At 61.2% G+C, this 50,566-nt stretch carries 32 protein-coding genes (1 of these 32 cut by a window edge); 13 read left to right on the top strand and 19 right to left on the bottom strand.

The window, feature by feature from the left end; all coding sequences use genetic code 11:
- The 3 genes from HNQ65_RS18735 to HNQ65_RS18725 all read left to right on the top strand — a co-directional run.
- Positions 1 to 2,241: serine/threonine-protein kinase (locus HNQ65_RS18735; RefSeq protein ID WP_184341788.1), on the top strand; the 2,241-nt coding region annotated here is incomplete at its 5' end.
- A 161-nt stretch (positions 2,242 to 2,402) separates the two neighbouring features.
- A complete protein-coding gene (locus tag HNQ65_RS18730; RefSeq protein ID WP_184341786.1) occupies positions 2,403 to 6,767 on the top strand; it encodes an autotransporter outer membrane beta-barrel domain-containing protein in 4,365 nt (1,454 codons plus the stop codon).
- Between the two features lie 407 nt (positions 6,768 to 7,174).
- On the top strand, positions 7,175 to 13,378 hold the full coding sequence (locus HNQ65_RS18725; RefSeq protein ID WP_184341784.1) for an autotransporter-associated beta strand repeat-containing protein: 6,204 nt from the start codon (positions 7,175 to 7,177) through the stop codon (positions 13,376 to 13,378).
- 136 nt (positions 13,379 to 13,514) lie between these two features.
- On the opposite strand, the gene HNQ65_RS18720 is transcribed toward HNQ65_RS18725, so the two are convergent.
- The 14 genes from HNQ65_RS18720 to rph all read right to left on the bottom strand — a co-directional run bounded on the left by HNQ65_RS18720 (position 13,515) and on the right by rph (position 33,759).
- Positions 13,515 to 16,751 (bottom strand): TlpA family protein disulfide reductase, encoded by a 3,237-nt coding sequence (locus HNQ65_RS18720; protein WP_184341782.1) that lies wholly within the window; start codon positions 16,749 to 16,751, stop codon positions 13,515 to 13,517.
- Positions 16,741 to 17,823: a prenyltransferase/squalene oxidase repeat-containing protein gene (locus HNQ65_RS18715; protein WP_221306216.1), complete on the bottom strand. Its 1,083-nt coding sequence runs from the start codon at positions 17,821 to 17,823 to the stop codon at positions 16,741 to 16,743. Before HNQ65_RS18715 ends, HNQ65_RS18720 begins: the two co-directional genes overlap by 11 nt.
- Positions 17,816 to 20,152: a hypothetical protein gene (locus tag HNQ65_RS18710; protein ID WP_221306215.1), complete on the bottom strand. Its 2,337-nt coding sequence runs from the start codon at positions 20,150 to 20,152 to the stop codon at positions 17,816 to 17,818. The genes HNQ65_RS18715 and HNQ65_RS18710 overlap by 8 nt, the downstream gene beginning before the upstream one ends.
- Positions 20,153 to 20,169: 17 nt before the next feature.
- Positions 20,170 to 23,511, bottom strand: coding sequence for a hypothetical protein (locus tag HNQ65_RS18705; protein ID WP_184341778.1), 3,342 nt, complete (start codon positions 23,509 to 23,511; stop codon positions 20,170 to 20,172).
- Between the two features lie 70 nt (positions 23,512 to 23,581).
- A complete protein-coding gene (locus tag HNQ65_RS18700; protein WP_184341776.1) occupies positions 23,582 to 24,070 on the bottom strand; it encodes a DUF3368 domain-containing protein in 489 nt (162 codons plus the stop codon).
- Positions 24,067 to 24,309, bottom strand: coding sequence for a UPF0175 family protein (locus tag HNQ65_RS18695; RefSeq protein WP_184341774.1), 243 nt, complete (start codon positions 24,307 to 24,309; stop codon positions 24,067 to 24,069). Before HNQ65_RS18695 ends, HNQ65_RS18700 begins: the two co-directional genes overlap by 4 nt.
- A 53-nt stretch (positions 24,310 to 24,362) precedes the next feature.
- Positions 24,363 to 26,567: a hypothetical protein gene (locus HNQ65_RS18690; protein WP_184341772.1), complete on the bottom strand. Its 2,205-nt coding sequence runs from the start codon at positions 26,565 to 26,567 to the stop codon at positions 24,363 to 24,365.
- 199 nt (positions 26,568 to 26,766) lie between these two features.
- Positions 26,767 to 28,761 (bottom strand): BatA domain-containing protein, encoded by a 1,995-nt coding sequence (locus HNQ65_RS18685; RefSeq protein ID WP_184341770.1) that lies wholly within the window; start codon positions 28,759 to 28,761, stop codon positions 26,767 to 26,769.
- An 8-nt stretch (positions 28,762 to 28,769) separates the two neighbouring features.
- Complete coding sequence (locus HNQ65_RS18680; protein ID WP_184341768.1) at positions 28,770 to 29,342, bottom strand: hypothetical protein; 573 nt, start codon at positions 29,340 to 29,342, stop codon at positions 28,770 to 28,772.
- A 2-nt stretch (positions 29,343 to 29,344) separates the two neighbouring features.
- The gene (locus tag HNQ65_RS18675; RefSeq protein WP_184341766.1) at positions 29,345 to 30,247 is read right to left on the bottom strand and encodes a DUF58 domain-containing protein; all 903 of its coding nucleotides are present in this window, start codon (positions 30,245 to 30,247) and stop codon (positions 29,345 to 29,347) included.
- A gap of 30 nt (positions 30,248 to 30,277) precedes the next feature.
- Positions 30,278 to 30,742, bottom strand: a complete 465-nt coding sequence (locus HNQ65_RS18670; protein ID WP_184341764.1) for a four helix bundle protein — start codon at positions 30,740 to 30,742, stop codon at positions 30,278 to 30,280.
- Positions 30,743 to 30,821: 79 nt separating this feature from the next.
- Positions 30,822 to 31,829, bottom strand: coding sequence for an AAA family ATPase (locus HNQ65_RS18665; RefSeq protein ID WP_184341763.1), 1,008 nt, complete (start codon positions 31,827 to 31,829; stop codon positions 30,822 to 30,824).
- Between the two features lie 105 nt (positions 31,830 to 31,934).
- Positions 31,935 to 32,870 (bottom strand): histone deacetylase family protein, encoded by a 936-nt coding sequence (locus HNQ65_RS18660; RefSeq protein WP_184341762.1) that lies wholly within the window; start codon positions 32,868 to 32,870, stop codon positions 31,935 to 31,937.
- A 103-nt stretch (positions 32,871 to 32,973) separates the two neighbouring features.
- Positions 32,974 to 33,759, bottom strand: coding sequence for a ribonuclease PH (gene rph / locus HNQ65_RS18655; protein WP_184341760.1), 786 nt, complete (start codon positions 33,757 to 33,759; stop codon positions 32,974 to 32,976).
- A 151-nt stretch (positions 33,760 to 33,910) separates the two neighbouring features.
- Between rph and HNQ65_RS18650 the strand changes: the two genes are divergently transcribed.
- Positions 33,911 to 34,591: a hypothetical protein gene (locus HNQ65_RS18650; protein ID WP_184341757.1), complete on the top strand. Its 681-nt coding sequence runs from the start codon at positions 33,911 to 33,913 to the stop codon at positions 34,589 to 34,591.
- Positions 34,592 to 34,599: 8 nt separating this feature from the next.
- Here HNQ65_RS18650 and HNQ65_RS18645 read toward each other — a convergent pair whose 3' ends face one another.
- The 3 genes from HNQ65_RS18645 to HNQ65_RS18635 form a co-directional block, all read right to left on the bottom strand.
- Positions 34,600 to 36,099: a hypothetical protein gene (locus tag HNQ65_RS18645; RefSeq protein WP_184341755.1), complete on the bottom strand. Its 1,500-nt coding sequence runs from the start codon at positions 36,097 to 36,099 to the stop codon at positions 34,600 to 34,602.
- Positions 36,100 to 36,159: 60 nt separating this feature from the next.
- On the bottom strand, positions 36,160 to 37,056 hold the full coding sequence (locus HNQ65_RS18640) for a PspA/IM30 family protein (protein WP_184341753.1): 897 nt from the start codon (positions 37,054 to 37,056) through the stop codon (positions 36,160 to 36,162).
- Positions 37,057 to 37,173: 117 nt separating this feature from the next.
- Positions 37,174 to 37,845 (bottom strand): response regulator transcription factor, encoded by a 672-nt coding sequence (locus tag HNQ65_RS18635; protein ID WP_184341751.1) that lies wholly within the window; start codon positions 37,843 to 37,845, stop codon positions 37,174 to 37,176.
- A gap of 161 nt (positions 37,846 to 38,006) precedes the next feature.
- Between HNQ65_RS18635 and HNQ65_RS18630 the strand changes: the two genes are divergently transcribed.
- Complete coding sequence (locus HNQ65_RS18630) at positions 38,007 to 39,002, top strand: serine hydrolase (RefSeq protein ID WP_184341749.1); 996 nt, start codon at positions 38,007 to 38,009, stop codon at positions 39,000 to 39,002.
- Positions 39,003 to 39,005: 3 nt separating this feature from the next.
- Here the strand turns inward: HNQ65_RS18630 and HNQ65_RS18625 are convergent, their stop codons facing one another.
- Together HNQ65_RS18625 and HNQ65_RS18620 are read right to left on the bottom strand one after the other, a co-directional pair.
- Positions 39,006 to 40,229 carry a hypothetical protein gene (locus HNQ65_RS18625; protein WP_184341747.1) on the bottom strand — a complete coding sequence of 408 codons (1,224 nt, stop codon included), beginning with the start codon at positions 40,227 to 40,229 and terminating at the stop codon, positions 39,006 to 39,008.
- A complete protein-coding gene (locus tag HNQ65_RS18620; RefSeq protein ID WP_184341745.1) occupies positions 40,226 to 41,533 on the bottom strand; it encodes an APC family permease in 1,308 nt (435 codons plus the stop codon). Before HNQ65_RS18620 ends, HNQ65_RS18625 begins: the two co-directional genes overlap by 4 nt.
- 92 nt (positions 41,534 to 41,625) lie before the next feature.
- Between HNQ65_RS18620 and HNQ65_RS18615 the strand changes: the two genes are divergently transcribed.
- The 8 genes from HNQ65_RS18615 to HNQ65_RS18580 all read left to right on the top strand — a co-directional run.
- The gene (locus HNQ65_RS18615) at positions 41,626 to 41,997 is read left to right on the top strand and encodes a hypothetical protein (protein WP_184341743.1); all 372 of its coding nucleotides are present in this window, start codon (positions 41,626 to 41,628) and stop codon (positions 41,995 to 41,997) included.
- A gap of 89 nt (positions 41,998 to 42,086) precedes the next feature.
- Positions 42,087 to 42,440 carry a PqqD family protein gene (locus HNQ65_RS18610; RefSeq protein WP_184341741.1) on the top strand — a complete coding sequence of 118 codons (354 nt, stop codon included), beginning with the start codon at positions 42,087 to 42,089 and terminating at the stop codon, positions 42,438 to 42,440.
- Positions 42,441 to 42,476: 36 nt separating this feature from the next.
- Positions 42,477 to 43,580 carry an ATP-grasp domain-containing protein gene (locus HNQ65_RS18605; RefSeq protein ID WP_184341739.1) on the top strand — a complete coding sequence of 368 codons (1,104 nt, stop codon included), beginning with the start codon at positions 42,477 to 42,479 and terminating at the stop codon, positions 43,578 to 43,580.
- A gap of 29 nt (positions 43,581 to 43,609) precedes the next feature.
- A complete protein-coding gene (locus HNQ65_RS18600; protein WP_184341738.1) occupies positions 43,610 to 45,049 on the top strand; it encodes an alanine racemase in 1,440 nt (479 codons plus the stop codon).
- A 47-nt stretch (positions 45,050 to 45,096) separates the two neighbouring features.
- Complete coding sequence (locus HNQ65_RS18595) at positions 45,097 to 47,364, top strand: urea transporter (protein WP_184341735.1); 2,268 nt, start codon at positions 45,097 to 45,099, stop codon at positions 47,362 to 47,364.
- Positions 47,365 to 47,383: 19 nt separating this feature from the next.
- Positions 47,384 to 48,031 (top strand): tetratricopeptide repeat protein, encoded by a 648-nt coding sequence (locus tag HNQ65_RS18590; protein ID WP_184341733.1) that lies wholly within the window; start codon positions 47,384 to 47,386, stop codon positions 48,029 to 48,031.
- A gap of 24 nt (positions 48,032 to 48,055) precedes the next feature.
- The gene (locus HNQ65_RS18585; RefSeq protein WP_184341731.1) at positions 48,056 to 49,381 is read left to right on the top strand and encodes a phenylacetate--CoA ligase family protein; all 1,326 of its coding nucleotides are present in this window, start codon (positions 48,056 to 48,058) and stop codon (positions 49,379 to 49,381) included.
- Positions 49,378 to 50,566 carry the 5' portion of an urea transporter gene (locus HNQ65_RS18580; RefSeq protein ID WP_184341729.1) on the top strand. Its footprint extends 323 nt past the window's final position, so only the first 1,189 of its 1,512 coding nucleotides appear in the window; it begins with the start codon at positions 49,378 to 49,380; its stop codon lies off the right edge, out of view. Before HNQ65_RS18585 ends, HNQ65_RS18580 begins: the two co-directional genes overlap by 4 nt.

Below are 50,566 nucleotides of genomic sequence, written 5' to 3'. Positions count from 1 at the left end.
GCGGTGGCGCAGCTGGACCACCCTGACATCGTGCCGATCTATGAGAGCGGTGAGGAGGAGGGGATGCCGTATTTTACGATGAGGCTGGCGGAGGGGGGATCATTGGCGGACCGGCTGAAAAGGAGAGGGGTGATGGCAGAGAAGGAAGCGGCGGGGCTGATGGTGAGGATAGCGCGTGCGGTGCAGTATGCGCATGAGCACGGGGTGCTGCACCGTGACCTGAAGCCTGCGAACATTTTGCTGGATGTGGGAGGGAGGCCGATGCTGTCGGACTTTGGGCTGGCGAAGCTTTTGGATGCGGAGTTTCAACTGACGAAGAGCCACGCGTATGTGGGGACGCCGCACTACATGAGCCCGGAGCAGGCGGCGGGGAAGGCGAAGGAGGTGACGACGGCGAGCGATGTGTGGGCGCTGGGGGTGATGCTGTTTCAGATGCTGACGGAGAAGCTGCCGTTTACGGGAGGGAGCGCGGTGGAGGTGATGAGGAGGATCACACAGGAGGAGCCTGAGATCAGCTCGTCGGGGAAGCTGAAAGTGAGGAAGGGCAAGCCTGCGAAGAAAATGCCTGTGCAGGAGGTGTCTGCGGCGTCGCTGAAGCGGGTGCACCCGGATCTGGCGACGTTGATTTTGCGCTGCCTGGAAAAGAGGCCTGGGAGGAGGCTGCCGAGCGCGGGGTTTCTGGCGGATGAGCTGGAGAGGTTTCTCAACGGGGAGCCGATCGAGAGCCGTGCGGTAAGTGCTGGTGAGCGAGTGTGGAAGCTGGCGAAGAGGAACAAGAAGCTGACGCTGGCGGTGGTGTGTGCGGCGTTTTCACTGATCGCTGGGACAGGTGTGTCTATGTACCAGGCGGTGCAGGCGCGTGCGGCGCAACGGGTGGCGGTGAAGGAGAAGCAGGAGGCGCAGAAGGTGGCGGAGATCGTTCTGGCGACTCTACGTGATCTGGATGAGAGGCACACTGGCAGCGACATTGATCCAGAACGGATGAAGCAACAGATGCTGAAGAGGCTGATGGAGTTCCGGGGCGACCCTGTGCGCAAGGCGAACATGCTGGCGGAAACGGCGACCATGTTTGAAAACAAGCAGTGCCTGGAAAACTACAAGATGGCCCTGGCGCTGGTGGAGCCGGTGCTGGATGCCGACGACCCCCAGGTCTGGGACCTGAGATTTTGCGTGGCGGGACAACGAGCGGTGATGGAGAACTCTTCTGACGGATCGATGGAAGAGTTGAAGAAGGTGCTGGACTGGCAGCGCGAGCACCAGGGGCCGAAACACTCGCAGACACTCTTCACGATGCTGACGCTGGGAAAGAACTACAACATCCGTGGTGAGGGAGTGGAGGCGGAGGCGCTGCTGTCCGAGGTGTGCCGCGAAGTGGATGGGAATGACCTTTACAGTCACCGGCACCAGGCGCTGTGCCGGATGGAGCACATGACGGCGGTGTTTAATGCAGGAAGCCAGGAACGTGCGCTGGCACTGGGCCGGGAGTACGGGCGCAAGGCCCTGGCAGAACTGGGGGACGGGCACGTGATGACGGCAAGGAGCCTTGGCCGTCTGGCATCGTGCTACCGGAAAGCGGGCCTGCTGGATGAGGCGGAGGTGGAGGGGCGCAAAGCCCTGGAGATCTACTGGCGATCCGTAGGGCCGGACAATGTGTATGCGAAGGACTGCCTGAGCGAGCTTTCGGGGCTGCTGGGCAGGAAAGGAAAAAAAGCCGAGCGTCTGGCGCTGGTGCGCGAGGCGGTGCAGATCTGCGACATGCGGCTGGGGCCCGGGCACAGCTTCTCATTGTACCGGGTGGAGTGCTGCCTGTATGTGCAGAATGAGATGAAGCTGCATGAGGAGTCTGTCAAAATGGGGGAGGAATGGCTGCAGCGGGTGCGAACAGAGAACGGAGGCCTGCCCGCTGATGCTGACGGGGTGATGCGCGAGCTGGCAAAAGCCTATGCCGCCCGCAATGATCATGTGAACGCGGAGCGCATCCTGCGAGACCTGGTGCAAGTGATGCAGAAACACCAGCCGGAGGACGTGCAGCACTATGCCGACCTCTCCAATCTGGCGGATGAGCTGACAGACCAGAACAAACCTGCCGAGGCCGTGCCGCTGCTGAAGAAAGCCATCCTGGGACTGGAAACGGCCGGCGATGCGAAACCCCAGTTGAGCGGGATAGCCCTGCCCAAGGCGAGAAAGAGGCTTGCCAGGGCGGAAAAGGAGCTGGCGAAGGAAAAATCTGCGGTGAAGTAAAATTTTCTTCACCTGTGAGGTAACACATGGGCCGGGAAGCTGTGGATGCCGGATGCACGACTCCGTGCATACCCATGAAAACACAACATCCCATATACCGAAAAGTATTCCGTAAGGCGCCGCGAGCGGCGCTGGCGGCGATCACATCGCTGTCACTGTTTATGAAACCCGCCTACGCGGTGGACGCCACCTACGGCAACATCATGAATGGTGGAGCAGGTGTAAACTACACCTACGACGGAGGAGGTGCCATCATCAATGGCAACGGCAGCAACGGCTTTTTCCTGCAGTCAGGAAATTTGAACCTGAGCAACGTCACTCTGCAAAACTTCGCCGTCAAAGGCGGTGATGGCAGCGGCGGTGGCGCGGGCATGGGCGGGGCGTTGTTCATTAACTCGGGTACTAATGTCGAGCTTAACAACGTGAACTTCCTCTCCAACAATGCGGCTGGGGGCAACGGGGGGGTGGGAACGACCGGCGGCACGCTGAACAACCTGTTCAGCAACACCACCAAGGCAGCCAACGGCTCGGATGGTCGTGAGTTTCTGGACACCTTCCTTGGCGTCCGCATCTTCATGAATGACGGCAATGGCGGCAACGGCTTCCATGCCTCCAACGGGGCCAACGGCGCTCCCCAAGTCGCTGGCGGCAATGGTGGCAATGGCGGCAATGGCGGTGATGGATGGGATATCGATCCGATCAACACGGCGCTGGCGGCCTTTTACACGGCCAGGGCGGTGATTGAAGCCCTGGGAGCCTCCAACCCTGTCACCGAACCTGCTGGCGCCACGAAATCGGGCGCGGAGGCGGCTTCGAGCAGTGCCCAGGCGGTGACATACGGATTGCAGGCGGCAGCTTACATTGCCATGAATCAGGCTGGCTATGTCGGTTTTGGTGGTGATGGTGGCAATGGTGGTGTCGGTGGCAACGGCGGCGATTTTAATGGAGGTGGCCGGGGCGGTGATGGCGGCAATGGCGGCAATGGAGCCGGTGGTGCTTCAGGAGGCGGCGGCGGTGACGGCGGGCCTGGTGGTATCGGTGGCTTCGGCGCTGGCGGTGGCCGAGGTGGCAATGGTGGGGCCGGCGGCGCTCCGGGCAGCTCCTTTGCCGGTCTTGCTGGTGGTGGCGGCCAGGGCGGAGCTGGTCCTGGCGGTATGGGTGGCTTCGGCGGCGGCATGGGTGCCACCGGCCTCGATAACCTCACTCCCCAGGGCGGTGGAGAGGGAGGCAATGGCTTTGGGGGCGCGATTTTCATTCGCACTGGCGGCTCGCTCACCATCACGGGCAACACTTTGTTTGATGGAAACGGCATCCGCAGTGGCAACGGCCAGCCACGGTCGAGTGGTGCTACCATTGGCCAGAGCGGCATCGGGGGAGGTTCCGACTTGTTCTTGATGAAGGGTGCCACCCTCATTCTCGACGCCGACAAATACAGCACCGGAAACGTGATCACCTTCAACGGCAACCCGTACGGGACCGGCATTTCCGATGACGCCGCGGCTTCCATCATTCCTTCGGGTGGCCCTACGGACACTCCTTCCGGCAGCGGTGCGGACGTAGTCATCCGGAGCGGTCTCGTTCAGTTTGTGGGTGCGAACCTGTATTCCGGCCAGACGAGGATCGAAGGTGGTACACTGCAGGCCAACGATAGCGAAGGCATCTACTGGGACAGCAACATCAACTTTGCCGGCAGCCTGACCTCCAACGCGGTGCTGATGTCCGACGGGACTGTTGCCGACTTCACACGCTACGTCGGCGCACAGAGCAATCGAGTGCAGTGGACGGGCAGCGGCGGTTTTGCTGCTGTTGGTGGAGATCTGACGGTGAACCTCAGCAACAACCAGACCCTGAAGTGGGGAGAGAACGGGTTCGTGTCCAGCGGCAATGCATTGGTGTTTGGCGCCGATCAGGCGACCAACAATGTCATCTTCCAGAACAACATGGATCTCAAAGGCGGCAACGCGACAGTCCTTTCGACGACATCCAGCGCGGCTTCTGGCACGAATGCTGACGGCACTCCAGCCGGATCCACGGTTTATCTGAGCGGCAAGATCTCGGATACAACGGGCGGAGCTTCGTTTAACATCAACGATACCAATCATGATGGCACGGTGGTGCTGCAAGGTGCAAGCACGTACACCGGCATCACGAACATCAACAACGGCAGAGTGGACCTGACGGGCAGCCTGGCGAGCAACACTGTCAATGTGTCCGCGACCTCCACGCTGAACAGCACAAACGGCGGTCTGGCCTCAGTCTCGACAGTGACGAACGCCGGCACGCTGAACCTGGGATCCGTTAACGACACGATCACCACCCTGAACAACAGCGGAAACATCAAAGGCACGGCAACTCTGACGGCAACGACCTACAACCTGAACGACGGCAGCATCCTGGATGCCAAGCTTGGCACCGGCACCATCGTTGTTAACGGCAATGTCACGCTGAACCAGTCTGCTGAAGCGAGCTTGGTCACGGTGAACAGCGGCGGTACTTTGAACCTCGGCGGCGCTGATCTGCTCTCCCACACGGCGTCAGTTAACGTCAACGGTGTTCTTAATCTCAATGGTGGCGGAGCAACCTTCCAGACCCTGTCTGGCTCAGGCACCATCCATACCAATGGCTATGCACTTGTCGTGGCTGATGGCGGCAACTTCACAGGCACCTTGGACGCACCCGGCTCTTCTCTTAGCACAGGTGGTGGTACTGGCGGTGGCGGTGGCGGCGGTGGTTTGACTCTGGGCGGTGGCACCACCACCACGCAGAGCACCAACGTTGACAGCGGTCTCACCATCGGCAGCGGCGCGACGCTCAACAGCGGCACGATCACGATTTCCAACGGCAGCACGCTGGATCTCAGCAGCGGTGGCACGATCACCTTCACGACGCTGACGACTCCTAGCGGCAGTGCTCCTGGCATCATCAACATCGGCAGCCATGATTTCATTGTGCCGGTGGGTTCCACGATTTCTGGTGACATCAAGTTCGTCGGCACTGGCAACGTCATCATCCTGGGCACCATTGCTCCAGGACATTCTCCTGGTGTGATCGATCTGACCCTTGCAGGCCTGAGCCCTTCCCTTGGCGGCGCGTTCAAAGCTGAACTTGCCGGAACCGGTGGTGTGGGCGGCACGGACTTTGACCAGGTGCAGCTGGCCACTGGAGCAACGCTGACGATCAGCAACGCGCTGAATGTGGCTAACTACAGCGGCTTCATGCCGAAGCAGGGCGAGTCCTTCCAGATCATCTCCGGCCCTGCCGGTGCCGTGCCGATCAACCATCTCACGGGAACCTTCTCGACGGTGACCTATGATGCCGACGGCATCGCCGGTCCTGGAGCTCCGGTGGTGAACGCCGCCATGGTGTTTGATGTGAACACCGGCAAGATGACGGCCACCGGCCTGAATGATGCAAACAGCACCATCTCTCAGCTGGGCAACAACTCAAACCAGAGCGCCGCAGCTGCAGCGATCTTCAATGCAGCCTGGGTGGGGCAGAACCAGATCGACTCGTCCACCACGGCGGGCAGACTGGCGCTGCAGATCACGGACGCTGCGGGCAGCGCCTCCGGTGACCTGGCGCGCTACACGCCTGAGTATTATGGCTCCCTCTCTGACTATGCCTTCATGGGCAACCAGGTGCTGGTGCGCAGCGTGCAGGACCGTGTGTCCCCGATGAGCTATGTGCCGAGCCAGCTGGACGAAGACCGCCTGAGCCAGGTGCCTGAGGTGATGTCGTTCTTCACGGGCTACACGTATGCGAACCTGAACACTGCAGATGCAGCCAAGGGAACACGCAATGACTACTATGCAGGAGTGAACCTGCTGGCGTCTGAGGATTATGTGTTTGGCATCGCGGGCAGCGGCAGCTCCGGCAGCATCAAGGCTGCGCTGGGCAGTGCGAAGTCTGATGGCTGGGGATTGATGGCATTTGGCCGCTATGTGGTGGCGAAGAGCTTCACGTTCTTTGGCAGCTTCGGCTTCAACGAGCAGACGATGGACACGACGCGCCAGACGGTGAACGGCACGGTGAAGGGCGGCACGGATGTGTCCAGCTACGTGGGCTTCCTGGGTGTGCAGTACAAGGGCTGGCGAGTGGGTGGTGTGTCGATAGCACCACGTGTGTCGCTGAGCTACTCTCACACGAGCGTGGGCGGCTTCTCGGAAACGGGAGCAGTCGATGCACTGAATGTGAGCGGCTATCACGACAATCGCTTTGTGGCCGAAGCTGGTGCCTCCGCGCTGTGGAGCACGGACATCGGTGGACATGGGCTGAACGTGGAACTGGCTGCCTCGGTGCAGCAGTATCTGGTGAACACGAAGAGCCAGATGGGGCTGAGCGTGGCGACGGTGCCGACGGCGAACTACGGGATGAACTTTGCGAAGGTGGGCAGCACGCAGGCCGTGCTACAGCTGAACGCAGGGTATGACATCACGAAGGTGCTGACGGGCTACCTGGGCTACGAAGGCCACTATGGCAGCCAGACGACGCAGTATGCGAAGGCTGGCATCCGGGCTAATTTCTAAGTGGTTTGAAGAAACTTCAGCATCAGCCTAGGGTGGAAGCTGATCTCCATCCGGCGGGTGCTGAAGAAAGTCTCGAATTGCTTTGATCAACGCAGGCGCGATCTTTTCATGGGGGTCGCGCCTGTTTCTTTGTATTTATTAGAATTTAAGGGGTTGGGGGTAAGCTATTTAGGGCAAGAGCAGCGCCACATGTGGGATGGCGGGCTGAAAATAAGGTGTGTCATAATCAATTCATAATGAATTGATTGATTGAGTTTTGGCTCAAATCCAACCGAGCACGAAGCTATTGCCTTCCCGACTGTTAGGTAAGCTAAGCCTTACGGGATGATGAATTTTACATTTATACGCATCTGTTAGAACAATCATAATGTCAATAATTGACATAGTCACAAGTTCAAACACTGCGCATGAAACGAAAACACTCGCATTATAAAAAAATCCCGCAAGCAGTGCTTGCTGCGGTTTTGTCACTGCACCTAGCGCTACCGCCCAAAACGGTGGCTGATGTCCTTCCAGGGACGATCCTGAACGGCACGAACACCATCACCAGCGCCAATGCGGACAGCAATGGCATCATAGATGGGAACAGCGGGACTGGCTACTTTGTGAGTTCGGGTTCCCTGAACATCAGCAACGTGACGCTGCAGAACTTCTCGACCCGTGGCGGGGACGGCAGCGGGGGTGGGGCTGGGATGGGGGGAGCGCTGTTCATCAACACTGGCGCGACGGTGACACTGAACAATGTGAACTTCCTGTCGAACAACGTGCAGGGGGGGAATGGAGGAGTGGGGCAGTATGGAGGCTCCCTGAACAATCTTTTCAACACCGGCAGTGCAGCGAACTCCGGCAGCAATGGCTACACCCCCCCGTATGACATGCTGGCGGACATCAACGGGGCCAATGGCAGCCGAGGTGGCAACGGAGCGAACAGCACGGTGGGCTATGGTGGAGCAGGTGGAAATGGCAGTGACGGCACGCACGGGGGCAGCAGCAGTCCGCTGCTCCTGGCGGCTGTGGTGGCGGCGACGATCGACCTGACGGCGGGAACCACCCAAACCGCGGCTGATGCAGCGAACCCGCTGACCGCAAATGTGGCGGCAGGTGACGCAGCCGACGTGGCCGTGAAAGTGATCAATCTGGCGTCTGCGATCGCCGCAGTGGTGTCGTTTGATACCGCGCTGGCGACCGGCCAGATCGGGTATGGTGGCACGGCGGGTTCCGGCGGCCAGGGTGGGAGCAGCGGTTTTGGCTTTGGTGGTGCACCCGGCGGCAGTGGTGGCGACGGGGGCTCAGGAGGACAGCCTGGATTTGGCTCCCTGCTGGCGGGGGTGGGTGGTGCGGCCGGTGGTGACGCCGGCTCTGGTGGCTCCGGCGGCATGGGCGGATTTGGAGCCGGTGGTGGTGCAGGTGGAAATGGCGGCACGGGCGGTGCGGGTGCGACTTGGGGACTGCCAGCAGCACTGGTGCCGGTGACGGGTGACCAAGGCTCTGTGAGCACGACACCTGGCTACTATGACCAGGTGCAGCGCTACGCCGGGCAGGATGACCAGGGGAATCCGGTGCAGAACACCAATCCGCTCGGGGCAAACTATAATACGACAGCGTCCTTTTACACTGACCGCATGGTGAACGGAACGTACCACCCGGCAGTGACGACGGTGACGAATCCGACGCCGAGCTTTTCCGGATGGAGCGAGCTTTCCGGCAGCCGCCCGAACGGCCTGGACGGCAGCGGGGGCACCGGGGGAGCCGGAGGCTTTGGCGGTGGTGCCGGAGCCAGCGGCAGCGGGTACAACACTTTGTCTGGCGGCGGCGCAGGCGGCTCAGGTTTTGGTGGAGCGATCTTTGTGCGGAATGGAGCGACGCTGCATATCACAGGCAATGCTTTGTTTGACAACAATGGCGCCCGTGGCGGACAAGGGCAGAACGGAACAGGAAACAATGCGACGGACGGCGCGAGCGGCATCGGCGTGGGCACAGACATCTTTTTGATGAAGGGAGCCACTCTGAGGCTGGACCCGGGTGCAGGGAACAAGATCACCTTCAACGGGAACCCGTACAACACGTCGATCGCGGATGACAGCGCGTCCTCGATCATCCCCTCCGGCGGTACAAGCAGGATTCCCTCGGGGTCTGGTGCGGATGTGTACATCCAGAGCGGGCTGGTGCAGTTCAACGGAGCGAATGTGTACTCCGGGCAGACGATCATCCAGGGTGGCACGCTGCAAGCGACTGACGGCACAGGCATCTACTGGGACAGCAACATCAACATCGCCGGAACGCCGACGTCTGATGCGGTGCTGATGGCGGACGGGACGGAGGGGAGCATCACGCGTTTTGTGGGAACGCAAAGCAACCGGCTGCAGTGGACGGGGAGCGGTGGTTTTGCCGCGGTGAACGGTGACCTGACAGTGAACCTGAGCAACGGCCAGACGATGAAGTGGGCCGCGAACAGCTTTGTGCCGAACAACAACGCGCTGGTGTTTGGGTCTGTTTATGCGACGAACAAGGTGTTGTTTCAAAACAACATCAACCTGAACAATGACAACCGCACGATCCTGGTGATGGCGAATGACGCCACGCTGAGCGGCACGACCGCGAACGTGGACTATGCAGTGCTGGGCGGAGTGATCTCCAGCGGATCTCTGACGCTGGGTGATGCGACGCACAAAGGCACCGTGGTGCTGACGGGCGCGAACGCATACACCGGCACGACAACGGTGAACGGCGGCGGACTGGCGCTGGCTTCCGCGGGCTCTCTGGTGAACACGATGGCGCTGACTCTGGCGAATGGAACGAGCTTTGATATCTCGGGGCTGATCGCCACGGGGCAGACGCTGGCTTCGATCAGCGCAGGGACGAGCACCACGGTGAGCCTGGGTGCGAAGAACCTGACGGTGGGTGACAGCAACAACACGACGGTGGCGGGTGTGATCAGCGATGGCGGCATCTATGGTGGAACCGGCGGCTCTCTGACGAAGCAGGGCGGAGGCACACTGACACTGACAGCGGCGAACACCTACACGGGTGGCACGACGATCAGCAACGGCACTTTGGCGCTGACTGGCAGCGGTGCGCTGGCGGATACGTCTGCGGTGAACCTCACGGGTGCGAGCAGCACGTTTGACATCTCGGGCATCAGCGCGAGCGGCGAGACGGTTGGCTCGATCTCGGGTGTGAGCGGATCCAAGGCTGTGCTGGGCAGCAAGAAGCTGACGGCAGGAGGATCGAGCGACACGACGATGGCGGGCGTGATCAGCGGGAGCGGCGGCTCCTTTACCAAGACTGGCAGCGGCAAGCTGACGCTGACCGCAGCAAACACCTACACAGGTGCGACGACGATCAGCGGAGGCACTCTGGCGCTCTCCGGCAACGGATCGCTGGCAGACAGCAGTGATGTGAGCCTGACCGACAGCAGCAGCGTGCTGGACATTTCCGCGAAGAGCGCGAGCGGCGAGACGGTGGCGGCGCTTTCCAGCGTGGCCGGCTCCGCCGTGGTGCTGGGCGCGAAGAACCTGACTGCAGGCACCAGCACCGATACGACGGTGGCGGGTGTGATCAGCGGAACAGGCGGATCGTTTACCAAAACGGGCAGCGGTACGATGACCTTCACGGCGGCTGACACTTACACTGGAGCGACGACGATCTCCGGCGGCACTTTGGCACTGTCTGGCGATGGCGCACTGTCTGATCTGAGCGCGGTGAACATCACCAGCTCCACGGGTGTGTTTGACATTTCTGGCATCACTGCCGTGGGTGAGACAATCGCGTCTATCGCAGGAGTGGCGGGCAGCCAGGCGTTTCTGGGTGCGAAGAATCTGACGGTGGGCGACAGCACGAACACGCTGATGGCGGGTGTGATCAGCGATGGCGGCATCGCGGGTGGAACGGGCGGCTCTCTGACGAAGCAGGGCAGCGGCAAGCTGACGCTCTCCGGAGCGAACACCTACACAGGTGACACGACGGTGAATGCGGGCACGCTGGAAACCTCCGGCAACGAGCGGATCGACAACCTCTCGGATCTGATCGTGGCCTCTGGCGCGACCTTCCGTCTGGGCGGCAACGAGACGCTGAGCAGCATCTCCGGAGCAGGCAGCATCGACCTGCAGTCCAACACGCTGGCGACGTACTCGAATGTGGACACCGTTTTCTCGGGTGTGATCAGCGGTGCGGATTCCTCGATCTTGAGCAAGACTGGAAGCGGGAAGCTGACGCTGTCTGGCGCAAACACCTACACAGGAACGACGAACTTCAACGGAGGCAACATCGACCTGAGTGGCAGCCTGGAGAGCAAGACGGTGAACGTGGCTGCAGGTGTGATCATGGACAGCAAGGCGGGCGGACTTTCCTCTGCGGCGAACCTGTACAACAACGGCACGATCAACCTTGGCAACACGGATGACACGGTGAACACCTACACGAGTGCGGGAACGATCAACGGCCCGGGCAAGCTGAACGCGCTGACCTACAACCTGAACGACGGCTCGGTGGTGAACACGAGCCTGGGCAGCGGCACGCTGACGACGAACGGCCTGGTGAACCTGAATGCGACAAGTGCCGCAGCGAATGTGGTGATCAACGCGCTGAGCACACTGAACCTGAATGCGCCTGAGCTGATCTTAAACACTGCCACTGTGACGGTGAACGGGATACTGAACCTGAACTACACCAGCGGTGCGGAGACGATCCAGACGCTGCTGGGCTCCGGAACGGTGCGCACAAACGGCAACCAGCTGATCGTGTCCAACGGCGGCAGCTTTACCGGTGTGATTGATGCACCCACCACGAACCTCACCATCGGTGGCGGTGGTGGTGGCGGCGGCTCGCTGACGCTGGGAAGCGGCACGACGACGACGCAGAACACGGAGATCGACAACGGGCTGATCATCGGCAGCGGAGCGACGCTGAACAGCACGACAATCACGATTGCCAACGGCAGCGTGCTGGATCTGAGCGGCGGCGGGACGATCAACTTCACCACACTGACCAGCCTGGACAGGACTGGCGGCGTGATCAACATCGGCAACCATGACTTCATCCTGCCGGCGGGATCGACCATCTCGGGGAACATCACGTTCATCGGCACGGGTAATGTGATTATCCTGGGTACGGTATCTCCTGGTTTCTCGCCGGGGGTGCTGAACATGACCGGCTTTGGCCTCAGCCCGGCGCTGACTGGCACGTATAATGCACAGCTGGCCGGACTCGGCGGCGTGGGCGGCACGGACTTTGACCAGGTGCAGATCGCCGCAGGTGCGACGCTAACCATCGGCGGAACGCTGAATGTGAGCGGCTATAGTGGATTCATCCCGAAACAGGGCGACTCCTTCCAGATCATCTCCGGTCCTGGCGGCGCGGTGCCGATCAATCATCTGACGGGCACTTTCACGACGGTGACGTTTGACCCGACTGGCAGCGGTCCGGTGAATCCGGACTCGGCGGGCTTTGTGTTCGACGTGAACACAGGAGCCATGACTGCGACGGGCCTGAACAGCACGACGAACACGATTGCAGATCTCGGCAGCACGGCGAATCAACGTGCGGCTGCGGCGGCGATCTTCAATGCAGCGTGGGTGGGACAGAACCAGATCGACTCGTCCACCACGGCGGGCAGACTGGCGCTGCAGATCACCGATGCGACGGGTGGCTCCTCCGCCGATCTGGCACGCTACACACCTGAGTACTACGGCTCCCTGGCCGACTATGCTTTCATGGGCAACCAGGTGCTGGTGCGCAGCGTGCAGGACCGTGTGTCTCCGATGAGCTATGTGCCGAGCCAGCTGGACGAAGACCGCCTGAGCCAGGTGCCTGAGGTGCTGTCATTCTTCACAGGCTACACGTATGCGAACCTGAACACTGCTGATGCAGCCAAGGGAACACGCAATGACTACTATGCAGGAGTGAACCTGCTGGCATCGGAGGACTATGTGTTTGGCATCGCTGGCAGCGGCAGCCAGGGCAGCATCAAGGCTGCGCTGGGCAGTGCGAAGTCTGATGGCTGGGGAGTGATGGCGTTTGGCCGCTATGTGGTGGCGAAGAGCTTTACGTTCTTTGGCAGCTTTGGCTTCAACGAGCAGAACATGGACACGACGCGCCAGACGGTGAACGGCACGGTGAAGGGCGGCACGGACGTGACGAGCTACGTGGGCTTCCTGGGTGTGCAGTACAAGGGCTGGCGAGTGGGCGGTGTGTCGATAGCACCGCGTGTGTCGCTGAGCTATTCGCACTCGCATGTGGCAGGCTTTACGGAAAGCGGAGCGATCGACGCACTCAACGTGGGCGGGTACAACAACAACCGGTTCATGGGAGAAGCGGGCGTGTCTGCGCTGTGGAGCACGGACCTCGGCGGTCATGCGCTGAACGTGGAACTGGCGGCCTCGGTGCAGCAGTACTTCATCAACACGAAGAGTCAGATGGGGCTGAGCGTGGCGACGGTGCCATCAGCGAGCTACGGGATGAACTTTGCGAAGACGGGCAGCACGCAGGGCGTGGTGCAGCTGAACGCAGGGTATGACATCACGAAGACGCTGACGGGCTACCTGGGCTACGAAGGCCACTACGGCAGCCAGACGACGCAGTATGCGAAGGCTGGCATCCGGGCGAATTTCTAGCCGTGTGTGCCTCTCCGCCGCTGTGCGAGGATGAGCTTCGGATCATCTGAGCTGCGGCGGAGAGAATGGCAGAACATCAACAAACGACAGGCGCGGCTTATGTTGGAAGCCGCGCCTGTTTCATTTGAAAGAGAAGCTATTTTTTGAGGAGCTTCTTCACGGCTTGGGCGATCTTTTCCGCGCCGTCTGACTCGTAGCCGGTTTTGATGTAGGCGATCCTGCCATCGGGACCGATGACAACGGTGTGGGGGATGCCTTCGACGCCGAAGCTCTGGCCGACGCGCTGGGCGGCATCGAGAGCGACTTCGAACGTCCAGCCGCGAGTTTCGAGAAAGGCTTTCACGGTTTCCTTGTCTTCGGCCTGATTGACGCCGATGAAGCGGACCAGCTTTGAATCGAAGGGGGACATGGAGTCGATCAACTGGGGGAGAGACTTGATGCAGGGGCCGCACCAGGTGGCCCAGAAGTCGAGGACGATGACCTTGCCCTTTTCCTGGGAGAGATCGAAGTCGCCGCCTGAGAGGAGGGGGAGCTTGAAGGGCTTGGCCTCCTGATTGAGCAGCGGGGAGCTCTGGCCGCCAGACTCTGGAAGGACGGGCTCCGGGGCGAATTTGAGCTTCCAGTCGCGGAGGGCGAGCATGGCGGAGCTGTCAGGAGGCGTGGTGCTGCGGATGCCATGAATCTGTGGGAGAGGCACGTGGCACTCTCCGAGAAGGGGGCTGGTGCCGAAGACGGAATCTTCGGCAAAGCGGGTGACTTTGAGGCCGAGGCGGCCGCCATTGTTGAGCAGCAGCCAGTGGGTGATGAGGGGTGGTGATTGCTCCTTATCACGTGCTTCGAAGGCGGCATTGATGTCGTCGAAAGGCTTGACGAGCCAGACAGCGGCTTTGACCCGATCGCGGGGAACCTGGATGTTTTCGAGGCCGGAGCGTACGGCGAAGTGGTCTGCCGTGGCGGCTTCGATCACGCCACGCAGGATGTCGCCATTGGCGGCGAGGAGAGCATGGCGTGGAGGGTCCTCCTTGCGGAAGCGTGGGACGGTGAGCGCGTGCTCTCTGGCGAGAGAGTTGACGACGGGTGCAGCGACACGGCCCGGGGTGATGCGAGCCGTGAAGGAGCTGATGCTGACCTTGCGCTCGCCATTGCCCCAGAGGTTGAAAGGCTCCAGCACGAGGCCGAGGCCAGAGCGCATTTTGGTGGAGAGGGTGATCTTGCGAGCGGAGACGCCATTGAAGAAGACTTCGACGGCGTTTTCCGCAACGGCGATGCGAACCGGCATGGCGGCTTTGGTGCGAATGCGGAACTGGCGATCCATCTGATTGCCGGAGGATTCGAGACCGAAGCAGACCTCGCTGCCCATGTGGGCGAAGAGGAGGTTGGTGCTGGGGGAGGTGGTGCTGAAGCCATCGCAAAACAAACGGAGACGGAGGGCGGAGAAGCTGTTGTTGTGCAGCAAGAAGCTGAGCTCATGCACCTGCATGAAAGAGGGGTGGCCCCATGAGCCGCCGGGTTCGAAATCGATGGCATCCTTGCCTTTGCGTGTGACGGTTTTGGAGTCGCCACGCACCTGCTGCCAGCCCGGGTCTTCGAAGCCTTCGAGCTTCAAGGATTCGCCGCCGAACTGAATGGCCATGAGCCGCTCGGCAGGAAGATGCCTGATGGAGGAAAACTGGGAGTCGAGGTCGATCTGCCTGGAATCGATGGCGCGCAGTTTGCCGGGAAGAACATCTCCGTCCTGAAGATAGAAGAGGGCGTCGGTGGAAGTGACTGCGGGCTCGGCCGGGGCCGCGCGGGTGATTTCGATCTCGCCAGCGGTGACAAGAGGGACGGGCTTGAGGCCACCGACGGGTTTCCAGCGCGGCTGGGCTTCGCCACCTGCATCGAGAGTACCATGAAGGGAATTTTTGCTAATGGTGAGCTTGTCGAGCGAGGCGAGGTCGGTCTTGTCTTCCGCAGGAGATTTGAAGCCGCTGAAGTCGAGATGGTGAAGAGCGGAGATTTTGAAATGCACGGGCTCTTCAGAGAAGGTGGTCTTGAAGGAGGCGACTTCGTTGCGCACGTGGAGCAGGGTGCCATTGATCCATTCGCCATCGGTGAACCACATTTCCGTAAGCGGGGGAGCAGCCTGATGGAAAGGCGAGGACTCTGTGACGAGTTCCAGAGCGAGGACTTTGTCCCAAGGGAGACGGGTTTCTTTGCCGCCCTGGCCGCGAACAGTCACGGAGTCTGAATCTGCGCGAACTGGCGAGGCTTTCAAAATGCGGCCATCTGTGAGCGCGATCTGCGGGCGGGACGTGATGATGTCGGAAGGAAGACTGCCATCCCAGGAGCGAATGCGCAGGTCTTCGAGGGTGAGATCGGGGCCTTTGTTGAGCAGGGTGACACCCGGGGAAGCGGGGGATTCCTCGTCGGCAGCGGGAGTCTCGCGAGGCTGCTGCATGGCCTCGATACGAGCCTGCGCCGCCTCCTTTACGACGCCGAGCAAAGCACCGAAAATGCCGCCGCCTTCTTCGGCTTTCTCCTTCTGAGGCTGCTTTGCCGCCGCTTTCTTTTCAGGCTGCTGCCTGGTCTCGTTCACAGGCGGCTTGCTTGTTTCGAAAATTTTACGACCCTTTGAGTCATAGACTGCGCAGAGGCCGGTGGTGCGGTTCCAGAAGAGAGTCAGTTCCAGGCGGTGGTCATTGTCGCCTAGCGTCTGGAGTTTTTCGAAAATTCGTCCCTGCAGCACCACATCGTCGATCCAAGTCTCCACGACCATGCGCTGAGCGCCGGGGGCACTGAGTTCGATTTTGAATTCCGGACGCACGGAGGAACGCAGGCGGATCTGCATCTCCAACTTCTCCGGGAGCTGGAGAGGGAGGGAGGCGCTGCGATTCCAACCCACCTGCTGAAGGGAAGCACCGGGGACCATGCGCCAGAGCTTCTGGCTGGTGGATGAGTGATTGGGCGAAGGGGGCTCGGTCCATCCGCTGGTACCTGCCAGGGCGGGCAGGGGCGCGTCAGGAACTTTGAGGTGATGGATGCTGACAATGGTATCCCGGAGCACCTGGAAGCTGCCAGCACGTGCGGATTTGATGCGAAGGGTTTTGGCATCAAGGCCGGTGATGGAGCCGTAGAGGCAGCTGCCGTCGGCGAGGTGGATGCTGAAGGGCTCGTCGGTTTTGGAGTCGGTCTTGAAGCGGTTGATGCGTCTGAGGGCGTCGATGCGTACTTCAAAGTCCTCGCTGAACATGGGGGAGCGCCAGGTGACGTGGCCGTCTTCAGCGCCGACAAAATGCCCGCCGAGCCACTCGCCATTCTGCCAATGCAGCTCAGAAGCGCCGAGGGAAAGCGCCGAGAGGATGAGAGCGAGGATGGAGGGCCTAGCGTTCATAGATGGGCAGGAAGCGGAAGTTCAACCCCAGGGCGAGAAGCGACATGCCGGTCTCGTATGGACTGCCGGCAAAGCTGCCATCAGAGCCCTGGGTTTCCCCCAAGGTGCGCGCAGTGGCGGCATTCCATTTCTGCCAGGAGGCGTAGTCTCCCTGAAAGAGCGCCTGGGCCATGTAGTAGCGGAAGTATTCCTTGTAGGTGCCCTCGCTGTGATCAAGGCGCTCGGTGATGTGTTTGAGGGTGGCGGAGAACTCCTCGGAGTCCTTGTGCTTGGAAACGGCGGCGACGAGCGTGGCGATGGCGCTGCGGTTCATGGACTCGCCAAAGCCACCGAAGCCGCCGGTATAGGCGACGCTGCCATCCCTGCCGGTGCAGCGTTTCATGTATTCGAGGGCGGTGTCGATGACTTCATCCGGGACAGCCATGCCCGCATTGCGTGCAGCGAGCAGGCCCATCAGAACCGCGCCGGTGACGGAGGTGTCTGCATCTGTGGAGTTCGGGGTGTAGCGCCAGCCGCCCCAGCGGTTGGCCTTCTGGGCGTTGCTGGCACAGCGGATGGCGAGATCGAGCGCCTGGGCGATGGTGCGCACAGAGCTGCCGCCTTCCCAGAGCAGGGACTCGTCAACCGCGCCATAGGCTTCAGAGAGAGAGAGCATGGCGAAGCCGTGGTGGTACATGCTGTTGGGGAGGTAACCACTGTTTGCATCCTGACTGCGGATGATGGCGCGGAGGCCGCGGCGGATGTTGGGAGCGTAACGGCCGAAATTGGGATCTTCGCCGGAGGCAAGAAAGGCCATGAGGCAGATGCCGTCGATGCCGGCTCCGGTATGGCCGCCCTGCCAGCTGCCGTCCTCGCTCTGCTTTGAGGCGAGCCAGGCGAGGCCACGCTCATAGACGGTCTCCACCTCCTGTGGAATGGCACCACCGAAACGGAGGGCGGGATCCTGAGCAGAAGCAGCCGCAGCGAGAAGAAACATGAACAGCGCCAGAAGGCCCGGGGTGCATGAAAGCAGGGGCTGGAAAACACGGCCCATGCAGGAGTGGTGCGGGATCATGGGGGCTTGTTCAGTCATTGTTGAAGATGATTGCGTCATTGATCACACGCACATTGCCACCCGCCTGACCGCCGCGCTTCATGCGCTGTTCATGATTGCTTTTGATGCCTTCCCAGTACTGGAGGGCGTCGGGGAGATCGCGGTCCTTGCAGAGCTTCCACTGCTCTGGGGTGAGGATGGCCTGAAGCTCCTTTTCGGGGACGCCCGCCACGGGAACCAGGGCATGGTAGTACTGAAGGAACCACTGATTGGTCATGTAACGCTCCATGTCCGGCAGGTATTCAGCGAGCACCTTTTGGACGGCGGTCTGGACCTTGGCGGACTGATCTGCGGTGAGTCTGCGGCGGCGATCAATCTCTGAGGTGCTCATGGCAGCCATGGCCTGAAGGCGATAATTCTGGCGCTCGTCTGCCGACTGCTGGAGTTTTTTGAGCTGAGCTTCGCTGAGAGCCGAGTGCAAAAAAGACTTCCACAGCACAGTGTTCTGGGGACGGGTTTCTGTGCGGCCACCGGAATTGGAGCTCTCCGTGCCTGCGAGGATCTGAAGGATGGTTTTAGGCGTGGCGTTCTGAACGGCCTGCCAGACGTAGCTTTCGGTCGTCTGGCGCCAATACCCGAGGCTGGACTCCACGGCACCCTTGGCCACAGTGGTAAGTTTTGATACAACCGTGTCGGGCAGGGAGAGCAGGCGGGCGGCCTCCTCGACCTGAGGCATCATGACCTCAAGAGTTCTGGTCCTCTCGGCGATAAACATCTTGTAGAGATGGCGGGAGGTGGCCGCCTCCATGTCCTGCACCTCAGCAAAGGAGGCGCTCATGTCTGGCACAGAGCTGCGCGCCGAGTTTCTGCCCTGCTCTGCCATTTCCTTCCAGCGGCCGCGCTGCACCTCATCGAGGATGCTGCGGAGATCTTCGGTGCTGACCTTGGCGGCGGTTTGGAACAACTGGTAGGAATTGTAGTTCCAGTATTGCTGCCTGCGCTGCTCCATGAGCGGCTTCATGCTCTCCATGACGAGAGGTTCGAGCTTGTGGCGCTGCTCCTGAGTGAGCATGAGCGTCTGGTCCATCTCCGTGAGACAAGCGCGGGCGAGGGCCAGAAAAGTGCGATGGTCACGCTGGGTGTTTTCCACCGACATGAGCTTGAATTCGGCATCGGAGAGAAGTTTTTTAAGGCCCTCGGTCCACGTCTTTAGCTTGAGGGCCTGGTTATCGTCATTGATGCCGAAGAAAATTCTCCCCCGGAGGCGCTTGCGATCTTCAGGAGAATAGCTTTTCGCCTGCTGGAGCCAGCCTTTGCGGGCCTGCTGCAGGGACTCCTGCACGGCTTGTTTTGACAACTGCTTGAGAGCAGCCGTCCGCTCTTTGGGCAGATTCAGAGTTTGTACAATCCCATCGATCTCCGATTCCATTTCCATCTGCATGCGCTGCTCCGCCTGCTGCTCGGAAGGCTTGATCATGATGACGTATTCGTTTTCATCCTTGGCGCGCTCCTCCTTGTCGATCTTCTGCCAGGTGGCGACCAAGTCTGCAGGAAGAACGGAGGAGGCTGACTTGATCCATGACTGGTTCCAGGCCTCGGAGGACGGGCGGTCAAAGCTGATGTAGAAGGAACTGCGGTCGAGGATGTAGTCGCGAGCGGCGGGCGTGAGGGTGAGAAGCATGGAGGTGGCCCGCTTTTTCTCGGAGGTGCAGAGCTGGTCGAGCAGGCTTTCAGCGGCCTTGTTTAGAGCAGCGATCTGGGACTCTGAAAGCTCCAGCTTCTTTTGCATGAACTCGATTTTGTTCCTGAGGTTTTCGTTCAGGGGAGCGCGCGCCTCCCGCAGCCAGCTTTCGAGCGGGGCAGAGAGGGCGGTCTCCGCCTGCTGGCGTGCCTTTAAATCGGCCGCATGCCAGACGCCGAAGCGATCGGTGCCAAGCGTGGCCTTCAGAGTGGAGAGCCAGGTGGCGTCCTCTTCCGGAGGAGTCCAGCCTTCGACGGGTTCATTGGGGCCAGCTTTTTCAGGCTGCCACATGCCGATGTGACGGATGGCGGCGGAGTCCGAGGTGCGCGAGAGGTAGGTGCGCATGGCCTCCTGAGCCTTGGGCCGCCACGTCTTGACAGTCTCCTCCACGGCCAGCTTTGCGGCCTGCTCCAATGTGCGAGTTTCCTCGGGCGTGAGCGTGACTGTGGAGCCGATGGTTTTGATGACATCCACCATGTGAGCGGTGAGCTGCTTGTGCTTTTCCGGAAGGCATGACTGGACAAATTCCGAGAGGACTTTTTCAACCGCCTCCGAGAGGGGCTGTTTACGCTCGGCAAGCGGCGATGACGCTGAATGAACCACGGTGGCGGTGGCGAGCACCGCCATGAGAAGGATGGGTCTGATCATCGTGAGCCGCCTCCTTCCTCCAGCTTGTTGAAGTAGGCATCGAGGCCGGTCTTGAACTCCTCGGGTAGCTCGCGGCCTGCCTTGCCCGTGGCCTGGCCGACGGGGCGTGCCTGGAGACTGGCTGCGGCGTCCTGGCCGGAGCCGAGCTCTGCGAGAGCGGCCTCTCCGCTGGCAGCACCGGAGCCGCCACCTCCAGGATTGGAGCCACCGCCGCCGCCACCTTTGCCCTGGCGCTTGGCCTGAAGGAGGAGCTCGATGGCCTCAGTCTCTGCGGCGATGGCGGGTGCGCCTGTGTCCGGCTTGTCGAGGATGGCGGCGGATTCATTCATGACGTGCATGACGGCATCGAGCAGCTTGAGTTCTTTGCCAAATTTTTCATTGCCTTGGGGAAGCTGGAGGATGTCGTCAAAAGCGCCGCGTGTGTTGGCCTGGATGCCGAACTGCTTGGAGGCGAGGTCGGCGGATTTTTTGGTGTGCTCTTCTGTCTTGAGCGCGGGTTTGGCATTTTCCAGCTCGCGGGTTTCATCGCGAAGTTTCATTTCATCGCGGAGGGATTTCATGACCTTGAGCACGATCTCGGGGGGAAGGCTGTCGGCGCTGCAACTGCTGCAGGATTTGCACTCGCTGGCGGCGACCATCTCCTCGGCCCAGCGGTCAAGGGTGTCGGCCCAGAACTCTGCGCCAGACATGCTGCTGCCGCTGAGATTGATGGCGGCCTGATCTCCGAGATAGGCGATCATTTTCACGGCCTGAGTGTCCTTCATCTGGCCGATGATGTTTTTGAACTGCATGTCGGGCTTGCGGGCGAAGTAGGCTTCGAGATCGCTCTGGATGAGGCGCACGGTTTCGCTCTGGGTCTTTTCGTGTTCGGCGATTTGAGCGGCGTCCTTCACCGGCTTACGGTCGAGGCCAAAGGCGGAGAGGGTCTTGGTATTGAGATCCTTGGCCACGACCATCTGCTGGCGGGAGGCGGCCTTGAGGCGCTTGACGAAGGTGCTGGCTTCCAGACTGGCGAGGATGGCGCCGAGCTCATCGGAGACGCGTGCGAATTCGGCGAGGAGAAGTTTCTGCTCCTCAATGGCGTCCTGCATCTTTTTCTGCGCCTGGGATGCAGGTGGCTGCTCCTGTGGTTTGTCCTCCTCCTTGTCGTTCTTCTGTTGTCCCGGAGCGGCCGCCATCTGGGTGGTGGGCAGCTTCATGGTGCTGGGCTTGGGAGGAGAGGGTTTGGCATTGGGGTCCGCAGGCTGGGGCTCGGCCTTGCTCATGGAACCTTCCTTGTCGGAGATGGAGGGCATGTTGTCCTTCTTCTGCTCTTCGTCGGAGGCTTTGCCGCCTTTGGTGGCTGGAGGGAGATCGGGGCCGTTGGCGATCTGCGGAGCGCTGGGTTTGCCCTGGCCGGACTTGCCCTCGCCTTGTTTATCCGACTTGGATAGTGATGAGGATGACTTGGAGGGAGTGGATGCCGTGGACTGGCCGGGCTTGCCGCTCTGGGCATTGGCGCCCTGCTTGAGGAGATCTGCGACACTGGGCATGCGCTTTGCGGCGATGTCCTGCATGGACTTGAGCATGGTGGCCCAGGATTCGAGACGCTTGGCATCGAACTCGTCATTGCGAGTGGCCTGCTCGACGAGGCTGCGACCGCTTTGATTGAGCATGCCAAGACGGGATGCATTAGCGTTTTCGGCGCTGGCCTGCTGGGCGATCTTGCGGCGGTTCTCAGGGCGGTCGAGCTCTGCGGCGCTGAGGGCGCGCAGCTCTTTGTTGGTGGCGTGGAGCTGCTGCTCGCGCTCGTAGCTTTCGCGTGCGGCTTCGAGCCATTTGCCAAACTGCTCGGTGAGCCAGAGGGCGTGGTCGGTTTTGTTGAGCACGTGAAGGAGGAAGGCGCTGGAGTAGGCGCGCTTGCGGCCGGGCAGGTAATCTTCGGCCCAGGCGCGGATCTCGATGGACTGCGGAGCAACGCCATCGCGGCTGGCGCAAAAGGTGGCCTTGGCGGAGAGGGTTTTCTTTTCGGGCTCGCCAGCGGCGGCGATTTTGTCGCCCTTGGTTTTGTCGTCGTTGACGCTGCGCCATTCGAGGCCAGTGCGCTGGATGCCGAAGTCGTCCTGCACATCGAGATCGAAGCCGACGACTTCGGAGTCGAGCACGACCTGCTCCTGGGTCTCACGCCGGGCGGCGAGACGCGGGGCTTCGTCTGCGATGGCGTTGATTTTCAGGACAAGGGGCTCACGGGGTTTGAGGCCATCGCGATCCTGCCACATGACGTGCTTTTCCGTGTCTGCAGTGACGGGGTGAAAGGGCGTGGTGACTTTGGCACCGGAGACTTTTTCGGCTTCGCCATCCACCTGAGCGGACGCGAGGTCGCGAGAGGCGGTGGCTTCGAGTGATGCCTGTGCGCCTTTGAGCACGCTGACGGAGCCGCCGCGTACTTCGACCGTGGGCTCGGTCTTGTACTTCAGGTATTCCGGCAATCGGGTGCGGATGGAGAGGGCGGTGAGTTCAGGGCGGGTGCGAGGCTGGACGCTGACGGTTTTGCGAACGTCTCCGAGAGAGAGGGACAAGGCGGCGTCATCCTTTTGCGGCGGGAAAGCCAGCGGGTAAGTGCTCTGGGCGAGGATGCTGACGATGACGGGCTGTGCACCGATGCGTGCCTGTGCGGCTGCCGGGGACCAGCGTGTGTCTTTGCTGAGATGGACCTTGAGATCAAAGGGCTCTGCATAGGGGACAACGAGCCGGTCTGGCAGCGCGTCGATGCGGGCGAAGGTGTAGCGCTCGACATCGCGCCAGGGGGTGGCCCAGCGAGCGAGGGCATTCCAAGAGGCGTCTGGTACGAAAGCGAGAGCGGCAGCGGCGAGCGCCGCCACGGCTGCTGCGGCCCAACCCCATTGGACGTGCCTGGCGCCGGGCACGGCGTGGGAGAAGTCCTTGTCCTTCACGGCCTCTGCGGCCTGATCCATGGCGGCCTGGACGAGGCGCTCGCTGCGGCCAGCGGTGCCGGCCTCCATGTGGGCGAGCTCGACGATGCCGAGAAGCTGATCGCCCAGGCGGGGAAAGGTACGACGGAGAAGGCGTGCGGCGTCCTCAAGGCGGCGCTGACGCCAGACCCAGCGGTGCCATTTGAGCGGCAGGCCGAGGCCGAGCACGGAGGCACCGGAGATGAGGAGCGTGGCGCGCAGCCAGGCGGGCGTCTCCATGAAGCGATCCAGCACGAAGACGACGATGTAGGAAAACACGATGCCGAAGGCCGCAGCGAGGAGGCCCTCGGTGAGCTTCACGACCCAGACGCGCTTGCGAAAATCCGCGAGCTTGGCTTCGAGGATGGCCGGCAGGGCTGTTTTCATAATGAGCTAATGTTATCCTGATGAAACGTGGCTGACGAGCTTTTGATTGGTGTTTAAAACACTTTGGGCGTCATGTTTCGCCGCACTTTCTTAAGGCTGAATCCACCAGAGCGGGGGACAACCAGAAGCCCGCTTCAACGGCCAGCCTTTGAAGCACAGGCTTGATGGCAGAAATCAGTCCCATTTTGCGAGCTTGCAGCAACACTCCAAGAACTCCAATCGCTGGGACACCGAGGAGTTGAGCGGCACGCCTGCCAGCGGCTTCATCCATCAGCACGGCATCGGCATGCCCGCTAAGCGCGAGTGCCAGAGCAGCTGTTTCGCCAGCATGTAAATTAGGCATGGACGCCAGCTCTGCTGAAACCGGGGCTGCTGGCTGAATGAGAATCCAGTCTGGCATTAGCAGGCCGTGGAAACGCGGCTGATGAAAGCTGAGGCGTTCAAACTCAAGCCGCACTTGATCAGGGACCCATACTTCATGAAACAAGGCAGGAAGCAGATGGGCCTGCTGAACGCAGCAGAGATTGAGAATCACGGAAGTGTCCGCGACAACGATCATGCCGGGAACAGCTTGTCCAGAGCCGCTAGATCATCATCAAGGTCTTCCACCGAGTACTGCCGGGGAATGTTTCTTTCCTGCAGGGCCTGCTGAAAAGTGATCAGGTCCAGACCTGACAAATCTGCTCCAGAGACGGCGCTGACACGGCCCCGGGCATACAGGGCACAAGCCAGCTCCAGCCGAAGATCTTCGGCAGTAAAACGCTGGATGGCGCTGATGTCCGGAAGTTCCAATGTCATGTGCGAAGTCTATTCATCGGCGGGCTGAGTGACAAGCCGGGATTTGGAGGGGATCAGAACGCCCCGGCGGCCTTTCTTCCGACCCAGAAGATGCCGAGGAGGAGGACGATGAGGCCGGCCCAGGCGGGGTGGGACCAGATCTGGAGGCGGCGCTCCTGCTGGGCGGGCTCAGGCATGGCGGAGACGGCTGCGACGATGGCGGAGGGGGAGGAGGCATCGAGAACCTCGCCACGGGTGAAGCGGGCGATCTCGCGCATGACATCGAGCCGCGCGGGCTGGCCGCGTTTTTCACGGCTGGTGCCCTGGATGGAGATCTTGGTTTCTAGAGAGGTGCCTGCCTCGGCACAGCTGAGCTGGACGCGGTGCTCTCCGGGCTCCACAGGGCTGAAGGTGCCGGTGAAGAGACCCCAGGCCTCCGCGCCTGCGGGCATGAGGCGGATGCTGCTGACTTTGCCACTGGGAGCGGCGATCTGGGCGATGACGGCGCCGTCCCGCAGTGGCTCGCCGGTGAGGCTCATGACGTTGGCGTTGAGAGTCAATACATCGCCTGTGCGAGGACGGTCGGGGGAATAGAAGAGGCGCATTTTGTCGCCGCTGCTCATGTTCCGCTGATAGGCCATCCAGCGCACGACCTGGCCCCAGAAGCGGTAGTGGTATTTGTCCTCGACGCCTTTGCGCCAGCGCCAGGCGCCGTCGGTGCCCATGAAGAGGATTTTGCCCGCGCCGTAGGTCTTGGTGACGATGAGTGGGACGCGGCCAAACTGATTGGACTCGGTGCCGTGGGTGGCGAGGATCTCGGTGCCGGCCTTGGCGCGCAGCGCAGGGGCGTACCATTGAAAACCGGGAAGAGTGCTCCAGACGCGGGCGCTGGCTTCATCGCTGTCTTCGAGCTTGGTGAGCAGGCTGTGCGTGCCGGCCTCGGTGAGGGCGAATTTTCCGGGTGCGGAGGAGCCCCAGCCACGTGGCTGGGCGGCATCCCAGATCACAGGGAGGAGATCGGCGAGGGGAGTCTCCTGCAGCGTGGACTGGAAGCCGTGGAAGCCTGGCATGAAGACGAGGCCGCAGGCCTGGTCGCGCACGAGTTTTTGCAGGGCGATGCAGTTTTCGGCTGTGAGCTGGTCTTTGGCGAGGCCGACATCGCCGAGGAAGACGACGTCGTATTTGGTGAGCTCTTCGTTCTTGGGGAAGGTCTTTAAATAGCCACGACCTTCGCCGACTTTGCCGAGTCCGGGATGGAGCAGGAGGCAGCTGACGTCCACGCCGGGATCGCGCTCAAGGGCATTGCGCAAGTAGCGGTACTCCCAGCGGGGGAAGGACTCGATGACGAGGACGTGGAGCTGCTCTTTGCGGATGGAGAGCGGGGCCTCCTGGGAGTTGTTTTCGGGATAGCGCTCTCCGGGCGTCTTGGGGATGGTAAGGGTGAGCTTGACCTCGCCGGGTTTGTCGGGCTTCCAGGCGATGGCGTCCTGAAGGCGGCCCATGGCTGGAAGGGTGACCTCCTTGGTGATTATCTCGCCGCTGGAGGACTGCATTTCGAGGACGACAGATTCATCGCGCGGGAGGGAGCTTTCGATGGTGAAGGGAATGCGCAGGGGCTTGCCCGCGACGGCGAAGGCGGGGACATCGAAGCTGGTGAGCTCGACATCGGGGAGGCGTGTCTCTGCGCCGACGGGCACGGCGAATACGGGGACCTCGCGCATGCGCAGGCGGGTGGTGGCCTGGGAAGGGGCGGCGCCGGTGTTCCAGTCGCCATCGCTGATGAGGACAACGGCTTTGAGATTGGGCTGCTTTTCGAGGACATTGGACAGTGCGGCCTGGATGTCTGTGCCTTCGGTGGGTGGGGTCTGGGAGGATGAGAAGGGCTCGATGACGACATCCATGCGCTGCCGGAGTGGCTCCCAGAGTTTGGTGTCGGTCAGGGGCTTTGCTGCGGCCTCGCGTGCGAGCGGCTCGGCGTTGGGCTTGGATTTTTCGACAATGTCCTTGGTAGTCATGCTGCCGGAGACATCGTGAAGTACTGCAAGGGTGGGGCGTGTCTGGGGCTTGAAGGTCTCCAGCCACTCCGGCTGCATGAGCGTGATGGCGATGGCCACGGCGATGATGAAACGCAGCAGCTCAAGCCAGCCCGTGCTGGCGCGCCAGCCGCTGCGACGCCAGGCCATGAATGCGAGACCCCCGATGGCGACGACAAACGCCACGCCGATGCCGAAGGAGGCAGGCGTGGGAGTGAAGACGAGCTGGGAGGTGGTGGGGGTCATGGAAGCGATGGCGTCGTTATCGTCCTCCTACTCGAACTCGTCCTCGATCGATTAAGTTCACGCAGGTCGGTGGAATGACCGATTTTATCCAAGCCTTCTGCTGGTGGTGATTGGATGTGGTTCGTGAGTCCACGAGCTGTCGAACTCGATGGGATCGAGGACGAGTTCGAGTAGGAGGACGAGGACGAACAACGGGGAGTCATCGGGCAAGAGAAGGTTGTGGGTCGCGCCTGGCTGGCATGCAGAGGAGGGCCTCGATGAGGAGGGAGAGGGCCATGATGAAGAGGAAGGTGCGCCAGATTTCGCTGGCGAGGCTGGATTGGTTTTCGACCTGGTCTTCGATGATGTGGTGGTCGAGGCCGGCGAAGAGTTCAGCGAGGGCGGCGGGGCCGAGGGTTTCGGGGGAGTCTTCGCGGAGGGGGCGGTTGAGGGCGACGAGCTTGTCGGCGTTTTCGAGGATGCCGGCGCGGAGGGGTTGCTCGGTGCTGAGGATGGTGGGGCCGTGTCGCTTCCAGAGGGTGAGGTCGCCAGTGCCGAGGGCGGTGGCACCGGCCTCGCGCTGCTGGGCCTTGCCGAGGCTGCGTGCGCCTTCATTGAGCGCGCGGTGAAGCATGGCAAACATGACGACGCCATCACGGGCGAGGCTGGAGGAGCCGGAGCCGGGGAGGGTGCCGAGGAACCAGGCATTGCCATCGCCTGGTATGTCGGCGCGCATGAGCAGGGGGCGGCTGCCGGTGAGGCGGGCTAGAGGGGTGCCCTCGCCGAGGATGTCGCAGCGGCGGGTGACTTCGAGTTCGCCGACAGGGAGGGCGGTGCCGTTGCGGGTATTGGCCAGGAGGCCGGCGTCATTGCGCCACCATTCGAGGGTGGCGGGTTTGCTGCCGGTGGTCCATGAGCCCCAGTGGAGGCCGCCGAAGGCTTCCGCGCTGGAGGATTCAACCGGGAGGAAGAGGATGCTGCGGCCTGCGGCGAGATGATTCATGAGCTGCCGGGAGATCAGGTTGTCCGTCTTTGGCAGAGGGGCGTGCCAGAGGATGAAAGCGGTGTCATCCCAGGGAATCTCCGCAGCGCGGGAAGGGGGCAGCAGAGTGGAGGTGTATTTGCGGGTGGGATCGGCGGCAGCCTCCAGTGCGGCCTGCAGGGGACGGGCCTCGGCCTCGTCATCGCTGATGATGACGGACTGCATCACGGCGGGTTCGTCGAAGACGAAGTGATAAACGTTGTCTGATGGCGAGGTGTCTGCGGGAAGCTCGACACGGCCGGAGCCGCGTTTGGTGGTTTTGTCGATGGGGATGGCGTGGCCCTGCAGCACGAGCTGGGAGTCCTTCATCTCCATTTTGACCGTGGTGCTGACGTCATTGACCACGAAGCGCAGCGGCAGCTCCAAAGGCTCGTGCGAATTGGAGCTGCGAGTGACGCGGAGATCGAGCAGGAGCTCAGCCTTGTCTGCGGTTTCGTTGCGGACGATGCGCTGCACCGAGATGGAGAGATTTCCTGCAGCAGGCTGTGCGTAGGTGAGCAGGTGGAAGCGCAGGCCCTTCAGAGAGGCGAAGGCGCTGCGGAGTGAGGGCCAGCGGCCGCTGGCGGCATCCCAGTCGCTCTGGCGGAGATCGCTAAGCACCCAGACATCGGTGCGGCCGGTTTGATTGCGGCTGATGTAGTCGAGCGCGCCTTGGAGCAGTGCGGGCACATCGGCGGCGGTGTCGGTGGGGCCGGTGAGCGGGAGATCGATGAGAGATTCGGGCTTGTCGAGGAGCTGAGGCTGGAGGCGGGCGTTTTCGATGAGGACGAGCTTGGAGCGTGTGCCGACGGTGTCGCGCAGGGCCTGGGAGAGCTTGGCGATGCTGGCGGCGCGCTTGCTGGTGCCAGTGGCGAGGTTCTGCTGCTCCATGCTGGCGGAGCGGTCGAGCAGGACGATGACGGTGTCCGGCACACCGCCGGTGAGGCCGAGCAGGCCACCCGCCATGGGCCGGGTGATGACGAAGAGGATGGCCGCCACGGCGAGCACGCGGCAGGTGAGGATGAGGATCTGTCGCAGACGCGAGAGACCTTTGTTCATGCGCTGCGCCATGCGCAGGAACATCATGGCCGCCCACTTCACCTGACGGCGGCGGTACAGGTGGATCAAATGAATGACCACCGGCAGCGCAGCGAGCGGCAGGGCGAAGAGGAGCGCTGGGACGAGGAAGGTCATTTATTGTGTCAACGGAGTGGAAAACGTTGTTGCCCTGATTTGGGCGGGTTGTTGTCCGGATCAGGCCCGCGGACTCCAAGGCCCAATGCTATGGTCAGCCTGCCAATCTCGTTAAAATTCGTGTGCCACCAGATCGCCTTGTTTTCCGGCCAGGATTTTATACCCCAGCAATGAAAACAAATCTCAATGGCACCTACCGGATTGCCTTCGGAGTAGAAGACGACGATGTGATGTGGATCGTAACAAAGCATGCCACCCTGAGGGGCTTCAGTTTCGAAGGCTGCTTTTAGAAGTGCTGTTGATTGATCTGCATCCAAGACAGATTCCTTGCGCTTCAGTTTTTTCAGATCTTCGAGAGCAAGAATGCCGTCTTTAATGAATGAAACATGATCGGGATTCGCGAATTGATAGCCAATAACCTTGTCATACGGCTTGTGCGGCCAGCCGTTGATGCCTGCTGGAGGCGGGACGAATTTTGCTTCATCGCACCACGCAAGACCTGCCCACAAAAAAAGAAGGATTCCAACTTTGAAAGTCGTGACATGAATGGTTGAGACTTTACGAAGAACTGGATTCAGCATGATCACCGTCCCCCTTTCTTCTCAAGCCGAGCCAGGAGGAAGCGGGCGAGCACGTCGTCGTATTTTTCGTGGAGTTTGACGCGGTGGTAGTCCATGCCGGTGGTGCGGACGAGGTCGTCGATTTCGTGCATGTACTGGCGGACGGCTTCGCGGTAGTTGCGGGCGATGAGGCTGGGATCGGCGAGGACGGCTTCGCCGCCTTCGAGGTCGATGAAGCGGGCGGGGCGGTCGAAGTCGAAGTCGAGTTCCTGCTGGTCGAGGAGGTGGAAGACGGCGATGTCGTGCTTGCGGAAGCGGAGGTGCTGGATGGCGGGCTTCAGCTCGGCGGGTGGCACGAAGAGATCGGAGAAGATGATGACGAGGGCGCGCTGGCGGATTTTTTCGGCGGCGTCGTGCAGGGCGGTGAGAAGCGTGGTGTCTCCGACGGGCTGAAGAGAGGCCATCTGATCGAGCACGAGGCCGAGGTGTGAGGCGCCGCGTTTGGCGGGGATTTCGACGGGCTTTTCGGCGAGGCTCCAGAGGCCGACCGCATCGCCCTGCTGTGCGGCGACGTAGCCGAGGGTGCCGGCGAGTTTGCGGGCGTAGTCAAAGCGGGTGGCTCCGGCGGGGCCGTAGTTCATGCTGCCGCTGGTGTCGATGAGGAGACAGAGGCGGAGGTTGGTGTCGGCTTCGAACTCCTTGATGTAAAAGCGGTCGCTGCGGCCCCAGGTACGCCAATCGAGGCGGCGGGTGTCGTCGCCAGGGACATATTTGCGGTATTGGGCGAACTCGAGGGAGGAGCCGCGCACGGGGCTGCGGTGCTTGCCGGAGACGCTGCCGAGCATGGCATGGCGCGCGTTGAGGGGGAGCGCCATGAGGCGGGAGAGGACCGCGGGGTCGAGGAAGGTGCGGGTGTCAGAGGGCATACGTTTCGCAAATGAATCCTCCTCTTCCTCCTACTCTTTCTCTTCCTCTCTGGAGGATCGGGATGCAGATTTAAGACGTGTTCCTGTCATAGGAACACTGCGGCATGATTTGACCGGAACTCCCTCAAAACGAGCGATGAGAGAACTCAAAATCGAAACCACACTTAACAGCATGTCTTTTCCCCTCATAACTCTTTCTTTTTTACATGCTTTTTTTGCAACGATCGCATCCAGACATGCAGCACATTCAGTCGCAGAACCACGTGCATCATCGAAGAACCGCACGCGCTGCTGAGTGGCGCGGCGGCCGTTGCCTTCCGCTGTGTTTAAAAGCGCTGAGAGGCTGGCGCGGTCGAGTTGGTCCAACACTTCAGCAAGCCGCGGAGTTTTGGAGGCTTGAATTTCAGCAAACAAGTCAGTGAGCCAGGCTATGAATTCCAGCTCAAGCTGGTACACCTGGAGCTTTTCGTGATCGAACTGGCGTGCAGCGGGCATGAAGTTGAGAAGGTGGAGATTGAGGGCTGCGTCAGAAAAGGGAGGAGGAGTATGAGTAGGAGGAAGAGGAGGATTGTATTCACCCTGCCTTGGCGAGCTCATTCACCAATCTCTTCGTCACATCGCAGCTGCTGACGCCATCGCTCTCAGCCGTGAACGTGGTCATGACGCGGTGGCGGAGGACGGGTTCGGCGACTTCCATGAGGTCTTCCAAACGGACCATGTAACTGCCGTGGAGTGCGGCGCGGGCTTTGGCGCCGAGGATCAAATACTGCACAGCACGAGGGCCTGCACCCCAGCTGACGAGGGGTTTGAGCCATGAGGGGGCTTCGTGGCTGGCGGGTCTTGTTTTACGGACGAGATCGACGGCGAACTCGTAGAGGTGATCCGGCACAGGAACGCGGCGGACGAGTTCTTGAAAGGCGAGCACCTTGGGGCCATCGAGGATGTGTTCGAGCCTGGGCAAACTGGTACCGGTGGTTGTGCGGGCGATGGCGATCTCTTCTTCGCGGGTGGGATAGTCCACGCCGATCATGAACATGAAGCGGTCGAGCTGGGCTTCGGGGAGAGGGTAGGTGCCCTCCTGCTCGATGGGGTTCTGGGTGGCGAGGACGAAGAAGGGGCTGTCGAGGGTGTAGGTGCGACCGGCGACAGTGACCTTGTGCTCCTGCATGGCCTCAAGCATGGCGGCCTGGGTCTTGGCGGGGGCTCGATTGATTTCGTCTGCGAGGACGATGTTGGCAAAGACGGGGCCTTTGGCGAACTCGAAGGCGCGTTTGCCGCCGGGAAGCTCCTGCAGAATGTCGGTGCCGGTGATGTCCATGGGCATGAGATCCGGCGTGAACTGGATGCGGCTGAAGCTGAGGGACATGGTCTCCGCGAGGCGGGAGATGAGCAGGGTTTTGGCCAGGCCGGGCACGCCCATGAGAAGGGCATGACCGCGTGCGAAAAGGCAGATGGCGAGCTGCTCTACGACCTTCTGTTGACCGACGATGATCTTTTTCAGCTCGTCGCCCAGCTGGACGTAAACCTTGCGAAGCTCATCAATAGCGGCGACGTCGTCCTGCGGAAGCGGGGAATGAGGCATAAGGATTTTTAGGAATGTGTGTACATGCCATCAAAAAAGCGGGTCTATGACAAGGACAGCTTCTGTAAATAAACTGTCAACGCCGCCGAAGCTTGGGTTTGTTTCCTATTCCACCAAAGTCCGTACGTGGTGGGTCACGGCGCTGGCGAGGCCCTGGATGTTGTAGCCGCCTTCGAGGATGGAGATGAGGCGGTGCTGGCAGTGGGTCCTTGCGGAGGCGAGCAGGAGTTTTGTCAATGCAACGAAGTCGTCGTCAGTGAGGCGGAACTGGCCGAGGGGGTCGTCGATGCGGGAGTCGAAGCCGGCGGAGATGAGAATAAGGTCGGGCTTGAAGGAGTCGATGGCGGGCAAGACGCGATCTGTGAAGGCGGCGCCGATGGTGCTTATGCCGGAGCGGGCAGGGAAGGGGAGATTGAGCGTGGTGCCCAGCCCTTTGCCGCTACCGGTTTCATTGGCGTGGCCGGTGAAGGGGTAGAGAGGGCTCTGGTGGGTGCTGCAGAAGAAGACGCTGTCGTCTTCATAGAAGATGTCCTGCGTGCCGTTGCCGTGGTGCACGTCCCAGTCGATGATGGCGACCTTATGCGCGCCGTGCTTCTGCTGGGCGTAGCGTGCGGCGATGGCGATGTTGTTGAAAAGGCAGAAGCCCATGCCCTGGGCGGGGCGTGCGTGATGGCCCGGAGGGCGCACGGCGCAGAAGGCGTTGGCGGCTTTGCCTGAGAAGACTGAGTCGACGGCATTCAGGACGCCGCCGACGGCCTGCAGCGCCACATCGTAGGAGCGTGAGCAGATGGCGGTATCTCCGGTGCTGAGGTCATCGAGGCCGGATTCCACATCCTTCTTTGCCGTGGCGATGTAGCCGCGATCATGGCAGAGGGCGAGCTCGTCGAGCGTGGCAGCACGCGGGGGAATGTGCTGTGCTTTGGCGACAAGGCCTGCGTCGGTGAGCGCCTGCGTGACTGCGACGTGGCGCCGGATGCTTTCAGGGTGACCGGGGCCGGGATCGTGCTGCTGGTAGATGGGATCGAGAAGCAACGCGGTCATGGGGAGTTTGCAGTGTTGACTGTTGTTTACGATTGTTGTCGGTGGTCTGCCAAACCACTGCCAACTACCTTAAACGAAAGCAAAGTGCTGCAAACTTCTGCGATCAGCGTTTGCCGAAGAAGGAGGCGAGGTTTTGGAGGTCCTTGCTCTGGGCGGGCTTCATGGCGCTGGTGATGGCGGCGTCCTGAATGGCGATGAGTTCCTTGATGCCTTTGCGGCCGTATTCGAGCATGGAGTGGAGCTGGGCCTCGGTGAAGGTGGCTTCTTCGCCGCTGCCCTGAATCTCGACGAATTCGCCGTGCTCGGTGAGGACGATGTTGCTATCCACATCGGCGGCGGCGTCTTCGGTGTAGCAGAGATCGAGCAGCGTTTCGCCTTTGACGATGCCGACGCTGACGGCGGCGATCTTCTTTTTGAGAGGCTGCTGGGTGATCTTGCCTTTTTCAAGGAGACGGTTGAAGGCGACAGCCACGGCGATGCAGGCACCGGTGATGGCGGCGGTGCGGGTGCCGCCGTCTGCCTGGAGTACATCGCAGTCCACGCAGAGGGTGCGGGCACCGAGCTTTTCGAGATCGACGACAGCGCGGAGGCTGCGGCCGATGAGGCGCTGGATTTCGGTGCTACGACCATCGGGCCTGCCGCGAGAGCTTTCGCGGTCTTTGCGCTCCAGCGTGGAGTAGGGGAGCATGGAGTACTCGGCGGTGAGCCAGCCGCCTTTGACGTTCTGGACTTTCATCCAGCGGGGCACCTCTTCATTGATGCAGGCGGTGCAGATGACGCGGGTGTTGCCAAAGGCGATGAGGACGGAGCCCGCGGCGTGCGGGGCGACGTCGAGGACGTAGTCGATTTTGCGGAGCTGGTCAGGGGTGCGGCCGTCGGTTCTGGGCATGGGTGTGATTAGCACGAAGCGGGGGTGCGCCAAGGCATTTTATGGGTTCCTGAGCGGCGATTGAACAAAGCTGAAAGCCCCCCGTCAAAAGGATTAAAACCAACTGGCATTCGTTATGCTAAAGGTAGAAGACAGTTCACAACTCATCTCCATGACGCGCTTTCCCCGCCCTGGCTGCTGGTTCCGTTTCACCCCGACGGATTGGAATTTCATTCGAGACACCCTGGCGCTGGATGAGCGCGGACGAGAGGGCTTCAATGCGATGCTGGACGACCCCGACGCGGTGCCGCTAATCCTCGACAATGACAAGCTCTTTGACGCCGCGATCCTCTCCCGCAAAGCGGCGATGCTTTCACCGGAGCTGTTCTTTTTCATCGTGGTGCGACACTCGCTGAAGGAGTTTGGCATCCAGGAGGTGGCGGTGGCGGACTACATGGCGGTGGTATGCGCAGACTTTGGCTGCTCGCCGACGAAGGGACCGAACGACATCAACCACGCGATCGACAGCCTGTACAGCGTGGACTACCTGGAGGCGATCGAGAATGCGAGCCGGCACCACAAGTTCTTCCTGCATGTGCAGTGTGCGAACCAGTTTCTGGTGCTGACGTGCCTGTATCCGGATTTTCTGCACCGGCGTGCAGCACGGCGAGGCGCGCCGGATGTGGACTACTACGAGCAGGTGGTGGTGAGCCACCTGGAGGCTGCTCGCAGGCATGTGCTGGCGGACGAGTTTGCCATGGAGGAGACCTTTGAGAAAGTGGCCGAGTGCTTCCCACCGGCACGCCGGGCGATGAACCACACGGTGCGCGAGTACCTGAGCCTGGGTCAGTAACCGGTTTTTTAAAGCGTGGTCTTGCGCGTGGGGTCCACGCGAGGAGGGTGCGCTGTGTCCGGGCTGGTGAGGAGGATGGCGATGTCCTCGCGGCCTTTCCAGGCATAGCGGCACCATTTCTTGCTCATGCCCTGCATGATGTCTGCGGCAAGCGCGCGCCTGCCAATGGTGACGGCGAGTATGCCGAGGTCGCTGCGGAGCTCGTAGCTGTCCGGCCAACGGGCCACGGCGTCGCGGATGCAGCGCTCGACGGTGTCGAGATTCAGACGTGGCTGGATGGCGGGCAGGTCGCCATCGAAATAGATGCGGCGCAGCATCTGGGCGGCCAGTGCTCCTTTGGATGTGGACTGCAGTTGTTCGATAATCTCGGCACAGACCTGGCGACCAGTCTCGCCGCCATTCACGAAGCAGCGACCGAGTGCGACGGCGTAAGGGGTGTAGTCGGGGTATTTGTCCAGTCCCTGTTTGAAGACTGGAGCGATCTCATGAGCGGGCCGACCGGCGACGGCCTGAAGGCGAAGCATGGTGTCGTACCAGGCAGGGCTGGTCTTGGGAATGTCCGGCATCAACCCCAGGCCGCGCTCGGAGGCATCGCGGATGAGGGCAAAGGTGGCGCTGTGCCTGGCCTCGTACATGGAGTAATTGTATAAAAAGCGGGCCTCGGCGAGGCGGGCAAAGATGGAGGTGGGCTTCTGCTTCTGCCAGATGAGGATGGCGTCGTGGATCTCCCGCCAGGCTTTCTCCGTCTGGAAGTCCTGGTCCAGCGGGCGCATGGCGTTCATGATGATGTCCAGGGCCCAGTCGCCGCCTGAGGTCTGGAGTTCGCTGTGATTGATGGCGGTGAAGAAATGCTCCAGGCGATCGACATTGCCCTCGCGCAGACGGAGCACTGCCATGTGTTCCAGGGCCTTGCGCTGCTGGCGTCCGTCAAACTCATCGCGCTCATGGGGGAAGTGGATTTTGCCGACGACCTTCAGGCTCATGGCGGCATAGAGCATGCAGCAGTGCTCATGGTAGCGCAGATTTTCACGGACCCATTGGAGGCCACGATCTTCCTGCAGCAGCATGGCATAAGGAAACTTGGTCTCGATAAGCTCAACGGCGGGTGCGGCTTTTTTGACGTCGCCGTAGTAGAGGCAGGTGTAGGCCTTGGCCAGGAGCACGGCGCCAGCATCGTGGTAGGGCTTGTATTTCTGCGCCTCCTCCCAGCTGTGGAAGTTGTCGATAGCGGAGGAGAGCTGGGTGGCGCTAGGGAGCAAGTCTGCAAGCGCCTCATCCATATCCTCCAGGTGCTTGGGGTTGCGACTGGCGTACCAGTATTTGGCGGCGGCCTGGTAGTTGTCGTGTTTGGCGCGCTTTTCTGCAGGCAGGGACTCACGCCTGGCCTGCTCAATGACCTGAGGGGGCAGCTGCTGGGCCTGAGAGGCTACGGCGGCAAGCAGGATAGGCAGGAAGCAGATGAGGCTAAGAAATTTGGGGGAAAGTGGTAGAACAATCTGGGTGTTCATTATGAAAATTATAACCGACAGCCAACAGGGGTGTCAAACTACAGAAGCTTCAAAAAAAGCTCACTCGTGGGGCAGCTTGCTGCGCTGCTCGGCCAGCCGTGCGCGCATCTCTGCCAGATCCTCTTCGAGGTCGGCGATGCGCTTTTCCAAAGCAGTGCAGTATTTTCTGGGGTCGCGCTGCTGGAGGCGGTCGATGAGCTTGAAGAGCAGAGCGAGGCGCCACAGGCGAGTCCAGAGACCGCGAAGGCGGTAGGCGCGGAGGAGCTTGCCAGCGCGCAGCATGCGGGTGAAACGGAAGATATTCAGCACCCGAAGGAAGGCCACGAGAGGCAGGAGGATGATGACGAGATTGACCCAGTTTTTGAGGCAGTAGCCCAGCTTGTCTGGAGCCGCGGCGACCATCCAGAGGAACTCCATGGTGAAGCCGATCCAGATGATGCAAGTCATCAGATGCGTGGCCAGGGCCATGCGCGGGTGGTTTTCGAGGGTCTCACCACCAGTGAGCTCGGCACCCAGCACGGGGAGCACGAGGAGGGTTAGGATGAGCATGGGCAGGGCCAGCTTTTGCTCCAGCTGCTCGGACGTGGCCTCTCCGGGAGTCTTCCAGCCCATGCCAGGGAGCCAGAGCCAGCCGCCGGGCTTGCTGCTGGCGGTGATCATGCGCAGAGGAGGAAGCAGCGAGGTGAGGACTAGACGCCGGAGACGTGAGGGCCAGGGTGCAGAGGAGGCAAACAAGCCTGCGAAGCCCTCGATGATGATGATGGCCCAGAGGATGACGATGACCGGACGGAAGAAAAGGTGGGTCATGAACCACTGGCGGAAATCTTCGCCACTGTCTCCATGCGGCAGGACGAGGCCGACCAAGGTAAGGAAAGCTGTGGAGACGCCGAGCATCAGCCACTGGTGGAGGCTGCTGTCATGGGGAGCTGGGCTGGCAGTGCTCTTGGCGCTCGTCATTGAAAATCAAGGTAGAGCGGGAAGGCGGGGATATGCAATGCCGGGATGCGCGGTGTCAGATTTTCGAGCGGGGGCGACATCAGACGGGCCAGGAATGGCCCGATTACTAGATCTGAGTCAGCCGCCACCGAGGGCGTAACCGACGCCGCGGACGGTGCGGATGAGTTTTTTTTCGTGGTCTTTGTCGATCTTGGCGCGCAGGCGCTGGATGTAAACTTCCACGAGATTGGTCTCTGGGTCCATGTTGTAGCCCCAGACGTGCTCGTAGATCTGCATGCGGCCAAAGACGCGGCCGGGACTGCGCATGAGGTGCTCCAGAAGCTCGAATTCGCGGGTGCTGAGCTCGATCTCCACGCCTGCTCGGCTGGTCTTGCGCTCCAGAAGATTGATGCAGAGGTCATCCACACGGATGAGGTGGCTGGAGTCTCCAGCCTTGCGGCGGACGACGGTGTGGAGGCGGGCGGCCAGCTCTTCGACGAAGAAGGGCTTGGTCATGTAGTCATCCGCTCCGAGATTAAGTCCCTCGATTTTTTCGGGGAGGGTGGAGCGTGCGGTGAGGAGGATGACGGGGACGTTGTTGCGCTTGTCCCGCAGGCCGCGCAGGATGCTGAGGCCGTCGCGGCCGGGCACCATGATGTCGAGCACGAGAGCGTCGTACGGCACGGTGGTGGCCATTTCCCAGGCCTCGTCGCCATCGCTAACGGCATCGACCTGAATGCCCTGCTCCTCGAGCCCCTTTTTGGCAAAGGAGAGGAGCTTGGCCTGGTCTTCGACGAGGAGAATGCGCATGCGGCGGAGATGATGCGGTGAGATGGGCGATTGTCCACCGGGAGGTGAGGGAGTGGTAAGGGGGAATGATGGAGAAACCGAGCAGAGCTGTGCGGTATGATGGAGAGTTTATTTCGTCATTCGGAACTGCAAAGCGGTGAATTTTCGGCTAGGTTTGCAGCATGAAGCCGCTGCTGGCATTTCTGCATTTTTTCACGGCCGCGCCTGCGGTGGAGCCGCTCACAGCGCAGGGGATCGAGGCTGCGGCTGCGTATTCCACCGCGCATGGCGGACACGCGCTGCTGATCAAGCAAAACGGGAAGATCGTGCACGAGTCGTATGCGAACGGGCATGCGAAAAAAGAGCCGCACCGGATCTACAGTGGCACAAAGGCTTTCTGGGGACTGACGGCCTTTGCGGCGGAGAAGGAGGGGCTCTTCAGCTTTGACGAGCGCGTGTCAGACACCATCACCGAATGGCAGGGGGATGCGCGCAAGAGCAAGATCACGGTGCGTCAGCTGCTGGATTTCAGCCATGGGCTGGAGCCGATGTTTGGCCTGCATGAGAACAGCTTTCCAGACCGCACCACGGCGGCGCTGAAGGCCGGGGCGGTGGCGGTGCCGGGGAAGTCCTTCATCTACGGGCCTGCGGCGCTGCAGGTGTTTCATGAGCTGCTGGCGCGCAAGCTGGAAAAGAAGCAGACGCCGATCCGCTACCTGGAGCGCAAGGTGCTGGCACCGCTGGGGCTGGGATCGCAGCGCTACCTGCCTGACCAGCATGGGGCGCCGCTGCTGGCAGCCGGATTCATGCAGACGGCGCGCCAGTGGTCTGAGCTGGGCACGTGGATGCTGAAGCATGAGGAGGTGCTCATGAAACTGCAGGGCAGCAGCGCGAATGCGGCGTTTGCCTTCGGTTTCTGGAACAACCGTGCGGCGGGCACCAAGTCCGGCCACGAGGTGGATGCGGAGTCGATGCTGGATAAAAAGTGGCACCAGCAGTCGTGGCGCAATGCGTGCCTGTGCCGCGCAGCGCCGGCGGATCTCATCGCGTGCATCGGCTCCTACGGGCAGCGGCTTTACATCGTGCCATCAAGGAATCTGATCATCGTGAGGCTGGCGAAGGATTCGAAGCCAAATGACGCGGAGATGCTGAGGCTGCTGTTTTCCAAGGGGCCGTGAATTTCATTGCCGAGGCGCGTTGGGAAGAACAGGAAGAGCTTTTGGAACGGCGGCTGGCTGCGGAGCTGGTGTGATGACGGGTGGAGTGACGGCAGGCTGGGGGGGCACTGGCTGAGCGGCGACGGGTTTGTCGTCATCGACCGGAATGGCTTTGCGGACCATCATTTTTGAAACCCCGTAGATCAGAGTGCTGCTTTTGGGCCGCCACTGGTAGCCGATGCCGAAGGGAAGAGCGGGGACTTCGTTCTTGCGGAAATATTCGTCGAGGTCGGTCTGGAAGTGCTGCTTGAAGAGAGCGATGGGGCCAGGGTACCAGCCGTAGGCTTTCACATCCCAGGAGTCGCGGGGGAAGTCCTTCCACATGATGCCGGAGTCGTCCTGTGTGATGGTGTGGCAGTGGTGCAGGAGGTAGTCGCGAATGGCGTGGAAGTCGCTCATGTGCATGAGGTAGGAGGCGGACTTGGTGAAGCCGTTCATGGTGCCAAGGCCATCGCAGAAGCGGAGGAAGGAGGCATCCTGCTTGAGAGCCCAGTCGGCGATGTTGGTGGAGAAGTAATAGAGCGTCTGATGTTTCCCAGTTGGGCCTAGGAAGGTGATGCGTGCGCCGGAGGTTTTGGTTTCCTTGTCCGTGAGGACCTTGCCCTCGGCATTGAGCCAGATTTTTTCCACGTTTTGAATGTGGCAGCCGCAGCGTGCGAGGAAGACGTAGAGGACGGGCAGGGTGCCGGTGAGCTTGGTGGCCTGCAGGTCCTTCTTCATGTCTGCGGTGATGAAGAAGCTGAAGCTGAGGGAGGCATTGAGAGTGGTGCGGAGATTGCGCAGGGAGGAGCCGAGTTCCCCGGGGCTGAGCTGGGTCACGTCAGGGAGTTGGCCCACGGGCTCCACAGCGGCGAGCACGTAGGTTGAGGCGTTGGGAAAGAAGGTATGGGCGTGGAGGAAGTCCGGGCCGCTGAAAACGTAGAGCAGAGGGGCGGTGTCGTGGACAGCTTCAGGCAGGCCCATGGGCGCCCATTCGCGGATTTTGCTGAACTGGCGCTCTTCGGCATCTGCCCAGGTGGCGTCGAGTTCTTTGGCGTGGGAGTTGAACTCGCCGCGCCTGGCAAATTCGGCCAGTGAGGAGCCTTCCTGGGGCAGGCCGGCGAGGAAGCGCGCCTGCTCGTTGGGGGTGGGAGTCACAGCCGTGGCAGTTTGAGCCAGGGCAACCAGCAGGGCGAGCAGCTTTTTCATGGAGTGCGTGGACTACGCGGTGAGAGGAAATAAATGATCCAACCGAGCAAAATCAACGCCATTCCGGCAAGGGTTTCATCCGGATGTTTTTTGGCGACGAAGATCATCATCCAGAGACTGATGCCGAGAAAGAGGATGGGAGTGACAGGATAGCCCCAGCAGCGGTAGGGGCGGGGCAGGTCGGGCTGCTTGATGCGCAGGACGATGAGGCCGACGACGGTGGCGAAGGAACCGAGCTGAATGCTGAACTGCACGCAGGTGAGGACGGTCTCAAAGCTGGCGGTGAGAAGAAGGGTGATGACGATGGCAAGCTGGACAAACAAACCGGCGACGGGCACCCCGCGCTCGTCACTGGCAGCGAGCGGGGAGAGGATGCGGAGGTCCTGGCCCATGGTCTTCATGACACGCGGGCCGACCCAGGTCATGGCGCTGATGCTGGAAACGAGACCGAGGCAGATGAGGCCGGACATGATTTTACCGCCTGTGGTGCCAAAGATGTGGTCGGCGGCGATGTGGCCGACATCGAGCTTGCCATTGAGCTCGGCCATGGGGGCCACATGGAGGAAGACGGCATTGAGGGCGATGTAGAGCCCTGCGACGAGCAACGTTCCCAAGGCGATGGCGAGGGGGACGTTTTTCTGCGGGTCACGGATGTCTCCGACGATGTAGGTGGCGGCATTCCAGCCGGCGTAGGCATACATGACGTAAACAAGGCTGACGGCGAAGGGCGTGCTGCCGAGCAGGGAAAGGTCTCCTTTGACCGGGAGGAACTGCACGGGCTGGGCTTTGCCAAACCAGAAGCCTGCACCTATGAAGACGAGGATGAGCGCCACCTTGAGCCAGGTGGCGGCGTTTTGAAACCGGGCTGCGGTGTGGATGCCGGAAACGTGAATCAGCGTGACGAGCCACACCATGACGAGGGACCAGGTGGTGGCAGGTGCCGTGGGAAAGATGCCGGAGAAGTATTTGCCGAAGGCCATGGCGGCCAGTGCGATGGGAGCGGCAAAGCCCACGGTGACCGAGAGCCAGCCGGAAAGGAAGCCAACAGAGGGGTGAAAAATCTTGGAGAGGAAATGGTACTCGCCACCCGAGCGTGGCAGTGCGGCAGCCAGTTCGCCATAGCAAACTGCACCGCAGAAGGCGCAGACGCCGCCGACGACCCAGAGCATGAGGAGCACAAAGCCGGAGGGCAGCGAACCCACCTGAAAGCCCAAAGACGTAAAGACGCCGGTGCCGATCATGTTTGCCACCACCACCGCCGTGGCTGTGATCAGCGAAATCCCCTGAGTGCGAGTGGTGCTCATGGGGGCGATGGCTACGCCCTAGGCAGCGGGGCGTCAACTGCGCTTCCAAACGAGAGGCTTGCGGGACACAGGAAAATGAATTCGTTTTCCTCATGAAAACGACATCCTCAAAATTAACCAGGGGGGTGATGTTAATCGCCGCCCTAGCGGTGCCCGCGACGACCTGGTGGGTGAGCGTGCGCTATTATAGTGCGCATCAAGAAAAGCAGGAATCCGCAGCCGCAGACCAGACCTGGAAACCCATGCTCCAAGAACAAAGAAGGCGGATGCTGGAAGATGTCCGGCAGGAAACTACCATCGAGGGCATGCCAGAGGTGAGGAGGGCGTGGAATGGCCCGATGGATCCGGACAACTTCTGGAATGGCCAGATGCAGCAGGCAAACAAAACGCTGATTCTTCATCAGCTGACTGCGCTGAACGCCAGTGATGCCCCGCCTACGGAGCGCCGCCTGCCGGACCGCTGAAAGCAAAAATAAACGCGTATTCATCTTGGCTGCGGGGGTAGGGTTAACCTGCCGGGTTTCTATGTGGTGTGAAGCAATCAACCACCGCCATGAAACTCGCGCCCCTTTCCACCCTGAACCGTCCCATCAGCCAGCAGCAGCTGGAGCCATCTCCCTTCAGGGTACCAGCTACCGCCGCCCGCCCGGCAGTGGACACCTTTGACTTCCAAACCGTGACCTGGCAGGCGGATGGCTTTGGCTTTGATGCGATGAGCGGCGAGTTTTTCACAGCCAGCCCGACGGCGCTGGTGGTGATGCAGGCACTGGGCGATGGCATGACGCGGCTGCAGATACTGGACCGCCTGACCTCACGCTTTGAGGTGAGCCGCAGCACGGCGGAGCGGGACCTGGAGTCCTTCCTGGCAGAGCTGGTCCACCTGGGACTGACCCCTGAGTCGAACTGATCCGCCCTCTTTTTTAACCCTGAAATTCATCCTCCCATGAATGCATCTCCTGTCATCGCCGTCACCGGGCTTCATCGCGGTGAAAATCCCCAGCCGGGTTCTGCTGTGATCCGCAGCCTGCGCCGTGTTTATCCTGAGCTGCGCATCATCGGCCTTGTTTACGACTCGCTGGAAAGCGGGCTGTTCAGCGATGAGGACGCGCCGGATGCGGCCTTTACCATGTCCTATCCCGGCGCGGGTGTGGAGGCCTTCTGGCAGAGGCTGGACGCAATCCGCGAAGTGGAGCGCTTTGATGTGCTGATCCCCTGCCTGGATGCTGAAATGGCTCCGCTGGTGGATGCGCCTGAGAAGCTGCGCGAGCGCGGCATCCATGCCTGCCTGCCAACGGCGGCGAGTTTCAAGTGCCGAGACAAATCCAAGCTGGCCGAGCTGTGCGAGCGCACGCACTGCCGCACACCGAGAACGGTGGCGGTGACGGATATAAGCTCGCTGCACCAGGCGGCGGCATCGCTGGGCGGCAATGTGTTTGTGAAAGGCCGCTTTTATGAAGCCAGGCATGCTGTGACTCCTGCCGCACGCGAGGCTGCCTACTGGCATATGATGGAACAGTGGGGCGCGCCGGTGCTGGTGCAGGAAAATGTGCAGGGAGAGGAGTACAACGTCATTGGGTTGGGAGATGGTTCAGGCCGGATTCTCGGCTCGTGCTCGATTCGCAAGATGCTGCGCACCGCGAGCGGCAAGGGTTTTGGAGGAATGGTGGTTCGTGATCCACAACTGGACGCGATCGCGCAGTCGCTGATCGCTGAGCTGCGGTGGAACGGCCCGTTTGAACTGGAGTTTGTCAAAGAGGAAGGCGCCAAGGGCGAGTACTGCCTGATCGAGATCAATCCACGGTTTCCAGCGTGGTGCGACTTTCCCTCCACGCTGAACTGCAACCTGCCTGCCGCCGCACTGGAGCTGGCGCTGGGCTGGCAGCCGCGCGAACCTCTGCGCCACGCGGTTCCTGGCAAGTTCTTCATCCGTCATGCGATCGACATGACCGGCGACATTCGTGATCTGGCTGCGCTGACCACGAGCGGTCAGTTCTTCCGCCAGCCGCGCGAGATCATTCAGCATCCCGCCGCATCCCGCAGCCTCTGATTTTTTCCAACCCTTTACGGCACCCTCCCATGCAAACGCTTCTTCCTTATTCCCCGCCGACCATCACCCGGCATCTCAGCGGCCAGAACAGCGCCGCCAACCGCAACCGCCATGCGCACGGCCTGAACAGCAACATCTGCGAACGCATCGACGGCGTGCCGGTGGCGGACCTGGCGGCACGCTTTGGCTCGCCGCTGTTTGTCTTCTCCGAGCGCACGCTGCGCGAAAAAATCCAGCGGGCCCGTGAGGCCTTTGAGAGCCGCTATCCGAACACGCGCTTTGCGTGGAGCTACAAGACCAACTACCTCAACGCGATCTGCCGTGTGTTTCACAGCGAGGGCTCGATCGCCGAGGTGGTGAGCGAGTTTGAGTATGAAAAGGCAAGGCGCAACGGCATTGCCGGACGTGACATCATCTTCAACGGACCGCACAAGACGCGTGCGGGGCTGGAGCTGGCGGCGAGCGAAGGCGCGATGATCCAGGTGGACAACTGGGACGAGCTGCTGCTGCTGGACACGATTGCGAAGGAGCAGGGAAGGAGCATCGACATCGCGATCCGCTGCTGGCTGGACGCTGGCATTCAGCCGGTGTGGAGCAAGTTTGGTTTTGGCGTGGAGAATGGCGAGGCATGGCGGGCGATCCGCCGGATCGCTGAAAGCAGGGGGCGGCTGAATTTGCAGGGGCTGCACACGCACATCGGCACCTACATCCTGGAGCCGAATGCGTACAAAGTGGCGGCTGAGAAGCTGATCACGCTGATGGAGCGCTGCCGTGAGAGCTATGGGTGGGCGCTGAAGTATCTGAATCTTGGCGGCGGTTTCCCGTCTCTCAGCACGCTGCATTACTCCTACCAGCCTGCGGAGCAGGTGGTGCCGCCGATCGAAAAATATGCGGAGGCCATTGCGGGTGCGCTGAACACCCTGCCGAGGGATCGCCGCCCGCGCCTGTACCTGGAGAGCGGACGTGCGCTCGTCGATGAGGCGGGGTATCTCATCACCAGCATCGTGGCGGTGAAGCAGACGGGCGCCTCCGGGCCGATCACACTGGCAGGAAAGGCGGCGAAGGCTCCGGCTTACATGCCAGAGTCCACGGGTTCCGCGTATGTGATTGATGCCGGGATCAACATCCTCTACAGCGGGAACTGGTACCGTTTTAATGTGAAGCCTGCGAAGGCGCTGCGTGAGAGCGCGCAGCATCCGGTGAAGCTCTACGGCTGCCTTTGCATGAACATCGACGTGATCCGTGAGCAGGTCTCTCTGCCGGCGATGACCACGGGCGATCATCTGGTGATGCATCCGGTGGGTGCGTACAATTTCACGCAAAGCATGCAATTCATCACCTACCGGCCGGCGGTGGTGATGATCGGGCTGGACGGGCGGGTGGAGATCATCCGTGAGCGCGAAAACCTGGACTACGTGCAGCGGCTGGAGCGTGTGCCTGAGCATCTGCTCTGCGGCAGCCGGGAATGAGGCTGTACGGTGGTCAAGCAGACAGAACGCTCTCAATCCTTCAACCCATGAACTCGGAAGCTCCATCTACCCTCCCCGTGATGGCCATTCTCGAAGGACCCACCACTCGTGTGTCCTCTCTCAAGCAGAGGACTGCGGCACTCGGCCGAGTGCTGCGTCCCTATCTGAAAACATGCGCTGCTCCACTGCAGGAGGCAGCGCGTGCCGCCAGCTCCATCTTTTTGTGCGGCAGCTGGAAAACGGGAGCGCTGCTGTGCGCGGCGCTGCTTTTTATGCCGCGGTACTTTGTGTTTGCCATGAGTGCGTGTGTGCTGGGCGGCTTCATTGCAAAGCTGATGCAGCTGCCCACCGCGATGCGGAAGGATGGCACGCTGCTCTACAACGTGTTTCTGAGCGCGCTGGCAGTGGCGTGGATCACACGCGGCTCCACGCTGGGCCTGGCAGCCGTCTGGGGCATGCTGGGCGTGGTGACAGTGTATACTCTGCTGCTTTCGGCGGCGCTGTGGCACTGGTTTCCACTGCGTGCCGGGCTGCCTCCGCTGAGCGTGGCCTTTGTGGTTTCGTTCGGCACGTTGCTGACGTTTTTCCCGCACTGGGCGGCCAGCACGACGCTGCTGGACATGGGGCTGCCAGAGGAGCCTGCGCTTCCCTTTGTGGCGACAGCCTTCCTGCGCAGCATGGGTACCATTTTGTTTCTGCCCAATGTGTGGGCCGGGTTGGCGGTGACGCTGGCGGTGCTGATGTGGTCCCGGGTGGCGATGATCAATGCCATTGTGGGCTATGCCGGGGGCATTCTTATCGTGAAGCTGCTGGAGGGCTGCGGGCTGCACTGGCTGGGCTGGTTTGCGGGGCACAATTACCTGCTTGCAGGCATGGCTCTGGGGGCGGTGTACTTTGTGCCATCTTGGAGCAGTCTGGCGCTGGCTTTTGTGGCCGGCGGCGTGGCAGCGCTGCATGTGGCGGCGGTGCAGCATTTTCTGCGCGGCTCGGGCTGGGAGTACCTGCCGCTTCCCTACCTGTTGACCATCTGGAGTCTGCTGTGCTGCCTGCGACTGCGTGAGAAGCCGGGCTCGCTGCTGCCGACGGCGGGTGTGTTTGACAATCCGGAAGCGGCAGCCGCCGCACTGGCGCTGGCGAATGCGCGCTTTCCCCACCGTCATGAGACGCATGTGCTGCTGCCCACGGCGCGCGAGGTGACGGTGACGCAGGGATTTGACGACAAGCTGAGCCACCGCGGTGAGTGGAAGCATGCGCTGGATTTTGAAGTGCATGACGCCAGTGGCAACGCCTGCCCTCCTGGCTGTGATGACGACCTGAGCCGCTATTACACGCAGGGGCTGGAAGTGCGTGCGCCTGGTGCCGGTGAGATCCTCCGCGTGGTGGATGGTGTGGCAGACAATGCGCCCGGAGGTTGCAACTTTGCCAGCAACTGGGGCAATCACCTGATTCTGCGCCTGGACTACGGCGGCATCGTGAAACTGGCGCACTTCATGAAGAACGGCATCCTGGTGAAGACCGGTCAGCGGGTTGGTGCTGGAGAGCTGCTGGGCTACTGCGGAAACTCCGGCCGCAGCCCGGTGCCACACATCCACCTGCACAACCAGGTCACGACGGAAACCGGCGCGCCCACAGCGCCCTTCTGCCTGACGAACTTCTTCATACGCAGCGCCGATGGAGTGCGCTGGAACTTTGCCGGTGTGCCCAAAGTGGGAGCCCGAATTGCTCCAGCCACAGTTTCCACCACCGTGCTGGGCACGCTGGCCCACCTCGCACCCGGAGCGGCCACGTATCGTGTCAGCAGCGGAGGGGAGGTCTCGCATGAAACCCTCGCAACTACGCTAGACGAGTCCGGCCGTTACCTGCTGCGCAGTGGAAAAGAAAGCCTGACGGCTGTGCTCGGCCTGCATGCGCTGCAAATCACTCAAAGCAGTCCCGGCGGACATTCGTCGCTGCTGTCATTAATCTCGCTCGCCATGCCCACCGTGCCATTCGCTTATCAGAGCGGCATGAACTGGGAGGATTGTGTCTCTTTGCAGTCAAAGCAGCACGGCCGGGCATTGGCGGGCGTGCTTGCTCCTTACCTGGGACATGCGGGCGTGCGCGTAAACACACGCCATGCGCTGCATCCCACGCCGCAGAGGCTGCAGTTCGTGACGACACTGGGCGAAGGTGGTGAGGACCTGCCACGCGAGATCGAATTCACGCTGGAGCCCATCCGCGGGCTGACCCATCTCACTGCGCGGTTTCAGGATCGCGAAGTGGTTTACACCCAGACTGATTTCACCCCCACCCTGCCAAACGGCGACCTCGAATAGCCCACTACCAACACACACCATGAAAACATGCATTCTCATCCTCGCCTTTGCCTGCGTCAGCGCTGCAAGTGCCGCCGATAAACTGGCCGCCATTTCGGAAGCCTGGCAGAAGTCTCTGACTGAAGAGTCCAACCAAGATTACACCGCTGCGCTGGACAGTGTGATGGCTTTTAAAAATGCCGGAGGAGAAACCTACCTGGCGTCTGTGAGGGCTGGCTGGCTCTCGTATCTCAAGCAGGACTATGTGAAGGCGATTCAATACTACACGACTGCCGCGAAGCAGGAGCCCCGCGCGATCACGCCGCATCTAGGCATGATGAATGTCTATCAAGCCCAGATAAAGCCGGAGGACGTGCTGCGCGAGGCGCGGGAAGTGCTCAAGATTGATCAGTTTCACAGGTCCACGCTGTTGATCGCAGGTGAGATTCTTTTCAACCAGCAGGAGTATCGCAAGGCAGAGGTGTACTTTGAACGCGCCTACAAGCTGATGCCTGAGGAGCCGATCGGCATGAGCTGGTTTGGCTGGTCGCAGATCAACCAAGGGCAGGCAAAGCTGGCGGCACCGGTCTTTGAAAAACTTATGGAAATCAATCCGCAGGGCTACCTGGTGCGCGACGGGTTTGCCATCACGCACCCAGGGCAGATGCCACCGCCAGGGCAGCGCTGAGCTGAGCGAGAAAGGTGCTCCACCATGTACACTCCCACACAGATTCTCACACGCGGGCGTCGGCTGCATGCCGCGCTGGATCAGGTGATCGAGCAGCGTGGGTGGAGCACGCCGAAGCGGCGAGCACACCAGTGGCGCACGCTTCGCGCGCTGGTGAAGCATGCGCACGAGAAGGTGCCGCTTTATCAGCGGCTGTTTGAGCAGGCGGGATTCACACCCGCGATGCTGGATGACTGGGATGACCTTTCCAAGCTGCCGATTCTGACCAAGCAGGATCTGCGCGCAGCCAGCAAGGAGGAGCTGATTTCCAAAGACAATCGCGATGAGGTGAGGTGGATTTCCTCGTCGGGGTCCACCGGCATCCCGGCCAGCATGGCGCGCACGGAGGAGTCTCTCTGGCACTACATGGCGTGGAACACGGCGCTGTTTTATGACTGGTGCCAGGGGAGGCCGATCGGCAACGGGCTGTATCTGGTGGACATGGCGCGGGACAGCATCGACTACGCTGCCGCGGATCTCCTGCGCACGACGGTGCCGGATTCGCGCCTGCTTTCGGTGCATGATCCTGTGGCCAAGCTCACGGACAAGCTGCTCGGCATAGCGCCTGAGTTTGTCTCCTCCTACCCTTCGACGCTGCGAGCCATTGCGCTGGAGCTGCGAGATCAGAAGCGGGTGGTGAAGCAGACGAGAATCATCCACCTGACATCTGAGATGCTGGATGCACACACGAAGCATCTGCTGGGGCAGGTGTTTCCAAATGCGCGGCTGATCGAGACGTACACCAGCACGGAGGGCGGACTGGTGGCCTGGCAGTGCCTGCATGATGCGCGGTGGCACATTGCCGAGACGAATGTGATCTGTGAGATCGTGGATGAAAACGGAAGGCCCACAAACGGGCTGGGTAACATCGTGATCACCGACCTGACAAACACCGCCACGCCTATGCTGCGGTATCGCGGTCTGGGAGATTTGGCACGGTGGGAGACGGAGCCGTGTCCGTGTGGCAGCAGTGCGCGGAGCATCCGGCAGATCGAAGGCCGCAGCGCCGCGATGCTGCGCGCGCAGAGCGGAACGCTGATCTCGCCGTATGTCATCACCAATGCAATTGAAGAGGTGCCTGGTCTGGCGCAGTACCAAGTGGTGCAGAAGCAGCCGGGGGTTTTGGAGGTAAGGGTGGTGATCGAGGACTGTGCGTCGAAAGGCTGCGTCGAAAGCGGCGTGCAGGCGGCGCTGAATGAGGCTTTAGGCGGCGCGGTAGATCTGCAGATGAGCTTTGTCTCCGTGATTGCCGCACCCGCAGGATCGCATAAGGTGCCGCTGGTGATTTCTGAACTTCCCCTCGCCGCATGAAACGCCTGCTGGACCACACCCTGCGTGGTTACGGGCAGATGCTCGTGGCAAACAACCGGATCACGGGCGCATGCGTGCTTGTCGGGATGTTTGTGCTCTCGGTAGAGATGGCGCTGATGAGCCTGGGCGGGGCGCTGCTGATCTCCGCCCTCGCCTTGTGGAGGGCACAGAATGACAGTGTGCTGAAGACGGGGCTCTTCAGCGTGAACGGCGCACTGCTGGGGGCGCTGTGGTATCTCTTTCCGCAGGTGCCGCTGTGGGCGCAGGCGCTCGCCACGGCGCTGGGGTGTGCAGGAATGGTGTTCTTTTTTGTGCCGGTGGCGGAGCGCATGCATGAGGATAAGTCTCCCTATGTGCTCTTCAGTCTGCCGTATGTGGTCGCAGCCTGGGCAGCGCTGACAGCGCTCATCTTCTTCGGCGTGCATGACGCCGAGCTGACACGCGGCTGGCGTGCGCTGCTGGCCAACCGCTTTGAAAAAGCGGAGAAGCATTTTCTCAATACGGAGGTGAGCACGGACATGGCCGAGGCCTACCGCTGCGCGGGGCTGGGCTGGAGCCTGTACCGCCGGGGAGACCAGACCGGTGCGCAGACGGCATTCTCGCGTGTGCTGTCACTGAAAATAGGCGTGGCAGATGCGTATGACGGGCTGGGCTGGAGCCGCTTCCGCCAAGGGCGCTATGATGATGCGGTGCTGGCGTTTCGACGAGCGGTGGCGCTGGATTCCTTTTTTGCCGATTCATGGGATGGACTGGGCTGGTGTGAGCTGCAGGCCGGACACCCTGAGGAAGCTCGGCGGCATTTCACCACGGCTGCGTTGTGTGCGCCGCTGTTTGCAGATGCGTTCAGCGGATTTGCCGCCACGCTTTCTGGTGGCAAGGCGGAGGCGTATGCGAAGGCGTGGAGCGGATTTCTTTCCAGCCATCTGAGTCTAACGGCGCAGTTTACCTCCACACGTGTGCTGCTGTGCTGGCTGTGGTTTTTCATCGGTTTGCTGTTTCATTCGCGCACGAGTGCGCTCGTAGCTCTGGTGGCGGTGCTGGTGTGCATGTTGGGCTCGGCGTGGCGGCCGGTGTTTGGAGATCCTGCCTTTGCCATGAATGTGGTGGTGCTGGCGCTGGCGCTCGGCGGGCACTATCTGCGGCTGAATGTGAAAACGGTGATGTGGATGCTGATGATGACACTGC

Source organism: Prosthecobacter vanneervenii (assembly GCF_014203095.1).
GTDB classification, from domain to species: domain Bacteria; phylum Verrucomicrobiota; class Verrucomicrobiia; order Verrucomicrobiales; family Verrucomicrobiaceae; genus Prosthecobacter; species Prosthecobacter vanneervenii.
This window is presented reverse-complemented; position numbering and strand designations above follow the sequence as displayed.

Excerpts from the sequence above, each read along its gene's own strand:
- HNQ65_RS18730 (WP_184341786.1), top strand. The coding sequence starts at position 2,403 with ATGAAACCCGCCTACGCGGTGGACGCCACCTACGGCAACATCATGAAT.
- HNQ65_RS18725 (WP_184341784.1), top strand. The coding sequence starts at position 7,175 with ATGAAACGAAAACACTCGCATTATAAAAAAATCCCGCAAGCAGTGCTT.
- HNQ65_RS18720 (WP_184341782.1), bottom strand. The coding sequence starts at position 16,751 with ATGAACGCTAGGCCCTCCATCCTCGCTCTCATCCTCTCGGCGCTTTCC.
- HNQ65_RS18715 (WP_221306216.1), bottom strand. The coding sequence starts at position 17,823 with ATGACTGAACAAGCCCCCATGATCCCGCACCACTCCTGCATGGGCCGT.
- HNQ65_RS18710 (WP_221306215.1), bottom strand. The coding sequence starts at position 20,152 with ATGGCGGTGCTCGCCACCGCCACCGTGGTTCATTCAGCGTCATCGCCG.
- HNQ65_RS18705 (WP_184341778.1), bottom strand. The coding sequence starts at position 23,511 with ATGAAAACAGCCCTGCCGGCCATCCTCGAAGCCAAGCTCGCGGATTTT.
- HNQ65_RS18700 (WP_184341776.1), bottom strand. The coding sequence starts at position 24,070 with ATGATCGTTGTCGCGGACACTTCCGTGATTCTCAATCTCTGCTGCGTT.
- HNQ65_RS18695 (WP_184341774.1), bottom strand. The coding sequence starts at position 24,309 with ATGACATTGGAACTTCCGGACATCAGCGCCATCCAGCGTTTTACTGCC.
- HNQ65_RS18690 (WP_184341772.1), bottom strand. The coding sequence starts at position 26,567 with ATGACCCCCACCACCTCCCAGCTCGTCTTCACTCCCACGCCTGCCTCC.
- HNQ65_RS18685 (WP_184341770.1), bottom strand. The coding sequence starts at position 28,761 with ATGACCTTCCTCGTCCCAGCGCTCCTCTTCGCCCTGCCGCTCGCTGCG.
- HNQ65_RS18680 (WP_184341768.1), bottom strand. The coding sequence starts at position 29,342 with ATGCTGAATCCAGTTCTTCGTAAAGTCTCAACCATTCATGTCACGACT.
- HNQ65_RS18675 (WP_184341766.1), bottom strand. The coding sequence starts at position 30,247 with ATGCCCTCTGACACCCGCACCTTCCTCGACCCCGCGGTCCTCTCCCGC.
- HNQ65_RS18670 (WP_184341764.1), bottom strand. The coding sequence starts at position 30,742 with ATGCCCGCTGCACGCCAGTTCGATCACGAAAAGCTCCAGGTGTACCAG.
- HNQ65_RS18665 (WP_184341763.1), bottom strand. The coding sequence starts at position 31,829 with ATGCCTCATTCCCCGCTTCCGCAGGACGACGTCGCCGCTATTGATGAG.
- HNQ65_RS18660 (WP_184341762.1), bottom strand. The coding sequence starts at position 32,870 with ATGACCGCGTTGCTTCTCGATCCCATCTACCAGCAGCACGATCCCGGC.
- rph (WP_184341760.1), bottom strand. The coding sequence starts at position 33,759 with ATGCCCAGAACCGACGGCCGCACCCCTGACCAGCTCCGCAAAATCGAC.
- HNQ65_RS18650 (WP_184341757.1), top strand. The coding sequence starts at position 33,911 with ATGACGCGCTTTCCCCGCCCTGGCTGCTGGTTCCGTTTCACCCCGACG.
- HNQ65_RS18645 (WP_184341755.1), bottom strand. The coding sequence starts at position 36,099 with ATGAACACCCAGATTGTTCTACCACTTTCCCCCAAATTTCTTAGCCTC.
- HNQ65_RS18640 (WP_184341753.1), bottom strand. The coding sequence starts at position 37,056 with ATGACGAGCGCCAAGAGCACTGCCAGCCCAGCTCCCCATGACAGCAGC.
- HNQ65_RS18635 (WP_184341751.1), bottom strand. The coding sequence starts at position 37,845 with ATGCGCATTCTCCTCGTCGAAGACCAGGCCAAGCTCCTCTCCTTTGCC.
- HNQ65_RS18630 (WP_184341749.1), top strand. The coding sequence starts at position 38,007 with ATGAAGCCGCTGCTGGCATTTCTGCATTTTTTCACGGCCGCGCCTGCG.
- HNQ65_RS18625 (WP_184341747.1), bottom strand. The coding sequence starts at position 40,229 with ATGAAAAAGCTGCTCGCCCTGCTGGTTGCCCTGGCTCAAACTGCCACG.
- HNQ65_RS18620 (WP_184341745.1), bottom strand. The coding sequence starts at position 41,533 with ATGAGCACCACTCGCACTCAGGGGATTTCGCTGATCACAGCCACGGCG.
- HNQ65_RS18615 (WP_184341743.1), top strand. The coding sequence starts at position 41,626 with ATGAAAACGACATCCTCAAAATTAACCAGGGGGGTGATGTTAATCGCC.
- HNQ65_RS18610 (WP_184341741.1), top strand. The coding sequence starts at position 42,087 with ATGAAACTCGCGCCCCTTTCCACCCTGAACCGTCCCATCAGCCAGCAG.
- HNQ65_RS18605 (WP_184341739.1), top strand. The coding sequence starts at position 42,477 with ATGAATGCATCTCCTGTCATCGCCGTCACCGGGCTTCATCGCGGTGAA.
- HNQ65_RS18600 (WP_184341738.1), top strand. The coding sequence starts at position 43,610 with ATGCAAACGCTTCTTCCTTATTCCCCGCCGACCATCACCCGGCATCTC.
- HNQ65_RS18595 (WP_184341735.1), top strand. The coding sequence starts at position 45,097 with ATGAACTCGGAAGCTCCATCTACCCTCCCCGTGATGGCCATTCTCGAA.
- HNQ65_RS18590 (WP_184341733.1), top strand. The coding sequence starts at position 47,384 with ATGAAAACATGCATTCTCATCCTCGCCTTTGCCTGCGTCAGCGCTGCA.
- HNQ65_RS18585 (WP_184341731.1), top strand. The coding sequence starts at position 48,056 with ATGTACACTCCCACACAGATTCTCACACGCGGGCGTCGGCTGCATGCC.